The sequence below is a fragment of the Vibrio sp. HENC-03 genome (assembly GCF_000305755.2).
Classification (GTDB): domain Bacteria; phylum Pseudomonadota; class Gammaproteobacteria; order Enterobacterales; family Vibrionaceae; genus Vibrio; species Vibrio owensii.
In genome coordinates this window covers 115344-173014 of the sequence record NZ_JH976133.1, presented here as the reverse complement: position 1 = coordinate 173014, position 57671 = coordinate 115344, and the positions used below count along the sequence as shown (strand labels likewise).

Genomic DNA, 57671 nt, shown 5'->3' with positions numbered 1-57671 from the left:
TCACGATTAGCTTCTGTCTACGTAACGTCACCGATAAAGACAAAGCGCTGCGCTCTATGTTCCGCGTATTGAAGCCAGGTGGTCGTTTGTTGGTGCTTGAGTTCTCAAAACCAATCCTAGACCCACTATCAAAAGTGTACGACGCGTACTCATTCCACCTATTGCCAAAAATGGGTGAACTAGTGGCGAATGACGCAGACAGCTACCGTTACCTAGCAGAATCTATCCGCATGCACCCAGATCAAGACACGCTGGAAGGCATGATGAAAGAAGCGGGCTTCGAAAACACCAAATACTACAACCTAACGGGCGGTATTGTGGCGCTGCACCGCGGCTACAAATTCTAAGGATAAGCGGTATGCCATTTGAACCTCTTATCACTGCCGTTATTGAAACGACACTAAATACGCTGATTAAAGACGATCCTGAATTGGGTCGTCGTTTGTCACGTCTTAAAGGTCAGGTGATTCAAATTCATCTGAAAGAAATCAATAAGACACTGACGTTCATCTTCAGCCAGCAAATCGATGTTTTGGGCAACTACGAAGGTCAGCCAGATTGTTATCTGTCACTGAATCTAAGCGTCCTGCCTGAGTTGCGCGATCAAGCCAACATCACTCGCCTTATCAAGCAAGATAAACTTGAACTTGAAGGTGACATCCAATTGGCACAGAAATTCTCTCAATTGATGGTGGATTGCAAACCTGATATCGAAGAGTGGCTGTCTCGCGTAACAGGTGATGTCGTGGCTCATACTTTTGTGCAAGGTACCAAGAACGTCGGCGGTTTCTTTGCTTCTCAAGCAGAAAAACACCAGCGTCATCTTGCTCAAGTAGTAACTGAAGAGTGGAAACTGGCACCAGCACCGCTAGAAATTGCCCACTTCTGTGACCAAGTGGATGACGTTCGTAGCCAAGCTTCTCGCGTTGAAGCGCGTCTAAACGCATTACTAAACAAGTTCGATTCGGATAAGCCTGCGCTGGAGAACTCATGACGCCAGCAGAAATAAAGCGCTTATACCACATCATTAAAGTTCAGCTGGAATACGGCTTGGATGAGTTGTTGCCCGATCATCAACTGACCAAAGCGCCGCTTTTGATGCGCAAAAGCCTATTCTGGATGAAGAACAAGCACCCAGAAAAACCGCTGGGTGAACGCCTTCGTCTCGCTCTACAAGAACTTGGTCCAGTTTGGATTAAGTTCGGTCAGATGATGTCGACTCGCCGTGACCTTTTCCCTCCGCATATCGCTGATCCTCTTGCACTTTTGCAAGACCAAGTTGCGCCATTTGATGGGCAGTTAGCGAAAGAACAAATGGAACTCGCTCTGGGCGATCCATTAGAAAACTGGTTTACTGAATTCGATATCAAACCGTTAGCGTCTGCGTCGATTGCTCAGGTACATACGGCCCGATTAAAAGACACTAACCAAGAAGTGGTATTAAAGGTCATCCGTCCAGATATTCGTCCGGTCATTGATTCAGATCTAAAACTGATGCACCGAATGGCGCGTATAGTCGCCGGAGCGATGCCTGAAGCACGTCGTTTGAAACCAGTTGAAGTGGTTCGTGAGTACGAAAAAACCTTACTTGATGAACTCGATTTGCGTCGTGAAGCGGCGAACGCGATCCAACTGCGTCGCAACTTCGAAGGCAGTGAAGAGCTTTACGTACCAGAAGTTTTTCCTGACTTTAGTAATGAAACTGTCATGGTTTCTGAGCGAATATATGGTATCCAAGTCTCTGATATTGAAGGCTTGGAAGCGAATGGCACCAATATGAAATTGCTCGCAGAACGCGGGGTGAGTGTGTTCTTCACTCAGGTGTTCCGAGACAGCTTTTTCCATGCCGACATGCACCCGGGCAACGTGTTCGTTAAGCCGGAGCATCCAGAGAATCCGATGTGGATTGGGCTGGATTGCGGGATCGTTGGTACACTTAATAGTGAAGACAAACGTTATCTGGCGGAAAACTTCCTCGCTTTCTTCAATCGTGACTACCGCCGCGTAGCGGAGTTGCACGTTGATTCGGGGTGGGTACCTGCCGATACCAATGTCGATGAATTTGAATTTGCGATTCGCATTGTGTGTGAGCCAATCTTTGCTAAACCACTGTGTGAAATCTCTTTCGGTCACGTACTGTTGAACCTATTTAACACTGCGCGTCGATTCAATATGGAAGTGCAGCCGCAGCTTGTATTGCTACAAAAAACGCTGTTGTACGTCGAAGGACTGGGTCGCCAGTTGTACCCGCAACTAGATTTGTGGGAGACCGCGAAACCGTTCCTTGAAGAATGGATGATGAACCAAGTCGGTCCGCAAGCTTTAGTGAATGCCATTAAAGACCGCGCGCCGTTTTGGGCAGAGAAGTTACCGGAACTGCCGGAGCTGCTTTACGATAGCCTTAAACAAGGTAAAGCCATGAATCAACGCATGGATCAGCTTTACCAAGGTTACCGTCACAGCAAGCGTCAGCAGGCGACAGGAAAGTTTTTATTTGGCGTTGGAGCCACTTTAGTCGTATGCTCGGCAATATTGGTGGATAACGCTTATGAGCAGCTATCGATCGCTAGCGGTATCGCAGGGGTCACATTTTGGTTGCTTAGTTGGCGAGCTTATCGTCGATAGACGTTAAACTCTTGAAATAATTTTGTTTAAAGACCCGAGGTAAAAAGAATGGGTGGTATCAGTGTTTGGCAACTTCTAATCATTGCTGTAATTGTTGTATTGCTATTCGGAACTAAGAAACTACGCGGTATCGGTGGCGATCTGGGTGGTGCCGTTAAGGGCTTCAAAAAAGCAATGAGCGAAGATGAGCCTGCGAAGAAAGACGACAAAGACGCAGACTTCGAGCCAAAAAGTCTAGAAGAGCAGCAAAAGAAAGAAGCAGCTCCTGAATCGAAAAAAGACAAAGAGCAGGCGTAAAACGTGTTTGATATCGGTTTTTGGGAACTGGTATTAATATCTGTTGTTGGTCTGGTTGTTCTTGGTCCAGAGCGTTTGCCACATGCCATCCGCAGTGTCTCTCGTTTTGTCGGAGCAGCTAAGAGTATGGCAAATAGCGTCAAAGACGAGTTGTCACACGAGCTGAAAGTTCAAGAACTGCAAGAAAACTTGCGCAAAGCTGAGCAAATGGGGATGGATGATCTATCTCCTGAGCTGAAATCTTCGGTCGAAGAATTGAAGAAAGCGGCGCAATCTGTAAACCGCCCTTACGCGGAGCCAACCAAATCAGAAGCGGAGCCTAAACAAGAGGCACCAGCGACTGAAACCGTTGAGAAAGCGGAAGAGATTAAGGTTACAGCGGCAGATAAGAAAGCCGAATAGTCTCATTAGGAGGAGCTACTAGTGATTGGTAGCTCCTTTTTGATCAGGTTTTAAAAAAGAGGTTTGCCATGTCTACCGTCGAGCAGACACAACCTTTAATTAGTCATTTATTAGAACTTCGCAACCGACTGCTTAAAGCCATTGCTGCAGTACTGGTGGTGTTTGTTGGACTAATTTACTTCTCTAACCACATCTACGAGTTTGTTTCAGCGCCTTTGGTAGAACGCCTACCTGAAGGTGCAACGATGATCGCAACTGATGTGGCTTCACCGTTTTTCACACCTTTGAAGCTAACCTTGATTGCTTCGGTGTTTATTGCGGTGCCGTTTATCTTGTACCAAGTATGGGCTTTTGTCGCGCCAGGTTTGTACAAGCATGAACGTCGATTGATCATGCCATTGCTGTTCTCTAGCTCACTGTTGTTCTACTGCGGTGTGGCGTTTGCCTACTTCGTGGTATTCCCGCTGGTGTTTGGCTTCTTTACCGCTATCTCTCTTGGTGGGGTAGAGTTCGCAACCGACATCTCAAGTTACCTCGACTTTGTGCTGGCGCTGTTTATGGCGTTTGGTATCGCGTTTGAAGTACCTGTAGCGATCATCTTGCTATGTTGGACTGGCGCGACCACACCACAAGATCTGAAAGAGAAACGTCCATACATTATCGTGTGTGCGTTTATTGTCGGTATGTTACTTACACCACCAGACATGATCTCTCAGACCCTACTGGCAATCCCTATGTGTTTGCTGTTTGAGGTGGGTTTGTTCTTCGCTCGTTTCTACACACGTAAAGATGAAGCAGAAGAGACGGAAGCTGAAGAGTAACCTTTGCTTCGTACTATAGAAAAGCGGCTTTGTTATAGCCGCTTTTTTTGTATTTTCAAAACCTAGCCAAGTTATCTCACGCGCTTTATGTATCCACATCGTGAGCAAACATACACCTCTTTAATCCCCACTAATTTCTCCCAAAGCCTGCGTTGACGACGTTGTAAGTAACCTCCATGTTTGCACATATATATCCCTACTTTTATTGTTGTTTATTTGGAAGACTTTATGTGATGTTAATTCCAATGTTAAATGAGGCTTCTATATGTGATTCAGTAGGTTATCTACCAAATCAATACGGTCACATTTAACAGAATAAAGTTCCAATTAGTTGGGGTGGAAGTATGGTGCACGTTTTAAACGAGTTTAAAGGTTGTTAGGTGGAGTGAGTTTGACTGTGTAACGACTTGTAATTATTGAAGGTGTGAGAGAGCGGGAAAGGCGACCCATGAAGAGCCGCCTTATTGCGGTTGGATTGGACTGAGCCAATTATCTCAGCTTAAGGACATGCCCACATTTAGAGCAGACATATACTTCCTTAATGCCTAAGATTTTTTCTAGAAAAGTTCGTTGCCGACGTTTTAGGTAGATTCCATGTTCACACATTATATGACTTCCATATTCATTTTTATGAGTATGCGTGAGCAAGTATAGGTAAAGATTTTGTCTTGTTTACGAGACTGAGGAATTTGTTAAGACTCTCTCTTAACGTATGCGATGTTCATTATGTTTTTGTGTAAGTGTCTTGTTTGTCACTAATTTACATAACAATTCTGAACCATTGTCTCGTTGTTACTTCACTTTAATGATATATCCGCATTTAGTGCACACGTAGAGCTCTTTGATGCCCATAAGCTTTTGCAGTAGGGTGCGTTTTTGACGTTTTAAGTAAATACCATGTTGGCAAGTATTCATCGATTGCCCACCTTGTCGAATGTGTGGGCAATATTTTAAGAAGGGCAGGAGTTACATCTCAATAGCACGTTATTTATACTTTCAAATATAATGCTATGAAATATAAGAGAATGTTTGATTGTAACTTATATAAGTGCAGATCTTAGTCTAAGTTAAACAGCGCTTCTGCGTTTTTGGTCGTCAGAGCGTCAATCGCTTCAAGGCTTTCCTCGCGCAGTTCGGCCACTCGCGCCGCCACTAGAGACGTATAAGCTGGCTCGTTGCGCTTACCACGATGTGGTACCGGCGCAAGGTAAGGGCAGTCTGTTTCTAGAATCACCCAATTCATGTCCAGATGCGGGATAACCTTATCCATACCACCGTTTTTGAAGGTTGATACACCGCCCAGACCTAAGTGGAACCCAAGCGCATTGATTGCTTGCGCTTCTTCTACGCTGCCACCAAAACAGTGGAATACACCACGCAAGCTGCCGTCTTGTTCTTGACGAAGTAAAGTCAGCGTTTCTTCGATTGAGTCACGAGTGTGGATAACGACAGGTAAATTCATCTCTTTTGCCCAGTTTAACTGAGTCACAAACGCCATCTCTTGTTCTGCGCGGAAAGTTTTATCCCAGTACAGGTCGATACCGATTTCACCCACTGCAATGAAGTTATGCTTTTCAAACCAGCCGCGGATGATTTCCAGTGTTTGCTCGACATTGCCATCGACGTAACACGGATGTAGACCCATCATCGAACGACAGACCTCAGGATAAGCTGCTTCAGTTTTTAGCATCGGCTCAATAGACTCAAGATCGATGTTCGGCAGCAAAATTCTATCAATGCCTTGTTCTAAAGCGCGCTTCACTACCTCGTCGCGGTCGTTATCAAATTCGCTAGCGTAAATATGAGCGTGAGTATCGATCATGATTGGTCTCTATGGTTCATCGGTGTATGGAATTAGTGAGAAGTATACTTGAGTGTGAGTGCGGGGTCATTTTCGGTTTTTTTCATGCCGTTTTTCCATATTGCTGCTCGCAAGGTGCATCAAGAGTGATATGATTTTGCCACCAGATGATTTGATCATCGTAACCTTCCAGACAAGGAGAAAGTGGTGTCTGTATCAATTCAAGGTCCATTCCCTGCACGCCGTATGCGTCGTATGCGTAAGCACGATTTTAGTCGTCGTCTAATGGCTGAAAACCAAGTTTCAGTAAACGATTTGATTTACCCAATGTTCATTCTGATGGGTAAAGATCGTCGTGAAAGTGTTGAATCGATGCCGGGTGTAGAACGTTTGTCGATTGATTTAATGCTAGAAGAAGCACAATACCTAGCAAACCTAGGCGTACCAGCAATCGCGCTTTTCCCTGTCGTAAACCAAGACGCTAAAAGCTTATGTGCTGCTGAAGCTTACAACCCAGAAGGTTTGGTTCAGCGCGCAGTACGTGCATTAAAAGAACATGTGCCTCAAATCGGTGTGATCACAGACGTGGCACTCGACCCGTTCACGACTCACGGCCAAGATGGCATCATCGATGAAGATGGCTACGTGATGAATGATGAGACAACCGAAGTACTTGTAAAACAAGCGCTGTCTCACGCAGAAGCGGGCGCAGACGTGGTTGCACCATCAGACATGATGGATGGTCGTATCGGCAAAATCCGTGAAGCGCTAGAAGAAGCGGGTCACATCCATACTCAAATTATGGCTTACTCTGCGAAGTACGCATCAAACTACTACGGTCCATTCCGTGATGCAGTTGGTTCATCAGCGAACCTAAAAGGCGGCAACAAGAAAAACTACCAAATGGACCCTGCGAACACGGATGAAGCGCTACACGAAGTGGCTCTTGATATCAATGAAGGCGCAGACATGGTGATGGTTAAGCCAGGTATGCCTTACCTTGATGTGGTTCGTCGTGTTAAGACTGAGCTTCAAGTTCCAACGTTCGCTTACCAAGTTTCTGGTGAGTACGCGATGCATAAAGCAGCCATCATGAATGGCTGGCTGAAAGAGCGTGAGACCGTGATGGAATCTCTGCTTTGCTTCAAACGTGCCGGTGCGGATGGCATCCTGACTTACTTCGCGAAAGATGTAGCAGAGTGGTTAGCGGAAGAAAACGCACAAACTGCAGAGCACCTAGTAAAGACTCAAGAAGCGACAGACGAGTAATTATCGCTCAATGAGAAAAACCAGACCGACAATTGTTGTCGGTCTGAATATACCCAAGTAACCTCAAGACGGAATACACACGGCTTGAAGTTACTTGGGTATATTTATTTCTGGAGAGTAAGACAATGACAATGCTGATTCGTGAAGGCACGCTGGAAGAAGCGATCCAAGTGGTGGCTCGTGTTACTGAGTTTGCACGTGGTGAGACGGTTGAATCCATGGCGGAGCGCCTTGGAGAGAAAAAGAGCCTAATCTTAGTGGCTGAGAAAGCTGGGGCGATCCTTGGTTTTAAAATTGGCTACGAATTAGATGATTACACCTTCTACAGCTGGTTTGGTGGCGTGGCCCCAGAAGCGCGCAATGAAGGTGTGGCGCAGATGTTATTGGAAGCACAAGAAGATTGGGTCGCTGAGCAAGGCTACAAAACGTTAAAAGTGAAATCACGCAATCAATTTCCTGCCATGCTTCGTTTGTTGCTAAGAAATGACTATATCATTGAAAAATTTGAAGAAAAAACCAACTTGCGTGAGTCTCGAGTCCACTTCATTAAGGCGCTATAAAAAAATAAATGAGATTTTTTCTCATTTAGGTATTGACTGTTAAATGAGAATCATTATTATTAAATCTGTCTTAGGGAATGAGGAAAGTTCACAAGGACGTTGAATTGCTAATTAACTGCGGTTTATTAACTGAGTGTTGAGAAGGTAATGAAACATTTTCCCCAGAACTTGCACGAATTCTTTTTGACACGACATTGCTCACATTGCTTCCAGTGTAATTTATAGCTTCTTGGTTAAGCTGCCATATAAATGGAAATAGCTTCACCACTTCTGCTAGGCGACCCAATTGGGTCGCTTTTTTCTTTTCTGAGATTTCTAATTGACGCCTCTATTGGCAACTTTTCCACATGTCATGATCATTTTAGGATCGTTGATCTTCTCGCCTGTTGGTATTTATTTTTATTAAAAACAATGCCTTACGTTGGTGTTTTGTTGGTTTTATTTCCGTTGGATAACCAGTGGATAATTTCTATAAACAGAGTTATCCACAAGAAGGTGCAAATTTCGTGAATAACATCGGAAAATTTCCGCGACCTTGATCGAGCGAACAAGATAGATTCGGATCAGCAGTCATGGCATTCTAAGCAGATCTATTAAGTACTGATTTGGATACAGACAATTATGGCAAGTATTCCTGAAAATCCGTTGATTCTGATCGACGGCTCTTCTTATCTATATCGCGCTTTTCACGCTTACCCAGGCACGATGAGTAACGGTGAAATTCCAACTAACGCAGTTTACGGTGTAGTGAACATGTTACGCAGCATGATGCGTCAGTTTGCTTCTGATCGTATCGCAGTGGTTTTCGATGCGAAGGGTAAAACCTTCCGTGACGATATGTACCCGGAATACAAAGCGAATCGTCCACCAATGCCGGACGATCTTCGTTGCCAGATTGAACCTCTGCACAACGTTATTCGCGCTATGGGTCTGCCATTGATCTGTATTCCAGGCGTAGAAGCCGATGACGTGATTGGTACTCTGGCTTATCAAGCATCGCAACAAGGCATGCCTGTTTTGATCAGTACTGGCGATAAAGATATGGCGCAGTTGGTGGATGACAACGTTACGTTGATCAACACCATGACAAACGTTGTGATGGATCGTGAAGGTGTGGTTGAGAAGTTTGGTATCCCACCTGAATTGATCATCGACTACCTAGCGTTGATGGGCGATAAAGTCGATAACATTCCTGGCGTTCCGGGTGTGGGTGATAAAACGGCAACGGCTTTGCTGCAAGGCATTGGCGGTCTGACAAAGCTGTATGAAAACCTCGACGATATCGCTGCGCTTGGCTTCCGTGGTTCAAAAACCATGGCCAAGAAGCTAGTCGACAACAAAGACAACGCAATGCTGTCTTACGAGCTTGCCACCATCAAGCTGGATGTAGAGCTGGAAGAGACGCCAGAATCATTGCTAAAAACAGAACCAAGTACAGATGAGCTGATCAAACTGTACGGTCAGTTGACGTTCAAGTCTTGGTTGAACGAGCTATTAGAAGGCGGCACAGGTGTAGTTGAAGCGGATGAATCAACTGGCGCAGCGCGTGGAGGTTCTGCTTCATCTAAAGCAGATATGGACACCTCAGCAGTAAAAATCGACCGTAGCCAATACGAAACCATCCTAGATGAAACTTCATTTAATGCTTGGTTAGACAAACTAAAAGCGTCTGAATTATTTGCGTTTGATACCGAAACTGACAGCCTAGATTACATGGTGGCAAACTTGGTTGGTTTATCATTTGCAACTGACGAAGGCATTGCTGCTTATGTACCAGTGGCTCACGACTACCTAGATGCGCCTCAGCAGCTGGATCGTGATTGGGTACTGGAACAGTTGAAGCCGATTCTTGAAGATGAGGCTCAGGCGAAAGTCGGTCAAAACCTAAAATACGATGCGTCTGTGCTGGCTCGCTACGGCATTGATATTAAAGGCATCAAGCACGACACCATGTTGGCGTCTTACGTCTACAACAGTGTAGGCGGCAAGCACGATATGGACAGCTTGGCACTACGCTTCCTACAGCACAGCTGCATTTCATTCGAGCAAATTGCAGGTAAAGGTAAAAACCAACTGACCTTCAACCAAATCGATCTGGATGAAGCTTCACCATATGCTGCAGAAGATGCAGACGTGACACTTCGTCTACATAACCGTTTGTTTGCCAACATCGAACAAGATGAAAAGCTAAAAACCGTATACGAAGAAATCGAAATGCCACTCGTGCCAGTGCTGTCTCGCATTGAGCGCACGGGTGTGTTGATTGATGATATGAAGCTTAGCGCGCAGTCGGTAGAGATCGCGGCACGTCTGGATGAGCTTGAGCAAAAGGCGTACGAGATTGCAGAACAAGAGTTCAATATGAACTCGCCGAAGCAACTGCAAGCGCTTCTGTTTGAGAAAATGGGTCTACCAGTTATCAAGAAGACGCCATCAGGCACACCTTCTACTAATGAAGAAGTGCTGCAAGAGCTGGCTCTGGATTACCCACTACCAAAACTGATTTTGGAATACCGTGGTCTGGCGAAGCTAAAATCAACGTACACTGATAAGTTGCCGAAGATGATCAACCCATCAACGGGTCGTGTGCATACTTCTTACCACCAAGCAGTGACCGCAACGGGTCGTCTATCTTCAACCGATCCTAACTTGCAGAACATCCCAATCCGTAATGAAGAAGGTCGTCGTATTCGTCAGGCATTCGTTGCACCTACAGGTTATAAGATTCTGGCAGTCGACTACTCTCAAATTGAATTACGTATTATGGCGCACCTATCTGGTGACCAAGCGCTGCTTGATGCGTTCCGTGACGGCAAAGATATCCACGCGGCAACCGCAGCAGAAATCATGGGCGTTTCTATTGAAGACGTTTCAAGTGAGCAACGTCGCCGTGCGAAAGCGGTTAACTTCGGTCTAATCTACGGCATGAGTGCATTTGGTTTGGCGAAGCAACTGGGTATTCCTCGTGGTGAAGCACAAGCCTACATGGACAAGTACTTCGAGCGCTACCCTGGCGTGATGCAGTACATGGAAGACACGCGCAGTGCGGCTTCAGAGCAAGGCTTCGTCGAGACTATCTTTGGTCGTCGCTTGCACCTTCCTGAAATTCAATCTCGTAACGGTATGCGTCGTAAAGCGGCAGAACGTGCAGCGATCAACGCACCGATGCAAGGCACCGCAGCGGACATCATCAAGAAAGCGATGTTACTGGTTGATCAATGGATTCAAGAAGAAGGCAACGGTCGAGTGAAACTTCTGATGCAAGTACACGATGAACTGGTGTTTGAAGTTGAAGAGTCGTCTTTGTCCGAAATTGAAAGTAAAGTACAGAATTTGATGGAATCTGCAGCAGAACTGAAAGTGCCTCTAGTGGCGGAAGCGGGTCACGGTGACAACTGGGATCAAGCACACTAGTCATTTTTAAGCCAATTTATCCTATTTAGTATGAGCCAGCGCACAAACGCTGGCTTTTTTGTGTCATTAAAAAAGCAAATCACATCTGAGATTTAATGTTGCTTAATAAAACTTTCATGAAAAAAAACTACAAAAGTTCTTTGCAAATCTGACCAATTGTTGTACATTATCTCTCGTAGGGTACAGAGGTAAGATGTTCTATCTTTCAGACCTTTTGTTTCACGTTATTGGATTAGGCTGATTCAGCCGCCCCAGTCAGTTTTTGACTGGGGCGTTTTTTATTGGGCGAAAGAAAATTTTTCTTTTGGATCAGCAAGTTAAACTAAACCCTCAAAAATCTTCTCTTTTGGCCTCTCTAAGTCACTGCAAAATCTCGATTTTTCCTTCAAATTTATTGCGTTATTCATCCTGTAAATTTACGCCAGTCACACTATTATTTTTTCTTGAAAGAAACTAAGTTACGTCTTTTTGATGCTTTATTTAACTTAACTATCTGAATATTAAAGCTATTGAGATGTGTGAGAGGAACTATTTGTCGGTGGGCAGGAAATAAGATTGCTTTTTAACCTATTGAAATCGAATCTCAGTTCAGTAATGCTTCGCCACATAACAATAATTACCAATTTTTCTCTCCCGTTATCCCTGCCAGGAAGGTGGGGATTTTTATTGCCTGAAATTCACGGTTTTGGATGACGAATAAACAAAAGCCCCACCAAAAGGCAGGGCTGTGTCGAAAAAATTTAACAAATTTTGTTAATTATTCTTCGCCGCTCTCGTGAGCGTCTTGCTCGTCTTCTTCAAGCAAGTGCGCAAATGCTGGTGCAAACCACGTGTCGAGTTTGGCACGTAGCTGATCTACGCCTAGGCCTTTTAGTGAAGAGAACACATCAACCGATACGTCACCACCAAAAGTTTCTACTTGTTTGCGGATTTTCAGTAGCGTTTGTTTGCGAGCACCGCTTTTCAGTTTGTCTGCTTTAGTCAGAAGAACTTGAACAGGGATGCGGCTGTCGATCGCCCAGAAAATCATTTGCTGGTCGAGATCTTTCATTGGGTGACGGATATCCATCAGAACCACCAAGCCTTTTAGGCACTCGCGTTTCTGTAGGTATTCACCTAATGATTTTTGCCATTTGTTCTTCATCTCAATCGGTACTTGAGCGAAGCCGTATCCTGGCAAATCGACAATGTGACAACCTTCTTCCACTTTGAAAAGGTTGATCAATTGAGTGCGACCTGGGGTCTTTGATGTCTTCGCTAAGCTTTTTTGGTTAGTAAGACGGTTAAGTGCACTCGATTTACCAGCGTTTGAGCGTCCTGCAAACGCAATTTCGACACCTTCGTCCTCAGGTAAGTGACGAATATCGGGTGCGCTGGTGATGAAATGCGTGTTTTGGTAATGAATTTTTACGCTCACTGTTAACTCCATCTCGACTTTGTGTAGTCGATTGATTACTTTTTTGTGAAATTGTGTAAAATAACCGTGCTCGGCATAAGGTCGCCTATTGTACCATGAGTGTACGCGGTATGTTCACATTCCGTGGTACTGGAAGCTTGATAATTATAATGGAATGTCATGAAGAAATTAGCGCTAATTTTGAGTCTTTTAGCCAGTTGCTCAGTATGGGCCCAAGGTAATATTGAAGCTGGTAAAGCAAAATCACAAACTTGTGTCGCCTGTCACGGAGCGGACGGTAACAGTGCAATCGCAATGTACCCGAAACTTGCAGGCCAACACGCTAAGTATCTTGAGAAGCAGTTAAAAGATCTAAAACTAGGTATGACTAGTGGTGGTAAACAAGGTCGTTACGACCCTGTAATGAGTGGTATGGCAATGCCACTGAGCGATGAAGATATCGCTGATCTGTCTGCATACTACGCCTCTCTACCAATCTCAGAGAGCTCAACACCAGAAGACGTTGTTGAGAAAGGTAAAGTACTGTACACCGCTGGTGATGCAGAGCGAGGTCTAACCGCATGTATCGCATGTCACGGCCCTCGTGGTAACGGCACAGAGCTTTCAGGTTTCCCTAAAATTTCTGGTCAGCACTCTGACTACATCAAAGCTCAGCTAGAAAAGTTCCGTGATGGTAACCGTGGTAACGACATGAATGCCATGATGCGTGACATCGCGAAGAAAATGACAGACGAAGACATCGAAGTTCTGTCGAAATACGTTGGCGGTCTGCACTAAACCCCTACAAAGTTCGAGCACAGTTACACAACTATGCCCTAGCGTTTTTGCTGGGGCATTTTTGTTAGTGACCTTAATTAATCACGGTCTTATTTTCTTAATACCTATTTATTAGTGATATCAATCACACATGGTTTTTGGGTATGAAGAGATAGTTAGCTCGGTGCTTTGTGAGACATTTGCCATACTTGGTCGATACTATTTCTCTCTTTTATTTTTAAGTTATTGATAAAAATAGTTAATTATTTTTGACGAAAAAATCCTATCAATAATTTCTTTCAATGACTTGTTGGTTTTTATCCAATCCGTAAAGTAGAAGCTGTTCACAAGGAGTGAATCTCAGGAATTTAGACCATGGATATAAGGTCTCCAAGGACGCAAACGAAGGACGTTTGGTAGTCGGAAAAGGGACTTAGATAGGCAAGGAGCCTATCAGATATGGATGGTCATCTAGTCTAACGGTTAAGACAGCGAAACGGATCAGGCTTCAGGAAGTAGCTCAGTCAACAGGAAGTGAAAGGATAGCCAAAACTCATCAGGACGATGAAGAACAACACTTTTTGGCAGGGAAAGCTCGAAAAACAAAAGGATTCTTGGTGCACCCGATGTGTGCAACACAGTTTCGCCACTTATTGGTGGCATTCAGAAAGCGACAGTCTCACTGTCGCTTTTTTTATATTCATTTTTGCCAATCAAAGTTTTTTAACAAAAACTGCTGAAAAAGTATCCAACAACACTCCAATCTGTGTCCACTTTCTGGTATGTTTCGCATCCCTGTTTGAGGAAGTCAGCATGCACACCTGTCCTTTATGCCAGAATCAGCGCACTCCCCACTTTTTTGAAGACAAGCGACGCGAGTATCTTCAGTGTGAGCAGTGCAGTTTGGTATTCGTCAATCCAGACCAACGTTTGGATGCGGAAACTGAAAAAGCTCACTATGATCTGCATGAGAACAATCCCGAAGATATGGGATACCGACATTTTTTGTCGCGAATTGCTGACCCAATCGCAGAGCGAATTTCACCACAATCGAACGGAATCGACTTTGGTTGTGGTCCAGGCCCAACGCTTTCATTAATGTTAGAAGAGGCGGGGCACAACATGGCGTTGTATGATCTTTACTATCACCCTGATACATCGGTGCTAGAAAGGCAGTATGACTTCATGACAGCAACAGAGGTGATCGAACACCTCTACCACCCTGATATGGTGTGGAAGCAATGGTTGAATTTAGTTAAGCCAGGTGGCTGGATAGGCCTGATGACGAAAATGGTCATCGATGTTGAAGCCTTTCAATCATGGCACTACAAGAACGATCCAACTCATGTGGTGTTCTTTAGCCGTGAAACGTTCCAGTTCCTAGCTGAGCGGGATAAGCTCGAACTCGAATTTATTGGTAATGATGTAATTTTACTGAGGAAAGCCCAGTAATGAGCCGTAGTAAAAAATCTAGAAAGCCAGGTGCCGCTGGTGCACCTGAGTTTGTTGTAACTCGTAACCGTACAGAATCTGACGTTCAAGGCCGTCTGCGCAAGCGCGCTAAAAAGCGTAAAGGCTTGAAGACCGGTAACCGTAACTCAGAAGTAAACGAACAGAAGAAGCAATCTGCTGCACAAAATCGCGATCCACGTTTGGGTAGTAAGAAGAAGATTCCTCTGATCGTTGAGCCTGTGAAGAAGCAAACGAAGCAAGAGCGTCGTTTATCTGCTGCACAAGAGCTAGAGATGCTAGAAAACGATGCGCAATTGAACGTATTGTTGGATCGCATTGAAGCGGGTGAGAACCTAGGCACAGGTCTACAGAAATACGTAGATGAGAAGCTAGATCGTATCGAAAAACTGATGGACCAACTGGGTCTGCTTGAGCCGGAAGAAGAGGAAGACTTTACCGCTCCTGCTGCTAAAGGTAATCGTAACGAGGATGACCTGCTAGCAGACTTCGATGACATCAACTTCGACGATTACAAAGGATAAGTAACTCATGAACGTAACCTTATTAGCGATTGCAGGTGCAGTGATCATTATCGCGCTGGCTTCTTATGCAGGTTACCTTCTGCTTCAATTGAAAAAGCAAAAGGAATTGCAGCTGAAGCACAAAAAATTGGCGATCGATAAACGTAACGCCAACATTTTTGAGAACGTGCATACCTTATGTCAGGCAGGTATCCAAGGTCAGTGTGATTTGTCTGAAATCAGTATCCGTGTTTACAACATCATGGACTATGTTCAGGGTGAAGACCGTGTTGATTTTGATAAAACATACCCTGCGATTTCTGAGCTGTATCATGTTGTGAAAGATATGGCGCGCGGTGAAGACCGTCAGAACCTTGCTAAGAAAGAGCGTATGCAACAAAACTTAGATCGCCATAAAGCGGAGCAGCGCTTAACGGATGCGATCATAGAAGAACTCAAAGTGTTGCAAAAAAACGTCCAGCCACTGAATAACCAAATCAATATTCAGATGATCTAATTCGTACCCCTGATGGTTTCCTTATCACCATTGGGGGTATCGTGATCACGCTAGCACTTCTTTGGTTTTATACTTAAAAAGCCGCCAACGGCTACCGTAGTTGCCATCGTCGTATGGCAAAATAGCGGTTTCTGAATATCGGGTGGCGATATACGTCTCCCTAGCATTTAACGGAAAGTACCACCATGTCGAATCAACATACTGAATCGAAACAGCAAATCGTCTGGGATCAAGCGGTGTTGGATAAGTACAACTACTCTGGTCCGCGCTACACGTCGTACCCGACTGCGCTGGAATTTCATGAAGCGTTTACCATCTCGGACTACGATATGGCATGCACTCATTACCCAGAACGCCCGCTATCTCTGTACGTTCACATTCCGTTCTGTCATAAGCTTTGCTACTACTGTGGCTGTAATAAAGTCATTACTCGCCATTCGCACAAAGCAGACGAATACCTAGATGTGCTTGAGCACGAGATTCGCCAACGCGCTTCGTTGTTGGGTGAGCGCACCGTGACTCAATTGCATTTTGGTGGTGGTACACCAACTTTCCTATCTGAGAAGCAAATCACACGTGTGATGGACTTGCTACGCCAAGAGTTCACCTTTAGTGCGGATGCGGAAATCAGTATTGAAGTTGACCCTCGTGAAATTGAGCTAACTATGCTGGATCACCTTCGTGGTGAAGGCTTCAACCGTCTGAGCATTGGTGTGCAGGACTTCAACAAAGAAGTTCAGCAGCTTGTGAACCGTGAGCAAGATGAAGAATTTATCTTTGCCATGGTAGCTCGTGCGAAAGAGCTTGGCTTCCGCTCGACTAACCTTGATTTGATTTACGGCTTACCGAAACAAACTAAGGCGTCTTTTGCGAAAACATTAGAACAAGTGCTAGAAATGCAACCGGGTCGTTTGTCTGTGTTTAACTACGCACACATGCCGCAATTGTTCGCTGCGCAGCGTAAGATTAAAGACGACGATTTGCCAAAAGCGGAAGAGAAGATGGCGATTCTGCAAGACACCATCGCAACGCTAACAGGCGCTGGTTACCAGTTCATCGGCATGGACCACTTTGCAATGCCAGATGATGAGCTTGCTGTGGCTCAGCGCGAAGGCATCTTGCACCGCAACTTCCAAGGCTACACGACGCAAGGTGAATGTGACTTAGTAGGCTTTGGTGTTTCTGCGATTTCAATGATTGGTGATGCGTACGCGCAAAACCAAAAAGAGTTGAAGAAATACTACGCACAAGTGAATGAATCTCGCCATGCATTGTGGAAAGGCGTATCACTGGATGCGGATGATTTGTTGCGTCGTGAAGTGATCAAACAGCTGATCTGTAACTTCAAGCTGGATAAGACAGTGATTGAGTCAGAGTTTGACGTGAAGTTCGATCAATACTTCAAAGAAGATTTAGGTCTACTGCAAACCTTCATCAATGATCAATTGGTAGAAGTGGATGACAGCGAAATTCGCGTTACCCTGCGTGGCCGCCTTCTGATTCGCAACATCTGCATGTGCTTCGATAAGTACCTACGAGCGAAAGCGCGTCAGCAGCAATTTTCTCGCGTTATCTAATCTCTCATTAGATTTCGAATACAAAAAATGCCAGCAGATGCTGGCATTTTTTATGTCTTTCGCGGCAATTAAACGCGATCTTTCACTTTTTCTTTCAGCTCAGTTTTCTCTACGTCTGATAGGAAAGCGATGTCTAGACCGTTGATTTGCGCTTGGCGAATCTGTTCTTGAGTTAGACCTGCTGCCGGTGCCGCCACTTCGTATTCGTAAGGCAGTTCAATACCTTCCACTGCTGGATCGTCTGTGTTCAGACACGCAAGTACACCGTGATCTAGGAACTGTTTCAATGGGTGGTTTGCTAATGACTCAACCGTGCTGGTTTGGAAGTTAGACGTTAGGCACGATTCAATACCAATGCGATTTTCTGCAAGGTAGTCCATCAGTTTAGGGTCGTGAATTGCTTTCACGCCGTGACCGATACGTGTTGCACCAAGTTCTTGGATCGCTTGCCACATGCTTTCTGCACCCGCCGCTTCACCAGCGTGTACCGTCACATTCAGACCTGCGTCGCGCACTTGCTTGAAGTGAGAAACAAAACGATCACCCGGTTGGCCAAGTTCATCACCAGCTAGGTCAACAGCGACCATGTGGTCTTTTTGGCTAAGGATTGCATCCAGCTCTTGCTGACAAGCATCAGTACCGAAAGTACGGCTCATGATACCGATTAGGTTTGCCTTGATGCCAAAATCGCGCATACCCGCTTGCACGCCATCAACCACGGCTTCCACAACGCCTGCCACTGGCAGTTTATGTTTCATTGCCATGTAGTAAGGAGAGAAGCGAAGTTCGGCGTAGTCGATTTGCGCGTTCAGTGCGTCTTCTACGTTTTCGTAAGCAACGCGTCGACATGCGTCTAGATCGCCCAGTACCGCCACACCCCAATCAAGCTTAGAAAGGAAGGCTACAAGAGATGGCTCAGCTTCAACAATTTGAACGTGTGGTGTTAGCGATTCGATATCGTAAGCAGGTAGAGCAATACCAAATTGCTGACCAAGCTCAAGAATAGTCTTAGTACGAATGTTACCGTCAAGGTGACGGTGCAAATCAGTTAGGGGAAGATTCTTAGTTATCATTATGTCGATCCGGGTTGTTTGTTGTGAACAGGAACTCAGCCCAAACATTATCAATGACAATACATGGGGAAGATTTGCAGTTAAGTATAAATAACAGTTAGGTAGATTGTCAGTAGAGGATGACTAGGAATTCAACGATTTCCGTTGTTTTCTACTTCATGTTAACCAAATGTGTTGGCCATTCTTCCATCGGCATAGGGCGGCTGTAATAGAAGCCTTGCACTTGATTACATCCAAGCGAGCTGAGCAATTGTGCTTGCGCAGCGGTTTCCACTCCTTCTGCCACAACGTTGGTTTTCATGCCCTTGGTGATGTTGATGATCGCCGCAACCACAGAGCTGTCGAGGTTCTCTTTGGTGAGGCGATTAATGAATGTGCGATCTATCTTCAAGCAGGTAAACGGCAACGCATGTAAGTAAGCTAATGACGAATATCCTGTACCGAAGTCATCAATCGCAATACCCAGTCCCATCTCTCTTAGTTTGAGAAGGTTATCCAACGTTGTTGGTGCAGTGTCGATAATTCGCGACTCGGTGATCTCTAACGTCACGTTGTTTGCTGCAAGGCCAGTTGTGTGCAGAACTTTCGCAACGGACTCAACGAAGTTAGGGCTCGACAATTGATGAACCGACACATTCACGTGCAGTTGGAAGTCTTGCGGCCATTGTTTGTTGTCGATGGCTTTACGAGTGTCACTACAAGCTTGGAAAAGGATTTGCTGACCAATGGCTTTGATCATGCCGCTTTCTTCTGCGATAGGGATGAAGTCGAGTGGTGAAATCATGCCAGACTCACTGTGCCAGCGTGCCAAAGCTTCTGCTCCGCATATATTGCCTGTCGCAAGGTCAATTATCGGCTGATAAAAAGGCACAAACTCTCGGTTATCAATCCCCGTCTGGATCTTTGCCAGCATCTGAGTTCTGAATTTAGAAGCACTCGCCATCTCAGGGCTGTAATGGCAAACACTGGTACGGGAATCCTGTTTGGCATAGCTGAGCGCAATACTGGCGTTACGCAGCCATAGCGACATAGTTTGCTCTGGTTGTGTGCGAACGACACCAACAGAAATCTTGACGACAACGGTTTCACCATCAAGCATGAATGGGGCTGCCAGCAGTTGTTGTAGGCGTCGCTCCATTAAACTGATGTCTTCATCTGAGTGTGTTGTTGGCATGAATACCGCAAATTCATCACCACCAATTCGAGCGAGTGTCGCTTCGTCATGAAGTTGCTGTTTGAGTCGCTCTGCAATATGAATCAGTAACTGATCGCCGTTGTGATGGCCGATACTGTCGTTGATATCCCTAAATTTGTTGATCCCAATAAGATACAAGCTACCTTGGCCCGAATGAGTCAATGTTTCGCTCACTTCTATCAAACCTTGGCGACTGTATAAGCGGGTAAGAGAATCAAATTCAAGCTGTTCACGTAGCGCTTTAAATGAGGCTTTTAGATTTCCCTTCATTTCATTAAAGGCTTGCACCAGGACGGTAGTTTCGTACACATAGCCCGGCTTAGGCATGGTGCTATCCCAATCCCCTTTGGCTAAATGCTGTGCGGCCGTTGCGGTGGCATTGATCGGGCGGGTAACCCGATTGAATATCAGCATGCTAATAACGATGCCAAATAAACTGACTAAAAAGCCGACTATCCAACTCTTTTGTTGGCTTTTCGGAAGCGTACCGAGTAGCTCTGTTTCTGAGATTGAAGTGCCAATAAACCAAGTCAAGCCATTGGCATCGTAATAAGGGGTGATGCGGCTAAAGGTACGTTGGCCATTAAAATCGAATTCGAATGTGTAGGGTTGGTCGCTGTAAGTGAGTGATTCTCCACTTACACGTGCAGCGCTCATTTGAATAATCGGATCGATGCTTTCTTCTGCTAGTAGGCGCTGCCCTTTGTCTGAAAACTTTGTTCCCCATGAGATCACGCTGCCTTGCCCTGAATGAGCGACTAGGCGATGTGCTTGGTCCATGATGTAAACAGAGGCGTTGGTTTCTTGTTTGAGCTCTTGTAGGAACTGATTGAAGGTATTAATGCGCACATCAGTTACTAACACACCTGCAAATTTACCCTGTTCAAAAACCGGAGTCATGGCAGATAGCGTAATGTCTTGGCGCTCATCAGCATTGGCGTAAATCGGTGACCAATGTGGCTTTTTATCTTGAGCTACGGGCTGATACCAAGGGCGAGTGCGAGGGTCATACGACGCAATAACCGTGCGAATATCGTCACTGATTTCTTCACTGCCGTAAATCACTAAACTGCCATCGGTTCGGTGGTCTTGTACCATTAGGGTATAGGCGTCAGCAGACTCACGTCGAAAGCCAGTAAAGTCACCCGTTTCTGAGCCAAAGGCAATCACATCCAGCTGCGGCATCGAGTGGTACAAGTCTTTGAAGGCACTAAGTAGATAAGCTTGGACGTCTTTGGTGTCGTTTGGATGGTAAAGGTTGTGATAACTGACATTGTGCCCTAGAGCGTTAACGGCAGTAAAAGGCTTACGCAGGTAGTCATTGAGGTGGTCGTGAACACTCTCCGTGAGGACAGAAAGTTGTTTGTCACTTATGTCGGTGACGACTTCTTCGTAGCTCTGTTTTTGGACGTAGACAATCACACCGATAGCCAGCAAAAAAATCATCACAAATGGGATGAGAACAGCGGTGCGTAGTGTAATTTGAGTCGTCGCGTTTGACATTGCCTAGTCACATAAGGGGTGTCGTACCATAATTGTACTGACACTTAGGTTATCAAGCGAGCGAAAAAGTGTGCGCTTGATAACCATTTGTCAAACTCGTAACCGTTCGAGATCAGTACAATTCTTTTAATTTCCGGGTTAGGGTATTGCGTCCCCACCCAAGTACTTTAGCGGCATCTTGCTTGTGACCTTTAGTGTGTTCTAACGCCGCTTCCAATAAAATGCGTTCAAATTCTGGCAAAGCGTAGGAAAGCAGTTCTTTATCCCCAGCTTCTAGCGCATGGCGTGCCCAATCCGCTAATTGTTCTTGCCAACTGCCGCTGGTGGCTTCGGTGACGATTTTCTTCTCTTCCAGCAATTCAGCTGGCAAGTCACTTGGCAAGACTTCGCTACCGCTTGCCATCACAGTCAGCCAACGACAGATGTTTTCTAACTGACGTACGTTACCCGGCCAATCGAGACGGTTAAGAATTTCGACCGAAGAAGGATGCAGTGTTTTGGTTTCGACACCAAGCTCATCAGCTGCGCGAACCAAGAAGTGCTGCGTCAGCTTTTCGATGTCTTGCTTACGTTCTCTAAGCGCAGGGATCTGTACACGAATGACGTTTAAACGGTGGAATAAATCCTCACGGAAATCGCCTTCGTGAACCAGCTTTTCTAGGTTTTGGTGGGTTGCCGCTACGATGCGAACATCCACGCGAATTGGCGAGTGGCCGCCGACTCGATAGAACTGACCGTCCGCCAAAACACGTAATAAACGCGTTTGGATATCCAGCGGCATGTCACCGATTTCATCTAAAAACAGGGTACCGCCATTAGCTTGCTCAAAACGACCTTGGCGGACGCTATTGGCACCAGTAAACGCGCCTTTCTCGTGACCAAACAGTTCCGATTCAATTAAGTCTTTTGGGATCGCGGCCATATTGAGGGCAATAAAAGGTTTGTTGGCGCGTGGGCTGTGGCGGTGTAGGGCATGAGCAACCAGTTCTTTACCGGTACCGGATTCACCGTTGATCAGAACGGAAATCGAAGAACGCGATAAACGACCGATGGCGCGAAACACTTCCTGCATCGCAGGAGCTTCACCAATAATTTCAGGCGTGTCTGTTGGGATGTCGTCAGGCAGAAGTTGCTCGCGTTTGTTCTCTTGGCTATGGGCTATCGCACGTTCCACTAGCGTTAGAGTTTCATCAATATCAAATGGCTTTGGTAGGTATTCGAAAGCGCCTTTTTGATAAGCGTTCACCGCCGCATCCAAATCTGAGTGCGCGGTCATGATGATCACGGGTAGGTCGGGGTAATCACGCTGAACTTGCTTTAGCAGCTCCAAGCCATCGATACCCGGCATGCGAATGTCCGAGACCAAAACGTCTGGTACTTCACGCTCTAGCGCCATTAACACGCTTTCTCCGTCCGCATAGGTTTCGCATTTTATGTTGGCAGAGGAGAGGGTTTTCTCCATTACCCAGCGAATCGAACTGTCGTCATCGACGACCCAAACATATCCTTTACTCATGTAATAAATCCTTGCAGCAAAAGCCTAAAAACTGACGAATCGAAAAGCCATTTAATCAAGTCAGATTGGCAAATAAATTGTAAAAGTCGTGTGACCTGGCCAGCTTTCGACATCAATCTTGCCGTTGTGCTGGTCGATCAAATTTTGTGAAATAGACAAGCCAAGTCCTGTTCCGCCCTCACGGCCACTGACCATCGGATAGAAAAGCGTGTCTTGTAGTTCTGGCGGGATACCCGGACCGTTGTCGGTGATCTCAACGCGCGCCGCGAGTTTGCAACGCTGACCATGAATATTGGCTTGATGCACCGTTCTGGTGCGTATGGTTATCTTGCCATGCTCTTGGTGAGAGAGGATTTGCGCCGCATTGCTAACAATGTTGAGCATCGCCTGTTCGATTTGGTCAGCATCCATCAAAATCTCTGGCAAGCTCGGGTCGTAATCGCGTTCAATCACAACCGAATGCTGAGATTCTAACTCAACCAATTGACGCACTTTTTCAAGCACTTGGTGTAGGTTCTCTTGGGTCTTTTTGCCCGGTTTTTGAGGTCCTAGCAAGCGATCGACTAATGCTCTCAAGCGGTCGGCCTGTTCAATAATGATGTGGGTGTATTCCGTCAAAGAAGGATCGGGCAGCATTTTCTCCAGTAACTGTGCTGCGCCGCGTAAACCGCCAAGTGGGTTTTTGATTTCATGCGCCAAACCACGCACCAAAAGCTTCGCCGCCTGCTGTTGGGCATGTTGGTTAAGCTCTTGAGTAAGCCGGCGTTGTTGGTCAATCTTACGCATCTCAACCAACAGCATTAACTGCTTCTGCCATGTGATCGGGCTGACAGTCACTTCTAACATCAAAGGGCGGCCATCAACCACAAAGGTCACGTCACTGTCTGTGATACTTTGTCCGCTCTGCAATGGCTGAGTGAGCAAGGCGAGATCCAGTGACGCATGCTGAATCAACTGAGACAACGACTGCTCAACAATGCGCTTAGCACTTTGCGAGAACAAGAGTTCAGCCGCTGGGTTGGCGTAGCGCACGGCTAATCCATCATCAAGAATTAGCGTCGCTGTCACCATGTTATTGAGAATGGCACTGGAGAGACTGGTATCCACATTACGTCCTTGTTTGCGTTGTATTTGTGCGCTGCACTATATTGGTGCAATAGAACGTAAGTATGGCGAATAAACCTAAGAAGAAAAAGTGAAAAGCGCCATCAGAGTGCGGTTTTTTTCACTTAATATTCTACTTTGCCCCTTTAATGGTCGGCTTGATACTCGCTCTATGTAAATGCACCGTTATAGGGCTAGTAGATGCAATAAGCTTGCCGCTTCTTTTGGCTTGTACCGCGAGGGTGTGTGTACCACGATCGATGTTCTTCAATTGCCAAGTTAAACGGCTTTGTGGCGCCCCATATGGCTTACCATCAAGGAAGAGTTGCAACTGCTCGCCAATCCCCAATTTACGGTTGGCTTCGAGTTGGATGTTGATAGCGCCAGGGTTGCTGCGAATGGTTTCATCATGCTGTGGCGTGAGCATAGAAAGGGAAAGAGGCAGTGGCTTTTCTGCCTTTGTTTGCTCATCTGTTGTGGGCTCTGATGTCGTTTTTGCTTGTGGTGCCAGAGACTCCGTACTTTCTACTTTTGGTGCTGGCGCACTGGATTCTAGATTAGGTAGCGAAATGGCTTTTGCGCCTTGGTTTGGAGTATCGCTAAAATGCACAACGCCGTCTTTATCGACCCAAGTGTAAGCGACTTGAGCAGAGGCTGTTGCGGCGATCAGTAAGCCACTTAAGGCGCATAGCGATGGTAAAAGCTGAACTTTCATTGCTCACCTTCTTTTGATAGATGATTTCACGTTTGGATTGCTTAGCTCTTTGACTTATCAAGTAAAAGAGTTTGAGCGTATTTTAGTTATCCCTCCATGTTAAACGCCCATATAGGGCGAGCGAATACAAAAAAGGCCCGCCTGCGAGGCGAGCCTAATATTTTGTTTCTGTGTTTACATTTTACACAGTTGAGACCTTATACAGAGTAGTAAAGTTCGAACTCAAGTGGGTGAGTTGTCATGTTTACTTTCTCTACATCTTGAGACTTAAGACCGATGTAAGAATCGATGAAGTCATCAGAGAATACGCCGCCTGCTGTTAGGAACTCACGGTCAGCATCTAGTTCTTCTAGAGCATCTTTCAGTGAGTATGCAACAGTTGGGATTTCTGCTGCTTCTTCAGCTGGTAGGTCGTAAAGGTCTTTATCCATCGCTTCGCCTGGGTGGATCTTGTTCTTAATACCGTCAAGACCAGCCATTAGCATTGCTGCGAACGCTAGGTATGGGTTAGCCGCTGGGTCACCAAAACGAACTTCGATACGACGCGCTTTAGGGCTTGGTACCACTGGGATACGGATAGAAGCAGAACGGTTACGTGCTGAGTAAGCTAGCATAACTGGCGCTTCGAAGCCTGGTACAAGACGCTTGTACGAGTTAGTTGATGGGTTAGCAAATGCGTTGATTGCGCGAGCGTGCTTGATGATACCGCCGATGTAGTAAAGTGCAGTTTCAGATAGGCCGCCGTACTTGTCACCAGCAAATAGGTTTACACCGTCTTTTGCTAGAGATTGGTGAACGTGCATACCGCTACCGTTGTCACCAACAAGTGGCTTAGGCATGAATGTCGCTGTCTTACCAAACGCGTGAGCAACGTTGTGTACAACGTACTTGTAGATTTGGATTTCGTCAGCTTTCGTTGTTAGCGTGTTGAAGCGAGTTGCGATTTCGTTTTGACCCGCAGTTGCTACTTCGTGGTGGTGCGCTTCAACAACTAGGCCCATCTCTTCCATTACTAGACACATAGCAGAACGGATGTCTTGAGATGAATCTACTGGAGCTACTGGGAAGTAACCACCTTTAACGCCTGGACGGTGACCTTTGTTACCTTCTTCGTAATCAGAACCTGTGTTCCACGCTGCTTCTACGTCGTCAATCTTGAAGAAAGAACCAGACATGTCAGTCGCGAACTTAACGTCGTCAAATAGGAAGAACTCTGGCTCAGGACCGATAAGTACAGTGTCTGCAATACCAGTAGAGCGCATGAAGTCTTCAGCGCGCTTAGCGATAGAGCGAGGGTCACGGTCGTAGCCTTGCATTGTAGCAGGCTCAAGGATGTCACAACGGATGTTTAGCGTTGCATCTTCAGTGAATGGGTCAAGCACTGCAGAAGATGCATCTGGCATCATAACCATGTCTGATTCGTTAATGCCTTTCCAGCCAGCAACTGATGAACCATCGAACATTTTACCTTCTTCGAAGAAGTCTGCGTCGATTTGGTGAGCAGGGATAGAGATGTGCTGCTCTTTACCTTTTGTATCAGTGAAGCGTAGGTCAACAAACTTAACTTCGTTTTCTTGGATCAGTGATAAAACGTTTTCTACTGACATCTTGGATAACCTCCAGTGTTAATAAAGCGGTAAGCTCGATTTATGAAAATTTGATTAAATCCAGCATTGATTAATCTGTTTGACATTTTATTAATCGATGCTGGTTTTTCTAAAGCCAAAACCGTGCCAAAAAAATTATTCCATTAATTTCAAGGAATTAAGTTTTTAGATACTAGTTTGGTGCAAACGTTTGCACCAAAATGATCTCTGAATGCACTATATTGGTGCTAATTTAAATTATTGCACCACAATGTGACAATCACGTTGCTTATCTAGCCCAGATTTTGAGCAAGAGTCAATTTGTAATAAGCAACGATTGGAATAAAATTGCGTTGAATCAATTCGAGTAACGGAAGAAAGTGGGCGCTAAGCGTAAAATTGATAGAAAAGCTAAGGAGTAGATCACATATTTCTAGGCTTTTTGCTAAAATCTGGTACATTATGGCCGTTTTTTTAATCAGCAAATGTCGCCAGAGAGCACCCGTTCTCGGCATGGGGGCATTTCATCTATCTAAGTGAATCAATATCCATGGCTACTCCACAGATTGATAAATTAAGAAATATCGCGATTATCGCGCACGTTGACCACGGTAAAACAACGTTGGTTGACAAGCTGCTACAACAATCAGGCACGCTAGAGTCTCGCGGTGAAGCTGAAGAGCGAGTCATGGACTCGAACGACATTGAGAAAGAGCGTGGCATTACCATTCTTGCTAAAAACACAGCAATTAACTGGAATGACTACCGCATCAACATCGTAGATACTCCGGGACACGCGGACTTCGGTGGTGAAGTAGAACGTATCATGTCGATGGTAGATTCAGTACTACTTATCGTTGACGCAGTTGACGGCCCAATGCCGCAAACGCGTTTCGTAACTCAAAAAGCATTCGCTCACGGTCTTAAGCCAATCGTTGTAATCAACAAGATTGACCGTCCTGGTGCTCGTCCTGATTGGGTTATGGACCAAGTATTCGACCTATTCGACAACCTAGGTGCAACTGACGAACAGCTAGACTTTAAAGTAGTTTACGCTTCAGCACTTAACGGTTGGGCTGCACTAGAAGAAGGCGAAACTGGCGAGAACATGGAACCACTGTTCCAAACTATCGTTGAAGAAGTAACTGCACCTCAAGTTGACCTAGACGGTCCTCTACAAATGCAAGTTTCTCAGCTAGATTACAGCTCTTACGTTGGTGTTATCGGTGTTGCTCGTGTAACTCGTGGTAGCGTTAAGCCAAACCAACAAGTAACAGTTATCGGTGCTGACGGTAAAACTCGTAACGGTAAAGTGGGCACAGTAATGGGCTACCTAGGCCTAGACCGTCACGAAGTTGAGCAAGCGAACGCGGGTGATATCGTTGCAATCACTGGCCTTGGTGAGCTAAAAATCTCTGACACTATCTGTGCACAAAACGCAGTAGAAGCACTACCTGCGCTTTCTGTTGATGAACCAACAGTAACGATGACGTTCCAAGTAAACACGTCTCCATTCGCTGGTAAAGAAGGTAAGTTCGTGACTTCACGTAACATCCTTGAGCGTCTAGAGAAAGAATTGGTACACAACGTTGCACTACGTGTTGAGCAAACAGACGATCCAGACAAATTCCGCGTATCAGGTCGTGGTGAACTTCACCTATCTATCCTGATCGAAAACATGCGTCGTGAAGGCTTCGAGCTTGCTGTATCTCGTCCAGAAGTAATCATCAAAGAAGAAGATGGTCAGCTAATGGAACCGTTCGAGACTGTAACGATCGACGTTATGGAAGAGCACCAAGGCGGCATCATGGAGAACATCGGCCTACGTAAAGGTGAGCTGAAAGACATGTCTCCAGATGGTAAAGGCCGTGTACGTATGGACTTCGAAATGCCATCACGTGGTCTTATCGGTTTCCAAACTGAGTTCATGACACTGACTTCAGGTTCTGGTCTTCTGTACCATACATTTGACCACTACGGCCCACACAAAGGCGGTAACATCGGTCAACGTGTTAACGGTGTACTAATCGCGAACGCGATGGGTAAAGCGCTAACAAACGCACTGTTTAACCTACAAGAACGTGGTCGTCTATTCATCGGTCACGGTGTTGAAGTTTACGAAGGCATGGTTATCGGTATTCACAGCCGTGACAACGACCTAACAGTAAACGCACTGAAAGGTAAGCAGCTAACTAACGTTCGTGCATCTGGTACAGATGACGCACAGGTTCTTACTCCGCCAATCAAGATGACTCTTGAGCAAGCACTAGAGTTCATCGATGATGACGAACTAGTAGAAGTAACACCTGAAAGCATCCGTATCCGTAAGAAATTCCTAACGGAAAGCGATCGTAAGCGTGCTTCACGTTCAGCAAAATAATTTGCTGTAACGGATTCTATTAAGAAAAACCCGAGTTTCGCTCGGGTTTTTTTGTATCTAAAGGAATGAGGCTATGAAGCCAATCGTGATTACCGGTGGCCCTGGTGCGGGCAAAACTACCTTATTGAATGCGTTGGGAGAGTTGGGTTACGCCACCTTCTCAGAAGGTTCTCGTACCTTGATCGAGCAGCAAAGTCAGTTGGACAATGGTGTCTTGCCTTGGACCAACCTACCTGAGTTTGCCAACTTATGCCTTGAGTTGATGGGGGAGCAGAAGCAAGAAGCACTGAGTCATGAGGTTGCTTTCGTTGACCGTGCTATCCCAGACATCGTGGCATACTTACAAGTAGGCGGTTGTCCTGTTGAGCAAGCCTTCTTGACCGAGAGTGCTGGGTACCAGAGTAAGGTGCTCACTTGTCGACCTGAGGCCTCAATCTACGTTCAAGATGATGTGCGTCCACATAGCTTTGAAGAAGCGCTACAAATCCATCAAACCTTAGTCGATACCTATGCGGAGCTGGGGTATGAAGTCGTCGAAGTGCCATGGGGAAGCGTAGCTGAACGAGTGGCGTTTGTTCGACAAGTAATGGGCTTAGTGGCCGAGGTAGAAGGTGAGGAAGGTGATTAGAGCTCGGTAGGTATTCAGCTCACCGAGCGAAGAACTGAGTTTTGGTCGCTAGATAGTAAAACCTCCTCACGAGGAGGAGGCTTTATCGAATTACTTTTGATTCAGCTGTTGTAAGAACTTATCTGACTCAGCAATCGCAGCATTCATTTGTTTGATTGCGTATTGGATGTCTTTCTCTAGGCTAGAGAATTCACCTTTCAATGAACCAATCGCACTCGCGTTCAAGTTATGCTTTAGATAAAGCGTGTTGTCACGCAGTGTATTCAATACTGGCGTCATCTTGTCTTCTGCACGCTTCATCGCGCTAAGCATGGTTTTGTAAGATGCTTTGGTCTCACGCAGTTTTTGTTCGCTAGAGCGACGTAGTTTCGCACTGGTGTACAGATCTAACTCGCCTTGCCACTCATCAAACAGAGCATCCGATACATCTTCAATTGCAGCAATGCGGTCGCGTACTTCTTGCGCCGCTTTTTCGCTGTCTTCGTATTTATCGTTAATGTTGTTGTAGACGCTTTCTAGCTCACCGCCGTCAAAGTTGGTTAGAGCAGAAAGGGCTTCTAAAGCACTGGTGAACTCTTCTTGTGCATCTTGTTGCGATTCTTTGGCGTCTTCTACGCGATCAACCATAATGTCACGTTTGTGGTAACCCACTTGTTCCATTGCTGAATAATATGCGGACTGACATCCTGTCAAAGTGAAAATTGATAGTACAATTGCTAATAAATAAGGCATTCTTATGTCCTCGACGCTAATTTATGGGATGAACTATGAACCAGTTATCAGAGAGTTACAAGGTGAGATTGAGCAAGCTCGTGCCGGGGAGCGTCGCGTTTTTCAAATATTTGCTCAAGCGTATGACGCACGATCGCGTTAACGTTAATGCAGGCTACCTAGCTTACATCACTTTGTTGTCTATTGTGCCAATGTTGACGGTATTGCTGTCGATATTGTCGAAGTTTCCGGTATTTGAGAATGTGGGCGAAACCTTGCAAGGTTACATCATTGATAACTTTGTCCCAGCTTCTGGAGATGCAGTAAGAACAGCGCTACAAGAGTTCGTCTCAAACACAGGCAAAATGACCGCTGTGGGTGGTGCTTTCTTGTTTGTTGCGGCTTTGATGCTGATTTCGAATATCGACAAGAACCTAAACTACATTTGGCGAGTGAAAGACAAACGTCGTCCTGTGTTCTCTTTCTCTATGTATTGGATGGTGTTGACGCTTGGCCCTATCTTAGTGGGCGCGAGTATTGCTGCAACATCCTATGTGACATCGCTAAAGCTGATTGAAAACGAAACCTTATCGGGCGCATATAACCTGTTTTTACGTTGGTTACCTTTACTGCTGTCCTTCTTTGCTTTCATGGGCTTGTACTTCTTAGTACCAAATAAAAAGGTTTATCTATCCCATGGCGCGGTTGGTGCTGCCATTGCCGCGGTGTTGTTTGAATTGAGTAAGAAAGGCTTTGCCTTCTACATTACTCAATTTCCGTCTTACCAGTTGATTTACGGTGCGCTCGCTGCGATTCCGATCCTGTTTGTGTGGGTGTATTTGTGTTGGCTGATCGTATTGATTGGCGCGGAAGTGACGGCTGCTCTGGGTGAAAGAGAGCACTGGAGTGACGACCTAGAAATGATACACTCGACCGCTGAATTGCAATTAACAGATGAAGGAAGCGAGAGTCGTGATAGCGCTAATTCAACGAGTCAGTGAAGCCGCCGTTCGTGTAGACGGTGAAGTTGTCGGTGAAATCGACCAAGGTCTACTTGTCCTACTTGGTGTAGAGAAGGACGATGATGAAGCAAAAGCAAAACGTTTGATGGAGCGCGTAACTACCTATCGTGTGTTTGAAGACGATGAAGGAAAAATGAACCTTAATGTTAAACAAGTGAACGGTAAGGTTTTGGTGGTGTCTCAATTTACGTTACCAGCGGATACCAAAAAAGGCACTCGCGCAGGCTTTTCTCGAGGCGCGCACCCTGCGGATGCAGAACGTCTGTATGACTACTTCTCTGACTTGTGTGAGCAAGAACTGCCAACACAACGCGGCCGCTTCGCAGCGGATATGAAAGTGTCATTAATTAATGACGGTCCAGTGACTTTTTGGCTACAGGTCTAATCTGGCAACCACAACATCATGGTCTAAGCTTTAAGCCCAAGTAAATTGAATTTGCTTGGGTATTTTCCTCTAAGGCTTTCATTTGATTTGTACTTTCAAAGGATTGATATGTTCAAACTCATAACTCCAAAAACAGAAAATCAGCTCAACAAGTACTATCAATTTCGTTGGCAGTTGCTGCGCGAACCTTGGCGTATGCCAGTAGGCTCCGAGCGTGATGAGTACGATGGCATGAGCCATCACCGCATGATTACCGACAGTCGTGGTCGTCCGATGGCGATTGGTCGTTTATACATTACCCCAGATAATGATGGTCAGATCCGCTACATGGCGGTGAAGAACAATCGTCGTAGCAAAGGCATGGGTTCATTAGTGCTGGTGGCGCTTGAATCGTTAGCTCGTCAGGAAGGGGCGAAGCGTCTGGTATGTAATGCCCGTGAAGACGCGATTGCTTTCTATGAAAAGAATGGCTTTGAGCGTCGCGGCGAACTGACCGACGAGCGCGGCCCCGTGCGTCACCAACAAATGGTCAAACAGCTTGATCCAATGGCCGATGTATTGCGTCGCCCAGATTGGTGTACCGAGTTGCAACAGCGTTGGGAGGCACAGATCCCGATTGCAGATAAAATGGGCATCAAAATCAACCAGTACACTGGTTATCAGTTTGAATGCAGCGCGCAGCTCAACCCTAACCTGAACCCGCATAACACCATGTTTGCAGGCTCTGCGTTTACCTTAGCAACGCTAACTGGTTGGGGCATGACGTGGTTGCTGATGAAAGAACGCGGTTTGCACGGTGATATTGTGTTGGCGGATAGTTCGATTCGTTATCGCCACCCTGTTGAAGAGAACCCAGTCGCGAGCACGTCATTAGATGGTATCAGTGGTGACTTGGATAGGCTCGCTTCAGGTCGTAAAGCGCGTATCGTTATCCACGTAGTGATTTACAGTGGAGATGTGCCAGCGGTGGATTTTGTCGGTACGTACATGCTACTGCCGAATTACTCTAAGTTACTCAGCTGTTAGATTCTCAGGCTTTGGTATTTCTAGTGGCGCATCTTGGTTTTCAGGTGCGCCTTTTTCTGCCTTGGTTTTATCGATAGTTGAGTTCTCGCTTTCTTTCGATGATTTTTCTACAAGGTCTGAGTCTTTTTGTTCTGTGATAAGTTGCTCTTCAGAGTGCGCAGCAGTGGTCGACTCTTTTTCTTCTGCCACTTCCTCACTTAACTCTTCTTCAGGTTGTTCGATGTTGATTGCGTCGATGTTTGTAACGCTGGTTGCTTCGGGAGTGCTCTGTTCTGGCTCCATTGGCTCTGTCTGATTTGGTTTGTGTAGGCACTCATTTGTTTCAACTTCGCCACTCAGCACATCACCTTTGATCATTCCACACGATTCTTTAAGTTGATAGCTCACGCCACTAAGCGGGTTGTTCGCCATATCAAACTCTCCAGATAGTTTACCTGAGATAGCTTTGCCGGAAATGGTCACGGGTTCTAGCTTCACTTCGCCGCGCTGAACCTCTAAGCGCAATGGGCTGAAGGTAATTGTCTTGAGCGAATCATCTGCTTGTGACTTCAAGGTGGTATCGCGCAGGTTAGCTTCCACTTCTCCCGATAAGCTGTAAGCAAGCATGTTTTGATCGCCTGCCAAGCCTTTTAAATCAAGACTTAAGTCAGAGAAGCCATTGACCGCAAGTGCTGTTGGTAAGTATGGATGAAGTAATTGCAGTGGAATACCATCCGCATTGAGGTTAAGCGCCCAATGTTGGCTGGTGGTGCTGAGATCGATTTGCCCTAAGCCTTCGATATAGCCTTGCTCCAGAGGGGCAAATAAACGCGTCAATTGCCAGAAGCCATTTTCACTCTGGGTTGAAATCGCTGCATGTGAGGTGATGACTTGGTCGTAACTCGCGTTGACGACGCTGGCCTCAAGCTTGCCGTTCCAAATGCCCCAGTGACCATTGCTGTGTTTAACTTCGAGCAGAGCACCTTCCAAATTCAAGCCAGAAAGCTGCCAGTAAGGTTGTTTGGATAACTGGATAACTTGGCTGCGTTCTATCTCTAACTGCTTCACATCGACTTGCTGGAGCTTCTCTGTGGCTTTTTGCCACCAGTCGGTCTTGTCATCTGGTTGGATAGCCCATTTCAAGCCGCTGATGGTCGCATTGTTGATTTTCCAATGATCGGGTTCGAAGTCACCAGATACCTGAACGCTACCTTGCTGCCAATCCAAGCTCAGTTCTTGCAATTTGACAGTCCCTGGCTTGAGTTGGGCGTTTAAACGAGGCTCAACCGCGGTTTGGTCTTGGAAACTGACACTGTCAGCTTGCAGAGAAATCTGTGCCGTTGTGCTCCACAATGACAACGGGAGCGAGGCATTTTCTACCGATAGCTCGAGGTTTTGCCAATGCCAGTCTCCGTATTCGATATCTGCATTGAGCAGATCGAGGCTGTTGATATGGTTGATATTAACGGGCAACGCTTGCCATGGTTTGGCGAGTAAGGATTGCAGTTGTAGATTGTCGATTTTCAGCTTATCAACGGTCACGTTAATCAACGACCAACCTTGTGGGTATTGTTCGCCTTGACCAGAGACTTCACTGCCACGCCATTTAAACGATGCGCCATAAAGTGTGCTGTCTTGCGCTTTGTAGTCCACATCGACAAGCAGTTTATTGAAAGCTTCACCATTCCAATACAATTGTTCGGCAGAGAGCTGCACCTCACCATAAGGCATTTGCTGCGTGTCACTCGACCAAGTAGGGTCTTGGATTTGGACGTTCAAACCATTAATGCTGAGTGCATCATCGGCATAATCGATGTTCTTTAAGGCGATTTGATGGAAGTAGACATTGTTGAGCTTTGGCATTGTTGGCATACCTTGCTGCAGGCTCAGTCCATCAATCAACAGGCTATCGACAATCCATTTTCCATCGCGACGAACATCAGGGTTTAGCCATAGATCGACTTGCTCGATGAAGGGTAATTTGTCTTGTTTGGTCGCTATCCCACTAAGGGTTAGGTGGTAGGGAAACTCGTATTGAACGTTGTCTGCTTGCAATGGCAAGTCGACTAGATCAGAAAACAGGTTCCACGTTTGACGAGAATAAGAGGTGGTCAGCATGCCCACAAAGACGGCTGGAATCGCGAGCGCCAGTATGACGATAAGAAGTAGAATTCGACCTGCTGTTTTCATCCCTGCCAAAACCTGTCTATAAATTGGAGTAAGTGAGTATCGACTTACTTAGATAGGCTTAAGCTTGTATCAATCTCTGGTTGGATTCAATAAAAAGCCCCTCAAAAGAGGGGCTTGAAGATTATTTTTGTAGCTAAGTCACGAAGGCTTAGCGAGTGGCTTAGTCTAGCTGAGGGCCAGCTGCCACTAGTGATTTACCTTCTGCGTTGTCAGTGTACTTATCAAAGTTGTTGATGAAGCGCTCTGCCAAGTCTTTTGCTTTGCTTTCCCATTGTAGTGGGTCAACGTAGGTATCACGTGGGTCAAGGATGCTTGGATCCACACCTGGTAGCGAAGTTGGCACTTCTAGGTTGAAGATTGGAATGTGCTTAGTTTTCGCTTCTTCAATCGAGCCATCAAGGATCGCATCAATGATGCCGCGTGTATCTTGGATAGAGATACGTTTGCCGCTGCCGTTCCAGCCTGTGTTAACTAGGTAAGCTTCTGCACCTGCTGCTTCCATGCGTTTCACTAGCACTTCTGCGTACTTAGTTGGGTGTAGAGTTAGGAATGCTGCACCAAAACACGCTGAGAACGTTGGTGTTGGTTCAGTGATGCCACGCTCAGTACCTGCTAGCTTAGCGGTGAAGCCAGACAAGAAGTGGTACTTAGTTTGCTCAGGAGTCAGTTTTGAAACCGGAGGAAGTACGCCGAACGCATCAGCCGATAGGAAGATCACTTTGTTTGCATGACCGCCTTTCGATACTGGCTTAACGATGTTGTCGATGTGATGCAGTGGGTAAGACACACGAGTGTTCTCAGTCTTTGAACCGTCATCAAAGTCGATAGAACCATCGCTACGAACCGTTACGTTCTCTAGTAGTGCATCACGGCGGATGGCGTTGTAGATATCAGGCTCTGCTTCTTTCGATAGCTTGATGGTTTTCGCGTAACAGCCACCTTCGAAGTTGAACACGCCGTCGTCATCCCAACCGTGCTCGTCATCACCAATCAGTGCACGTTTAGGATCGGTAGATAGGGTAGTTTTACCTGTGCCAGATAGACCGAAGAAGATCGCAACATCGCCTTCTTCACCCATGTTTGCGCTACAGTGCATTGATGCGATGTCTTTTAGCGGAAGGAAGTAGTTCATCATTGCGAACATGCCTTTCTTCATTTCGCCGCCGTACCAAGTACCACCGATCAACTGAGTGCGCTCTGTTAGGTTGAACACAGTGAAGTTTTCAGAGTTCAGACCATGCTCTTCCCACTTCTCGTTGGTGCACTTCGCACCGTTCATTACTACAAAATCAGGTTCAAACGTTGCCAACTCTTCTTCTGTTGGACGGATGAACATGTTTTTCACGAAGTGCGCTTGCCACGCTACTTCAGTGATCACTCGAATGCTCAAACGAGTGTCTGGGTTTGCACCACAATAACCGTCAATCACAAATAGACGCTTGCCTGAAAGCTGGTTGGTCACTAGCTCTTTTAGGTCGTCCCATACTTCTTTGTTGATTGGTTTGTTGTCGTTTTTCACCGCGTCAGAAGTCCACCACATGTGCTCTTCTGTCGTTGCATCTTTAACAATGTACTTATCTTTTGGTGAGCGACCAGTAAAGATACCAGTGTCTACGGCAACCGCGCCGAGTTCTGTAACCACACCACGTTCATAACCTGTTAGGTCAGCACGGGTCTCTTCCTCAAACAGCATTTCGTAGCTTGGGTTGCGAACAACCTCTTTAACGTTGTGCAGTCCGTGTTTGGTTAGATCAAGTGTTGCAGCCTTTGTATGTTCCATAACGGTCATAGGTGCTCCTTATAAGGATTTTTGTAGGGATTTTGTAAGAATGTTTTAATTTTTATCTGCTCACCATGCTAGCAACGGGGCGGGGAGAAAACAGGGATATAGTTCAAAAATTATCCATGATTTCAGTGTGGTTTTAGGTAACCCGTCACATATTGGTGCGAATAGTTTATCGTGGCCGCAAACCTTTGCGCTAGGGCAAAAGAATTATTAATTATTTAAAATTAAGCGGTTGCTTTATTACGTGGGAGGCTAAGGTATACGAGGGTTTGATCACAAAAAGGCCAGCGTGATGCTGGCCTTTTGATGGGTAAATTACATGCTTGTTAAGCTATGAAAATTAATGCACGGTTTTATTGCCGGAAGTTGCTTGCGTATACAGTTCGGTAATTTCAGGTTCGTCGAACGTGTATGACGTGCCGCAGTAATCACAATGTAAAGAAATTGTGCCTTCTTCCGCCAAAATGTCATAAATTTCAGTTTTATCAACTGTGATGATCGCCGCGCCACTGCGCTCGCGAGAACAACCACAGTGGAATTCCACAGGTTGTGGCTCGTATAGACGAACTGAGTCTTGGTTGTATAGACGGTAAAGCAGTTCATTTGCTGGTAGCGTGAACAGCTCTTCGTTCTTAACCGTTGCTGTTAGTTGCTCTAGGTGTTCAAAGTCTTCAGGTGTACCTGTACCGTCTGGCATTACCTGGATCATCATACCTGCCGCATGCTTTTTGCCTTCGTGCTCACCAGTGCGGATCCACAAACGCGTTTTTAGCTGCTCTGAGTTTGCGAAGTAGCCTTCGATAACGTCAGCCAGTGTTTCACCTTCTAGGCCAACCACGCCTTGGTAGCGTTCGCCTTTTTTCGGCTCGATGGTGATCACTAGGTAACCTTTACCCATCATTTCATGCAGCGTTGCGTCATCAGCAATATCGCCTTCCCAACGCGCTACGCCACGGATCTTCTGATCGTGGTCGCCGTTGATGACTGCCAAAGATACAGGGCCATCACCTTGTAGTTGGATAGTGATTGAGCCTTCGAACTTCAAAGTTGCAGTTAAAAGTGTGGTTGAAACGAGTAGCTCACCCAACAGTTTTTGCAGTGCTGCCGGATATTCCTTGCTGGAGATAATACGTTGGTATGCTTCATCCAATTGAACCAACTCGCCACGTACAGAAAGATCTTCAAATAGGTAGCGGTTTAAAACATTATTTGCCATGGAGTGCTTTCCTCGTCGGTAATTCCGGCTTTTATTGGTGTTTGAACTTAATGATGTCGCGGCGCTGCTTTTTGTCTGGGCGGCGTTCCGGACTAGGGTTGTGGGCGTTGAGTTTACGCTGTTTCGCGAACTCTTCGCGTTGGCTGACACTTTCGTCAGTTTCGCGATAGAGCGTTTGAGCGATTGGTGCGCCCATTCGACGATCAGAGATTTTCTCGATGATCACCGTCTTCTCTTCATTACCTTGACGAAGACGAATCTCAGCGCCCAACTCAACGATTTTGCTTGGTTTGCTTCGTTGCCCATTATAGTGGACTTTACCGCCATCGACCATATTGCGTGCGATGGAGCGGGTTTTATAAAATCTGGCAGCCCATAGCCATTTATCTAGCCTTACGGCTTCATTTGTGGAACTCATACGACTCTACACTATCTAATCACTGCAAGAATGATGCAGTGACTGGTGGATTATTCACCTACAGATGGAGCCAAGGCTGTTTTTTTTCAAGGGAGTTGGCAAAAACTGCATAAGAAAAAGGTATGAAAAGGAACTTGTGATATAGTTCACTGCTCTTTGTTGAGTAGTAATTTTATTGCAATTTTAGCAAGATAGAGTCGACAATCTTTACTTATACTTAAGGTCGACGGACGTAAGAATAAAGGAATCAGTTCAGTGAAGCGTTTAGAGCTAAGTGCAGGATTATCAAGCAGCCCGCTACTGGCTCAGATTAAGTCCAACAATCACGTCATTCAAACGAAACTAAGTTTGCTCTTAACTTGTCTATTTATAGCAATGACAGGTTGGATATTGGGTAAAGTGGTGTGGTTAGCAATGCCTCAAACCTCTGATGTGACTCAATGGAAGCCATCAGTAAACGCTGTTGCGTCAACCAATAAAAAAGACGCGATTGATTTCAATGCCCTCCAAAATGCCAACTTGTTCGGAAAGTACACCGAGCAAAAGCCGGTCGTAGTAGAACAACCTGTCGTGCAAGATGCGCCTAAAACCCGCCTAAACCTAACACTTGTTGGTGCTGTTGCGAGCAGCAACGCAAAAACGAGTTTAGCGGTGATTGCAAACCGAGGTAAGCAGGCAACTTACGGCATTGGTGAAGAAATTGACGGCACGCGTGCAGAATTAAAAGCGGTTTTGGTTGATCGAGTGATCATTGATAACCAAGGTCGTGATGAAACCCTTATGTTGGAAGGCATCGAGTACAGCAAGCTGTCTGAGAGTCGTCCGGCAACTCGACCAAAAGCGGCGAAAGCGGATAACTCATCCGCAGTGAGTGAAAAGGTCGACCAAATTCGTGCGGAAATTGCCAAAGATCCGCAAAGCGTATTCAAGTACATCAACATTTCTCCGGTTAAGAAAGACGGAGGAATCATCGGCTATCGCGTCTCACCAGGTCGTGATGCGGCGTTGTTTAATGATGTCGGTCTAAAACCTGGTGATATTGCGGTGCAATTAAACGGGATCGATTTAAGTGATCCTTCATCTTCAGTAGAACTGATGCAAGTGATGAACGATCCGCAAGAACTGAATTTGACTGTTGAGCGCGACGGCCAACAGTACGACATCTATATCCAATTGTAATACTTAGGCAAGCTGCGTAAGTTCAGGGAGACATACGTGAAACATTGGTTTAGCAAAAGTGCTTGGTTACTTGCAGGGACACTACTCTGCGCTCCGGGTGCGATGGCGAACGAGTTTAGTGCAAGCTTCAAAGGCACTGACATTCAAGAATTCATCAACATTGTTGGTCGTAACTTAGAGAAGACCATCATTGTTGACCCGTCTGTACGCGGCAAGATCGACGTGCGCAGCTATGACGTTTTAAACGAAGAGCAATACTACAGCTTCTTTTTAAACGTACTAGAAGTGTACGGTTACGCTGTTGTTGAAATGGATAACGGTGTACTAAAAGTCATCAAATCGAAAGATTCAAAAACCTCTGCAATTCCTGTTTTGGGTGATGACAGCGCAAAAGGCGACAGCGTGATTACACGTGTGGTTGCGGTGCGTAACGTATCGGTTCGTGAACTTTCTCCGCTACTGCGTCAGCTGATTGATAACGCAGGTGCGGGTAACGTGGTGCACTACGATCCAGCCAACATCATCTTGATCACTGGCCGTGCAGCGGTAGTAAACCGCCTAGCAGAGATCATCAAACGTGTTGACCAAGCGGGTGATAAAGAAATTGAAGTCGTAGAGCTGAGAAATGCTTCTGCGTCTGAAATGGTGCGTATTGTTGACGCTCTGAACAAAACGACCAATCAAAAGAGCACGCCTGAATTCCTAGAGCCAAAAATCGTTGCGGATGAGCGTACTAACTCAATCCTGATTTCTGGCGACCCTAAAGTTCGCGCGCGCTTGAAACGTTTGATTCGCCAACTTGACGTAGAAATGGCAACCAAAGGTAATAACCGCGTGGTTTACCTGAAGTATGCGAAAGCAGAAGACCTAGTTGATGTACTAAAAGGCGTGTCTGACAACCTGCAAGCTGAGAAGCAAGCGGGTCAAAAAGGCGCATCAAGTGCGCAACGTGGAGAAGTGGTTATTGCTGCTCACGAAGCGACTAACTCACTAGTTTTGACTGCTCCACCAGATATCATGATGGCGCTGCAAGATGTGATTTCTCAACTGGATATCCGTCGTGCGCAGGTTCTGATTGAAGCGCTTATCGTTGAAATGTCTGAAGGCGACGGCATCAACCTTGGTGTTCAATGGGGTAACCTAGAGACAGGTGCGGTAATCCAATACGGCAACACTGGTGCGCAAATTGGTAACGTAATGGTTGGTCTTGAAGAAGCAAAAGACCAGACTCGTACGGAGTACTATACCAACAGTGATGGTGAGCGAACGCCTTATGATGTTACTGAGTCAGGTGATTACTCTACTCTGGCGGCAGCACTTGGTGGTGTTAACGGTGCTGCTATGAGCATCATGATGGGTGACTGGACAGCATTGATTACTGCTGTGTCATCGGATTCAAATTCAAACATTCTGTCTTCTCCAAGCATTACAGTGATGGATAACGGTGAAGCGTCGTTCATCGTTGGTGAAGAAGTGCCGGTAATTACAGGCTCGACTGCAGGCTCGAACAACGATAACCCATTCCAAACGGTTGACCGTAAAGAAGTTGGTATCAAGCTGAAAGTGGTACCTCAAATCAACGAAGGTGATTCTGTTCAGCTAAACATTGAGCAAGAAGTGTCTAACGTTCTGGGTGCAAATGGCGCGGTTGACGTGCGTTTTGCTAAGCGCCAGCTAAACACCTCTGTGATGATCCAAGATGGTCAAATGCTAGTGCTTGGTGGTTTGGTTGATGAGCGTGCACTGGAAAGTGAATCTAAAGTACCGCTATTGGGTGATATCCCAGTGATCGGCCAACTGTTCAAATCAACCAGCACGCAAACTGAAAAGCGTAACCTGATGGTATTCATTAAGCCAACCATCATCCGCGATGGTATGACGGCAGATGGTATTACTCAGCGTAAATACAACTTCATTCGTGCAGAACAGTTATACAAAGCACAAGAAGGCTTGAAGTTGATGGATGATTCAAACATTCCAGTGATGCCTGAATTTGGTCAGGAACGTAAGCACCCTACTGAAATCCAAGCGTTCATTGATCAAATGGTAAAGAATAATGGTTGATATGTTAGACACAGCGCCAAGTATGCGCCGTCTGCCATTCAGTTTTGCCAATCGCTTTAAACTGGTTTTGGAGACGGAGCACCCTGAGCGCCCTCCAATTCTGTATTACGTAGAGCCGCTTAACCCTGCGGCTCTTGTTGAAGTACGCCGAGTACTGAAACAAAACTTTATTCCTCAAGTGATGGACAAAGAAGCGTTCGATAAAAAGCTCACTGAAGCGTATCAACGTGACTCTTCTGAGGCTCGTCAGTTGATGGAAGACATTGGCGCAGACAGCGATGACTTCTTCTCGTTAGCCGAAGAACTACCTCATGATGAGGACTTGCTGGAATCTGAAGATGATGCGCCAATCATCAAATTGATCAACGCCATGTTGGGTGAAGCGATCAAAGAAGGGGCGTCGGATATCCATATCGAGACGTTCGAGAAAACCCTTTCGATTCGTTTCCGTGTCGATGGGGTACTGCGTGAAGTTCTAACCCCAAGCCGCAAGCTAGCGCCTTTGCTGGTTTCTCGTGTGAAGGTCATGGCGAAACTCGACATTGCTGAAAAACGCGTACCTCAAGATGGTCGTATTTCTCTGCGTATCGGTGGTCGTGCGGTGGACGTTCGTGTATCTACCATGCCTTCGTCGCATGGTGAGCGCGTGGTAATGCGTCTATTGGATAAGAACGCCACTCGTCTTGATTTGCATAGTTTGGGTATGACGCCTTCAGTGCATGACAACTTCCGTCACCTGATCGGTCGTCCTCACGGCATCATCTTGGTGACCGGTCCGACCGGTTCGGGTAAGTCAACGACGTTGTACGCGGGCTTGCAAGAGATCAACAGCAACGAACGCAACATTCTAACTGTTGAAGATCCTATCGAATTCGATATCGATGGCATCGGCCAAACGCAGGTAAACCCTAAGGTTGATATGACCTTTGCGCGTGGTCTGCGTGCGATTCTTCGTCAAGACCCAGATGTAGTGATGGTCGGTGAGATCCGTGACTTAGAGACCGCACAGATTGCGGTGCAAGCCTCTTTGACTGGTCACTTGGTTATGTCGACACTGCACACCAACACGGCTGTGGGTGCGATTACTCGTCTGCGCGACATGGGTATTGAACCCTTCCTGATTTCTTCTTCACTACTGGGTGTGCTTGCACAGCGTCTGGTTCGTACGCTTTGTTCTGACTGTAAAGAACCATATGAAGCGGACAAAGAGCAGAAGAAACTGTTTGGGTTGGAAGAGCATGAATCGCTTATTTTGCATCGAGCGAAAGGTTGTGAAGTGTGTAACCACAAAGGGTATCGTGGCCGTACTGGTATTCATGAACTCTTGATGGTGGATGAAAAAGTCCAAGAGCTGATTCACAGCGAAGCGGGTGAGCAAGAAATTGAGAAAACCGTTCGCCAGCATACGCCAAGTATTCGTAGCGACGGATTGAGTAAAGTCAGTCGTGGTATCACTTCTCTTGAAGAAGTCATGCGAGTGACCAAGGAAGCGTAATGGCAGCATTTGAATACAAAGCGCTGGACGCGAAAGGCAAGCAGAAGAAAGGCACCATCGAGGGTGATAACGCTCGTCAGGTGCGCCAACGCCTAAAAGAGCAGGGGATGATTCCTGTCGAGGTGATGGAAGCCAAAGCGAAAGCCGCTAAGTCTTCAAGCGGGTCCGTTGGGTTCAAACGAGGCATCAAAACCGCTGAGCTTGCGTTGATTACGCGTCAGCTTTCGACCTTGGTTCAATCGGGGATGCCACTGGAAGAATGTTTGAAGGCCGTTTCAGAGCAAGCTGAAAAGCCACGTATTCGTTCGATGATTGCCGCGGTGCGCTCTAAAGTCACCGAGGGTTACCCTCTGGCCGATAGTTTGGGTGATTACCCGCATGTTTTCGATGAGCTTTACCTTTCGATGGTGGCTGCGGGTGAAAAATCTGGTCACTTGGATACAGTGCTAGAACGCTTGGCTGATTATGTAGAAAACCGCCAAAAGATGCGTTCTAAGTTGCTGCAAGCCATGATTTACCCTGTGGTATTGGTGGTGTTTGCTGTTGGTATCGTCTCTCTGTTGCTGTCTTCTGTCGTACCTAAAATCATTGAACCCATTATTCAAATGGGACAAGAGTTGCCTCAATCAACGCAATTCCTGTTGTCTGCCAGTGAGTTTGTCCAAGAATGGGGGCTTATCATATTTGTCGTGGTGGTGGTGCTCTTCTATGGCCTTAAACTCGCATTACAGAAACCAAATTTTCGCTTGGCTTGGGATCAAAAAATCCTCAGCCTGCCCTTGATTGGTAAGATTTCTCGTGGTCTGAATACCTCACGATTTGCTCGTACCTTGTCGATTTGTACCTCGAGTGCGATTCCTATTCTTGAAGGCATGCGTGTGGCAGTTGACGTTATGTCGAACCGTTATGTTAAACAACAGGTCTTAGTTGCGGCAGATAATGTACGAGAAGGTGCAAGTCTGCGCAAAGCCCTTGATCAAACTCGCTTGTTCCCACCAATGATGCTGCACATGATTTCCAGTGGTGAGCAAAGTGGTGAGCTTGAAAGCATGTTGACGCGAGCGGCGGACAATCAAGACCAAAACTTTGAATCGACGGTCAACATTGCACTTGGCATTTTCACTCCAGTATTGATTGCCCTGATGGCAGGCTTGGTACTTTTCATCGTAATGGCGACATTGATGCCAATGTTGGAAATGAATAACTTAATGAGCGGATAGAATTCGAGTTAAGACGTGTCTATTGAAGGCATGGCTTGAATCTAACTTTCGGAGAAAATAATGAAATTTAAACGCAGTAAGCAACAAGGCTTTACACTTCTAGAAGTGATGGTTGTTGTGGTTATCCTAGGTATTTTGGCGAGTGTTGTTGTTCCTAACTTGCTAGGTAACAAAGAAAAAGCAGACCAACAGAAAGCGATCACAGATATCGTGGCATTGGAAAACGCGTTGGACATGTACAAGTTGGATAACAGCGTTTACCCAACGACTGACCAAGGTCTAGATGCATTGGTGAACAAACCTTCTAACCCAGAGCCGCGCAACTACCGTGACGGTGGTTACATCAAGCGTCTTCCATCTGATCCATGGGGTAACGAGTACCAATACCTAAGCCCTGGCGACAATGGCACAATTGATATCTTTACTCTAGGCGCTGACGGCCAAGAGGGCGGTGAAGGTCCAGCTGCAGATATCGGCAACTGGAACATGCAAGATTTCCAATAAGCGCTAGCTGAAACCAGCACTAATGAAGCAAATGCAAAAACATCTCGGTTTTACATTGATAGAAATTCTATTGGTGCTGGTTTTGTTATCTCTTACCGCCGTGGCGGTGATCGCTACTTTGCCTACGAGTCAGAAAGACCTTTCCAAACAATACGCACACAGTTTTTTTCAACGCTTACAACTGCTTAATGAAGAAGCCGTGTTAAGTGGCAAAGACTTTGGTCTGCGCGTTGATGATGTTAAATCCACCTACACCTTGTTGAGCTTGACCCAAGATGGTTGGCAGCCACTTGAGTTAAAGCAAATTCCAAGTGAGACAAAACTCGAAGGGGATATTTCATTGCAATTGGATTTAGGCGGTGGTGCTTGGGATAAAGACGATCGATTGTTTGAGCCTGGCTCTCTGTTTGATGAAGACATGTTTGCCGAGGAAGAGGACAAAGAGAAGAAGAAAGTGAAACCACCTCAAGTGTTCATTTTCTCAAGTGCTGAGATTACGCCATTCTCCCTATCTTTCTTTCCTGAAGAAGGGGATGCATTCAACGATGGTTGGCGAATCATTGGTAAAGAAACAGGCGAAATCAAATTGTTAGCGCCTGGGGAAGAAGCGGAAGACGATGACAATTCGATATTCTAAGCCAAGCCGTATTGGCTCGTCGCACCGCAACACGCGAGGTATGACATTACTTGAAGTGTTGGTCGCTCTAGCGATCTTTGCAACGGCAGCGATCAGTGTGATTCGCTCAGTGAGTCAGCACATCAATACTGTCAGTTATTTAGAAGAAAAAATGTTTGCAGCCATGGTTGTGGATAACCAAATGGCCAATGTGATGCTCTCGACCGAAAAGCTAAAAGCGAAAAACGGTACAGAAGAATTAGCAGGGCGCACTTGGTATTGGAAAGTCACACCGGTAGCCACTGCGCAGCCATTGCTGAAAGCATTTGATGTTAGTGTCGCGACAGAAAAAAAAGCGAGCCCAGTAGTCACGGTGAGAAGTTATGTTGCTGAATAACAAGCGATGTAAAGCTCGCAGCTCAAAGTCCAATCGAGGTTTTACCTTGATTGAAGTGCTGGTGTCGATTGCGATTTTTGCCAGCATGAGTGTCGCTGCTTACCAAGTGGTATCGCAAGTGCAGCGCAGTAACGTGTTGTCTCAAGAGCGAACTCAACGTCTCAATGAGCTACAGCGCGCGATGGTCATGATGGATAACGATTTCCGTCAAATGGCAATGCGTCAAATGCGTACTAACGGTGAAGAGCCTTCAAGCCAACTGCTGTTTTGGTCGGATTACTTGCTCGATTCTGATGCGAAAGGCGTGATGTTTGCGCGTTTGGGTTGGCATAACCCACAGCAGCAATTTCCACGTGGTGAAGTGACTAAGGTTGGCTATCGCATTAAAGATGAAGTCTTACAGCGTGTGTGGTGGCGATACCCTGATACACCAACAGGGCAAGAAGGTGTAATTACCCCGCTGCTAACACAGGTCGAAGAATTTGATATGCGTTTCTTTGACGGAAAATCGTGGAAGAAAACGTGGGAAAACGGCCGTGAACTGCCAAAAGCCGTTTCTGTGATATTGAAGCTGAAAGATTATGGTGAGATTACTCGCACTTACCTGACGCCGGATGGCAAGCTCAATCCGGGTGGAGAAGATGACTCATCAGGGGGCAGCAATGATGGCTAATCGTCAGCGTGGTGTTGCACTCCTTATTGTCCTTATGCTGCTTGCGATTATGACAACAGTGGCTGCGAGTATGTCAGAGCGATTGTTTTTGCAGTTCCAGCGTGGTTCGAATCAAATTAATTACCAACAAGCTTATTGGTATAGCTTGGGGGTGGAAGCATTGGCTGAGATTGGTATCGAACAAAGTTATGAAGACGACGATACCATTAACTTAAGTCAGCCTTGGGCGATAAAAGAGCAGGTCTACCCGTTGGATTATGGTCAAGCCGCTGGTCGCATCATCGATAAACAAGCCTGCTTCAATTTGAACGTTTTGGCGAGTGTACAGCCCTCCGGGGATTCGACAAATCGTCCATACTTAGTGCAAGTGTTCCAACGTTTGATGGAAGAAATTGACGTGGAACCTTACCAAGCTGAAGTGATCGCCGATTCGACGTGGGAATACGTGGATAGTGACAGTACAGTGCGCTCAACCGCGGGTGTGGAAGACAGTACTTACGAAGCGATGAAGCCGCAGTATTTGCCACCCAACGGCTGGATGGCGGATGCCAGTGAACTGCGCGCGGTGTACCAAGTTAGTGGGGACATCTACCAAAAAATTGCTCCGATGATTTGTGCGCTTCCGAGCGACGATTGGCGCTTAAACGTCAACACCATCGAAGTCGAGCAAGCGCCTATTTTGGTTGCCATGTTCACCCCAGGCTTGAGCAGTAGCGATGCTGTTCAGCTGATAGAAAAGCGTCCTTTCGATGGCTGGGAAAGCGTCGATGAATTTTTGTCAGAGTCAGAATTAGCTGGCCTGAGCGATGATGTAAAGAAAAATGCCCGAGGCTACTTAGGAGTCGATAGCTCCTTTTTTGAATTGGATGCACAAGTGCTAGTGGATGAATCCCGTGTACGTATCCGAAGCCTTTTGCATAGTACAGATAGAGAAACGGTGACTGTCGTTCGCCGTCGTTTTGGAGGAATCAGTGAGCGAGTTTCTGACCGTTCGGCTGAGTAGCGAACAACAAAGTACCATTCCATGGTTGGTGTGGTCGACACAACAGCAAGAAGTGATTGCCAGTGGTGAGATTGCCGGATGGGAACATCTGGATGAACTGGTCGCGTATGCCGATCAGCGACAAATTATCGCGCTATTAGCAAGCCATGATGTTGTGTTAACAGAAGTGGATATCCCACCGGGTGCTGCACGTCAGTTTGACAGTATGCTGCCTTACTTGGTGGAAGATGAAGTCGCGCAAGACGTGGACAACCTGCATTTCACCGTTTTAGATAAGCAAGCAGAAAGCGCACAAGTGTGTGCCGTGGAGCGAGCTTGGATTCAAACCATTTTGCAGCGTTTTGCCAGCCAAGGTCTTGTAATAAAGCGAATGCTACCTGACGTATTAGCTATGCCAGTGGACGCAGAAGCGAGCTCTGCAGCACTGTTAGGTGAGCAATGGCTGATTCGCCACTCTCAAACTCAAGGTGCAGCGGTTGATGCTTCATGGCTAGACCTTTACTTATCTGCCTACTCACAAAGTCACGAAGGTTGGAAGCTGGACTGTTACAGTTCGCTGCCTGAATCAAGCGTGACAGACATTTGGGTATCAAAGCCTGAAGAAATGACCATGGCGTTGTTGGCAAAGGGCACAACAGAAAGCAAGGTTAACCTACTTTCTGGCGCGTTTAAGCCGAAATCGTCTTGGGGCAAGTACGTTAAGGTTTGGCAGAAAGCCGCAATAGCCGCTGGTGTGTTGCTGGTTGTTTTGGTTGGCCAGCAGCTGTTAATGGTGCATAAATACGAAGCGCAAGCCCAAGCTTATCGTGAAGAGAGTGAGCGCATCTTCCGTCAAATCTTCCCAGACAAACGACGCATTCCAACAGTTAGCTACTTGAAGCGACAAATGACGGATGAAGAACGTCGTCTGTCTGGTGGATCAAGTGATGTGGCGATGTTGTCTTGGATCGCGGCTTTGCCAGCGACATTGGGACAGGTTAACGACCTACAAATCACCAGTTTCAAATACGACGGTCAACGTGGTGAGGTTCGCATTCAAGCGAGCAGTTCTGACTTCCAGCCATTCGAGCAAGCTCGTGTCAAACTGGCGGAGAAGTTTAACGTTGAACAAGGCCAGCTGAACCGCAACGGCAATGTTGTGATGGGCAGTTTTGTGTTGAAGCGTCAGTGAGGTGATGATGAAGAATTTAATCGCACAAGCTCAAACTTGGTGGAGCAGCATCTCACAACGTGAGCAGCGTTTGGTGATGGGTGGTGGCATTATTGCCATTATTGGGATGATTTATTGGGGGGTATTACAACCAATGAATCAACGTGCAGAGCTAGCGCAATCCCGAATCCAAAGTGAAAAACAACTGCTGACGTGGGTACAAGATAAAGCCGATGATATCAGCGCATTGCGTAAAAGTGGTGGTGTAAGCTTTTCTAATCAGCCATTGAATCAAGTGGTGTCTTCATCCGCTCGTCGTTACAAGGTTGAGTTGATCCGTGTACAACCACGCAATGACAGTGTTCAAGTATGGATTAAGCCTTTGGCATTCAACCAAATGGTCGATTGGCTGCGTTATCTAAAAGAACAACAAGGGATTGAGGTGGAATTCCTAGACATCGACCGTACCGATCAAGCCGGTATGATTGACGTAAACCGCCTGCAATTTAAGCGAGGTTAAGGTGAAGAAAGCCGTTCTTTATGTGGTGATTTTTATTGCCTTTTTCTCAACCAGTTTGATTGCTGGTTTGCCAATTTCTTGGGTGCTACAACAAGTGCCAAGCGTGAGAGGTCTCGACATTCAAGGTGCACAAGGCACAGTTTGGCAAGGTCGTGCATCAAGCGTACGTTGGCAGCGTCAGAACTTAGGTGAAGTGAACTGGGATTTCCAACTTTCCAGTCTGTTTACCGGTAAAGCGGAATTCGCCGTCCGTTTCGGTCGCGGGAGCGATATCGACGTACGTGGTCGTGGTTTGGTTGGCTACAGCTTAACTGGCGGCCCATACGCGGAAAACTTAGTCGCGTCGATTCCTGCGGCAAAAGTGGTGGAGCAAGCACGTCTTCCTGTACCGGTTGGTGTTGAAGGTCAACTTGAGTTGAACATCCGTCATGCGACTTACGCAGCGCCTTGGTGTAAGACAGCAGAAGGTACGTTAGTTTGGAGTGCGAGTGGCATTCAAAGCCCACTTGGTAGTCTTGAACTTGGTCCTGTCATTGCTGATTTAAACTGTAAAGACAGCGTGCTATCGGCATCGGGTGAGCAAAAGAGCAAGCAAGTTTCAGCGGCGTTTTCTGCTGAGCTAATGCCAAATCAACGTTACTCCACCAAAGCGTGGTTTAAGCCGGGGGCAGAGTTCCCATCAGGCATGAGCGATCAACTTAAATGGTTGGGTAATCCAAACGCTCAAGGTCAATACGAGTTTGATTACAAAGGGCGTTTTTAGCCACACTCAGAAACCACAACATCTTTAAAGAGCTGCCAGCGTGCAGCTCTTTTTGTTTTTGGATCATAGTAGGCCAAACCCTCTATTCGCTGTACAAGAAATCCAAGGATTATTTTCTTTGAATATAAGTATCTGATTTTTCTTCGAATAATGAAAATTCGTACAGCTATGATAGTATTTAGATCATAGTAGGCCAAATACTCCTAACGCTGTACAAGAAGAAAAAAGAAAGGCCACGAAGTCGATTCGTGGCCTTTTTAAAAGTCTAGCAATGCAGGTTGGATTAGGGTCAGTCTTTGCGCTGTAGAATCTCATCCCAAGGCAAATCCGCATCGCCCAGCACGATGAAGTTTGGGTTCTCCAACGTCTCGCGCTCATTGTAAGAAAGCGGCTCAAGCTGCGTGCTGAGAATGCGCCCGCCCGCCTCTTCAACAATGCATTGTGTAGCTGCGGTATCCCACTCGCCAGTTGGACCTAGACGTAAGTAACAATCCACAGCACCTTCAGCGACAAGACAGGCTTTGAGTGCGGCAGAGCCAAGAGGAATCAAGTCATAGTTCCAAGCGCTACTCATGCGGCTCGTGATGCGGTTGATGTCTTGGCGACGGCTGATTGCGATAGCGATGTTTTGTCCAGGCTGCTCATGTTTGTGAGTGTGGATTTTCACGCTCTCTGACATGTCTGGAATCTTCCAAGCGCCTTTACCGCTGTATGCGTAGTAAGTCACGCCAGAAACCGGGCCATAAACTACACCCATGGTTGGTTTGTTGTTGTCGATTAGCGCAATAATCGTCGCGAAGTCACCGCTGCGTGCGATGAACTCTTGGGTGCCATCTAGCGGGTCGACAAGCCAGTAACGTTCCCATTGCCCACGCTGCTCTAGGCTGATATCCGCCGCTTCTTCAGAGAGTACAGGGATATCTGGAGTGAGTTCGCTCAAGCGTTCAGTAATCAGTTTATGCGCCGCGATATCAGCGCTGGTGACTGGGGTCTCGTCACTTTTGGTGTAGGCTTCGTACTGCTTTTTCTCGTAGATATCGAGAATCAATTGACCTGCACTGCGCGCAATTTCGATGACTTGCGGGAGCAGGTGAGATAAATCTTTTGTCATTGGCATAGGTAATGGTCCTTCCTCACGATTATGAATCAGCTCTTCGGCTGTTATTGGTTGTGAGTGGTGTTTTGTAAGTGTCTTAGTGCCAACATCAACGCTGTGATGCTTCTTGCTTCACAAAAATCCAAGTGTGTTAAAAGCTCTTCTGCTTGAGCGAGTGGCCAACGAACAATGTCTAGTGGCTCAGGCTCATCGCCTTCTTGTTTTTCTGGATAAAGGCTCTGCCCCAAAAACAGTGTCATTTTGCTCGAGAAATAAGAAGGAGCAAGAATGACTTGTTTGAGTGGCGTCAGGTCATTAGAGCCAAAACCGATCTCTTCTTTTAACTCTCGGTCAGCCGCTTGTTGTGGTGTTTCACCAGGGTCGATCAAGCCTTTTGGAAAGCCGAGTTCGTAGCGTTCTGTGCCTGCCGCGTACTCGCGTACTAGCAGTAAGTCGCCTTGTTCAGTCACAGGAACAACCATCACGGCATCACGCCCACTCGGTTTCATGCGTTCATAAGTACGTAGTTCGCCATTAGAGAAGCGAAGGTCGAGGGCTTCCACAGTAAACAGTTTAGATTGTGCGACCGTCTGACAAGAGAGGATCTCTGGTGGGGTCCTTTTCGACATAACGCTGGCTCCTTAGTATCGTTAACTCATCGAAGAAATGAGATTTCTTAATATATGAGAAGAAAGCTCGAGTTTCTAGCGTGATGATTCAGCATAACGCAATTGAAAACAAAAATGGGAGGCAAGTGCCTCCCATTTCTCGTCGATATGCATTGCTAGTAAGTCATCAGCGACTTAGTAGTAAGAGTGATCGCCACGGTCGTGCTCGGTAGCATCACGAACAGCTGTTAGCTCACCAACGAATTGGTTCAAAAGCTCTTTCTCGATGCCTTCTTTTAGAGTCACATCAACCATTGAACAACCGTTACAACCACCACCGAATGCAACGATAGCGATGCCGTCGTCTGTGATTTCAACTAGGTTTACGTGACCACCGTGACCTGCAAGTTGCGGGTTCACTTGAGTTTGGATTACGTACTCAACACGTTCTACAAGTGGAGCGTCATCCGCGACTTTACGCATTTTTGCGTTTGGCGCTTTTAGCGTTAGTTGAGAACCCATTTTGTCAGTAACAAAATCGATTTCAGCGTCTTCAAGGAAAGGAAGGCTTAGCTCATCAATGAATGCAGAGAAACCGCTGTAAGGGATTTCAGTGTCAGTGCCTTCAACCGCTTCTGGTGGGCAGTAAGACACGCCACACTCTGCGTTTTGTGTTCCTGGGTTAACAACGAAAACTCGAATGTTAGTGCCTTCAGGCTGTTGGCCTAAAAGGTTGGCGAAATGCGTTTGCGCAGTTTCTGTAATAGTAATATTTGACACGACGAATACCTGAGTAAATTTGTAGGCTATTGCTGCTATTCTACTCCTGTTGACGGCTCGGTCTAGTCTTTTTGATGCTAAGACATGGCGAAGCGATCTAGAGTGAGCCCGGGGCAGGAGTTCTGCAGATGCAGTAAATATCGATGCTTTCTACGCCAACTTCAAGTAGTAAATGACATAATTGTCGGACCGTACTACCTGTTGTAACCACATCATCCACAATCGCGATGTGGGAAAAGTTCACCTCACCTTGTAGGGTAAATGCCCCTTGCAGATTTTGCTCGCGACTGGCTTTTTTGTTTCCTCGCTGCGACTGAGCGCTTTTGACACGTTTAAATACCTTGCTTTCATATCGCACATCTAAATGGCGGGCGAGGTGTTTGGTTAAGATATGGCTCTGATTGAAGCCTCGTTTTATGTAGCGCTGCCAGTGAATGGGCACGCTGGTGATGACGGGTGCAGGCTGCTCAATTCGTTCTGCTAATAGTTGAGTAAGCGCACTCACCTGCCATGCCTCGCCGTGATCTTTAAAGCGCTGTACTTGTTGAGAGAGCGGAAAGTCATAGTCACCTAAGGTATACAAACGCCGCCATGGTGGTGGCTCTTTCAGGCATTCTCCGCACTCTGCGGAGGATTGTGATTCCTCTTCTGTCATTTTTAAACCACAACGTGAGCAGCGTTTGATTGGTGTGAGGTGGTCAAAACAGCTGTCACACCAACGCATTAGGTTGGGCGTTTGGCGGTGAGGTATGGGAAATCGGCATAATCCGCATTGGCTACTGAGTACGCGATGCATGATGTTTTGCCATTGATGAGATAACATACAATCCATCCAAGGTGAGCGAGCCATCAGACTAAAGCTTGGATTGCGTTGTAAGGAATAAGATAAGTGGGAGAGAACGAGAGCATGAGCACGAATTTACACTGGCAGTCATTTGGTCAAGGACCAGATTTGGTGTTGCTTCATGGTTGGGGTATGAATGGTGCGGTATGGCAGCAGACCGTCGAGTCTCTTCAACCTTATTTCCGAGTGCATGTGGTCGATCTTCCGGGATACGGACACAGCGCAGAATCTCACGCTGAAGATTTAGCAAAAATCGCTAACCTTGTTTTGCAAGACGCACCAGAGAAAGCCGTTTGGCTTGGCTGGTCATTAGGTGGCTTGGTGGCAACCCACATTGCACTTAATGCTCCGCAGCGTGTGAGCAAATTAATCACGGTAGCAAGTTCACCAAAATTTGCTGCTGAGCGTCCTTGGCGTGGTATTCAACCTAACGTGTTAACCGCATTCACCGATCAATTGCTGGAAGACTTCTCTGTCACTATTGAGCGTTTTATGGCGCTGCAAGCGATGGGCAGCCCGTCTGCGCGCAAAGACGTTAAACAACTCAAACAAGCGGTGCTATCGCGTCCGCAGCCGAACCCTGATTCGTTGTTGGTGGGTTTGAACATTCTTGCCGATGTGGATCTGCGCGATGCGCTGACGTCCCTTTCTATGCCGATGCTGCGCCTTTATGGTCGACTTGATGGCTTAGTGCCAATCAAAGTGGCAAGTGACTTAAGCGAGCAGTTGCCAAGCACTCAGCAGTTTGTTTTCAATCAATCCTCTCATGCGCCGTTCATGACCGAACATGAAGCGTTTTGTCTCCAAGTGAGAGAATTTGCCGCTTAACGGTTAGGCCTGCACATCTAAACGAATAAAACTCCTAAAGCTGATTAAAAATTGGTCGATATAAGTTTTAGCGAACTCTTCTTGTGGGAGGAGTTTGCTGTATTGACGAGTTGGGCGACTCTGAGGAGGGTTCGCAATGATTGTGTCACCGGCTAACGTTAGCGTGCCACTGATCGCCCCATCCGTTAATGTGCAGACGGAACAAGCTGCTCGTGACAATAAAGTCCGAGAACCTGTGACGCCAACAGTCGCACTGGCGAAAACCAATGCGGAGCGCAAAGTAAAAAGTGATGAGAAACGGCGACGCCAATCCTCGTGGGACCCATCGGAGCATCCTGACTACGAAGTGGAACCCGAGGTGGACACCCGTTATCACGAAGAACCGGAAGACACGCTAGAACGTCTCTTTGGTTTGCTTGCACTCAAGAGTTACAGCGAAGATCAGGGTAAGGGCTACGCGATACGCTTTCGACTACCTAAGCGCATTTTGGATGCTGCGGTCAAAGAGGGATTGATGGAAAAGCGCAGGAAGGTGATTAAGTTTCATTATGGTCACTCGGTCGCGCCCCATACACCGTCAGAAGTGATAGCAGTATTATGACGACTCAATATCCTACTCAAATAAAAACGCTCCAAGCAGATTGACTGATTGGAGCGTTTTCTTTTTAGCGGTGAATACGAGTTAGCGGTGAAGCATCGTTATTAGTGGTGAAGCTTAGACGAGATTACTTTTTCGCTTTAGCAAACGCTGCTGCAAAAGCACCGCCCATTGCGCTGTTAGATGACGAGTCATCACGGCGAGGCTGACGACGCTGCTGTTGGTCATTACGACGCGGCGCAGCTGATGAGCGTTGGCTGCGGTTGTCTTGACCCGGTTCGTCGTTCATACGCATCGATAGACCAATGCGCTTGCGCTGAACGTCCACTTCCATCACTTTGACTTTAACGATGTCGCCTGCTTTCACCACTTCACGTGGATCCGACACAAAGCGATCTGTCAGTGCAGAAATATGCACAAGACCATCTTGGTGAACGCCGATATCAACAAAGGCACCGAAGTTGGCTACGTTAGACACCACGCCTTCTAGAATCATGCCCGGTTCCAAGTCAGAAACTGAGTTTACGCCTTCTGCGAACGTTGCCGTTTTGAATTCTGGACGCGGGTCACGACCCGGTTTATCTAACTCTTTGATGATGTCAGTAATGGTTGGAACACCGAAGTTATCGTCGGTGTAATCCACGGCATGCAGACCTTTGAGGAAGCTTGAATCACCAATCAGTGCTTTGATGTCTTTGTTGTTCTTCTCAGAAATCGCTTTTACCACTGGGTACGCTTCTGGGTGAACGGCAGACGCATCAAGTGGGTTCTTACCATCCATGATTCGTAGGAAGCCTGCACACTGCTCGAATGCCTTAGGACCTAAACGAGGTACTTTCTTCAAGGTTGTACGTGCTTCGAAGCGACCGTTTTCATCACGGAAGTCGACAATGTTCTGCGCAATGGTGCTCGACAAGCCCGCTACGCGCGTTAGTAGTGCTGCAGAAGCGGTGTTCACATCAACACCGACCGCGTTTACACAGTCTTCCACAATCGCATCCAGGCGTTTTGCCAGCATTGATTGGCTAACATCGTGTTGGTATTGACCCACACCAATTGATTTAGGATCGATTTTCACTAGTTCAGCCAGCGGGTCTTGTAGACGACGAGCAATCGACACCGCACCACGCAAAGATACGTCCATATTCGGGAATTCTTTCGCTGCAAGCTCAGACGCTGAGTAAACCGAAGCACCCGCTTCACTCACAATGATCTTCTGAACTTTCAGGTTGCCACGTTTGATGACGTCTGCGACAAAGCTGTCGGTTTCACGTGAAGCCGTACCGTTACCGATCGCAATCAAATCCACGTTGTACTTGCGCACCAACTGATCAACGATTTGCGCTGATTTGTCGTATTGCTTTTGTGGTGGGTGAGGGTAGATGGTTTCGGTTGCAAGCACTTTACCAGTCGGATCGACAATAGCGATCTTCGAGCCTGTACGCAGACCTGGATCGAGACCAAGTGTTGCACGAGGGCCCGCAGGCGCAGCCATCAACAAGTCTTTTAGGTTGGTGGCGAATACTTCAATCGCTTCGATTTCTGCGCGCTCTTTCATTGCGCCCATTAGCTCGGTTTCCATGTGCATCGATACTTTGATGCGCCATGCCCAGCTGATCACTTGCTTACGCCAGGTATCTGCAGGTGCGCTGCTAAGTGTCACGCCGTAGTGGTCTGCAATGATAGTTTCGCAGTAAGACTGACGAACGCCTTCTTCCTGTTCTGGATCAGCATTCATTGCCAATGTCAGGAAGCCTTCGTTACGACCACGCAGCATCGCCAACGCACGGTGTGATGGTACCTTGCTTAGTGGCTCGTTGTGGTTGAAGTAGTCTTTAAACTTCTCACCTTCTTGCTCTTTGCCTTCAACGACGCGAGCGCCCATTTCCGCATTGCGGTTTAGGTGACCACGGATTTTCTCTAGCAGGTTTGCGTCTTCCGCGATGCGTTCCATGATGATCGCACGCGCGCCATCCAGTGCGGCTTTGGTGTCTGCCACGCCTTTGTCTGCATCAAGGTATTTGCTTGCTTCGCTTTCTGGCTCAGTTTGCGGATGATTCCAAAGCTGGTCTGCAAGTGGCTCAAGACCGGCTTCAATCGCGATCTGACCTTTGGTGCGACGCTTTGGTTTGTAAGGTAGGTACAAGTCTTCAAGACGAGTCTTGCTGTCTGCCTGAGTGATTTCTTGTTCTAGCTCTGGCGTAAGTTTGCCTTGCTCTTGGATCGATTTCAGGATGGTCTGACGGCGATCGTCCAGTTCACGAAGGTAAGACAGACGGCTGTCTAGAGTACGCAGTTGGGTGTCATCAAGGCCGCCCGTCACCTCTTTACGGTAACGTGCAATAAATGGGACCGTGTTACCGTCATCAATAAGGGTTACAGCAGCGTTGACTTGCTCAGGGCGAACATTCAGCTCTTGAGCAATCATGCGACAGATAGCTTGGCTCATCCGTGTATTCTCTTTAATTCTGTTTGGGTATTGGTTGTGTATAGAACATTGGGGTCATTCATGGAATTTGCAATGTTTTAAACTAGTAACTCAAAAATTTACCGAGCGCTGGTGGACATCAGTCAGATTTGTGTCAAAACTGTAATTAAATTGAGAACTTATACATTTGGTTATCGACTAACCCCTGTACCTTAGCTCATACGGAAAACAATGATGAAGAAAATGTCTTTGGCTTTGGCGCTCTCTAGTGCCTTATTAGCGACGCCGTTCGCTTGGTCGCAACCCCTTTCTGCGACCACTCAAGATCCTATCTATCAACTTGATGACAAACTGGTTTTAGGTCGTGTAGAAAGTGTTTACTACAGCGACATTCCTGAGCTAAGCGATGTGCCATTTATCGGTAAGATTGATACCGGTGCCGATACCACGTCAATGCACGCTGAAAACATCCACGTGAGCAGTAGCAACCCTGAATACAAAAGTCTGAAAGACGACAAATTGATGTGGGCGATCATCGATGACCTTGGTGGGACGAAAGCCAAGTGGGATTCAGACAGCTTCAAACCTTACCAAGTGACCGTGAGCTTTACGATTCATCATCCGTACACAGGTAAAGAAATTAAGATCACCGATGATCTTGAACGCATCAGTGCGATCCGTAGCCGTACCAGTGAAAAACCAATTTTGCGCCCGACGGTAAAAATGCCGATGACCATTGCAGGGCACACGGTCGATACTGTGGTGAACCTGACCAAGCGTACTCAATTTTCAGCGCCGATTTTGATTGGTAAAACTTACCTCGATAACAACGCGTGGGTGTTTGCTGGTTACGACTACCTGCAAGAGCAGCCAAATGCACAAATGATAGGTAAGAAAGAAATTGTGAATGTTGAAGGCGTGCCATATCGCATCAGTATTTCTACTACCAGTCGCTACACCAACGTGCATGCGCTGAACATCAAGGTAGATAAGAAGAAAAAACAAGTCTCTTTCACCCTTGAAGGCGAAAACGGTAAGCGTCA

53 protein-coding genes (2 of these 53 cut by a window edge) are annotated in these 57671 nt (G+C 46.5%); 35 read left to right on the top strand and 18 right to left on the bottom strand.

Features of this window, described 5'->3' with window-relative positions; all coding sequences use genetic code 11:
- From ubiE to tatC, 6 genes are all read left to right on the top strand, one after another.
- Positions 1 to 347, top strand: partial view of a bifunctional demethylmenaquinone methyltransferase/2-methoxy-6-polyprenyl-1,4-benzoquinol methylase UbiE gene (gene ubiE / locus VCHENC03_RS00495; protein WP_005434558.1) — the 3' portion only. 433 nt of this gene lie to the left of the window's left edge; 347 of the gene's 780 nt are visible here — the last part of the coding sequence; the start codon falls outside the window, past its left edge; the stop codon is at positions 345 to 347.
- Positions 348 to 358: 11 nt separating this feature from the next.
- Positions 359 to 994 carry a ubiquinone biosynthesis accessory factor UbiJ gene (locus VCHENC03_RS00500; RefSeq protein ID WP_005448553.1) on the top strand — a complete coding sequence of 212 codons (636 nt, stop codon included), beginning with the start codon at positions 359 to 361 and terminating at the stop codon, positions 992 to 994.
- The gene (ubiB, locus tag VCHENC03_RS00505) at positions 991 to 2625 is read left to right on the top strand and encodes a ubiquinone biosynthesis regulatory protein kinase UbiB (RefSeq protein ID WP_009707993.1); all 1635 of its coding nucleotides are present in this window, start codon (positions 991 to 993) and stop codon (positions 2623 to 2625) included. The genes VCHENC03_RS00500 and ubiB overlap by 4 nt, the downstream gene beginning before the upstream one ends.
- A 48-nt stretch (positions 2626 to 2673) precedes the next feature.
- On the top strand, positions 2674 to 2922 hold the full coding sequence (gene tatA / locus VCHENC03_RS00510) for a Sec-independent protein translocase subunit TatA (protein WP_005429959.1): 249 nt from the start codon (positions 2674 to 2676) through the stop codon (positions 2920 to 2922).
- A gap of 3 nt (positions 2923 to 2925) precedes the next feature.
- Positions 2926 to 3324, top strand: a complete 399-nt coding sequence (tatB, locus tag VCHENC03_RS00515) for a Sec-independent protein translocase protein TatB (protein ID WP_005430029.1) — start codon at positions 2926 to 2928, stop codon at positions 3322 to 3324.
- Between the two features lie 68 nt (positions 3325 to 3392).
- Positions 3393 to 4145, top strand: coding sequence for a twin-arginine translocase subunit TatC (gene tatC / locus VCHENC03_RS00520; RefSeq protein ID WP_005434551.1), 753 nt, complete (start codon positions 3393 to 3395; stop codon positions 4143 to 4145).
- Between the two features lie 1057 nt (positions 4146 to 5202).
- Here the strand turns inward: tatC and VCHENC03_RS00525 are convergent.
- The gene (locus tag VCHENC03_RS00525) at positions 5203 to 5967 is read right to left on the bottom strand and encodes a TatD family hydrolase (RefSeq protein WP_009707991.1); all 765 of its coding nucleotides are present in this window, start codon (positions 5965 to 5967) and stop codon (positions 5203 to 5205) included.
- Between the two features lie 186 nt (positions 5968 to 6153).
- On the opposite strand from VCHENC03_RS00525, the gene hemB reads away from it, so the two are divergent.
- The 4 genes from hemB to VCHENC03_RS28245 all read left to right on the top strand — a co-directional run bounded on the left by hemB (position 6154) and on the right by VCHENC03_RS28245 (position 11430).
- Positions 6154 to 7215: a porphobilinogen synthase gene (gene hemB / locus VCHENC03_RS00530; protein WP_009707990.1), complete on the top strand. Its 1062-nt coding sequence runs from the start codon at positions 6154 to 6156 to the stop codon at positions 7213 to 7215.
- A gap of 125 nt (positions 7216 to 7340) precedes the next feature.
- The gene (locus VCHENC03_RS00535; RefSeq protein ID WP_009707989.1) at positions 7341 to 7775 is read left to right on the top strand and encodes a GNAT family N-acetyltransferase; all 435 of its coding nucleotides are present in this window, start codon (positions 7341 to 7343) and stop codon (positions 7773 to 7775) included.
- A gap of 621 nt (positions 7776 to 8396) precedes the next feature.
- A complete protein-coding gene (polA, locus tag VCHENC03_RS00540) occupies positions 8397 to 11189 on the top strand; it encodes a DNA polymerase I (RefSeq protein WP_009707988.1) in 2793 nt (930 codons plus the stop codon).
- A 193-nt stretch (positions 11190 to 11382) separates the two neighbouring features.
- Positions 11383 to 11430, top strand: a complete 48-nt coding sequence (locus tag VCHENC03_RS28245) for a hypothetical protein (RefSeq protein WP_438356636.1) — start codon at positions 11383 to 11385, stop codon at positions 11428 to 11430.
- A 516-nt stretch (positions 11431 to 11946) separates the two neighbouring features.
- Here VCHENC03_RS28245 and yihA read toward each other — a convergent pair.
- Positions 11947 to 12606, bottom strand: a complete 660-nt coding sequence (gene yihA, locus VCHENC03_RS00545; RefSeq protein WP_009707987.1) for a ribosome biogenesis GTP-binding protein YihA/YsxC — start codon at positions 12604 to 12606, stop codon at positions 11947 to 11949.
- Positions 12607 to 12765: 159 nt separating this feature from the next.
- Here yihA and VCHENC03_RS00550 point away from each other — a divergent pair, with 159 nt between their 5' ends.
- The 5 genes from VCHENC03_RS00550 to hemN all read left to right on the top strand — a co-directional run bounded on the left by VCHENC03_RS00550 (position 12766) and on the right by hemN (position 17429).
- Complete coding sequence (locus VCHENC03_RS00550) at positions 12766 to 13383, top strand: c-type cytochrome (RefSeq protein ID WP_005430024.1); 618 nt, start codon at positions 12766 to 12768, stop codon at positions 13381 to 13383.
- A gap of 792 nt (positions 13384 to 14175) precedes the next feature.
- Complete coding sequence (locus VCHENC03_RS00555; RefSeq protein WP_009707985.1) at positions 14176 to 14814, top strand: class I SAM-dependent methyltransferase; 639 nt, start codon at positions 14176 to 14178, stop codon at positions 14812 to 14814.
- Positions 14814 to 15356 (top strand): Der GTPase-activating protein YihI, encoded by a 543-nt coding sequence (gene yihI, locus VCHENC03_RS00560; protein ID WP_009707984.1) that lies wholly within the window; start codon positions 14814 to 14816, stop codon positions 15354 to 15356. The genes VCHENC03_RS00555 and yihI overlap by 1 nt, the downstream gene beginning before the upstream one ends.
- A 7-nt stretch (positions 15357 to 15363) precedes the next feature.
- On the top strand, positions 15364 to 15852 hold the full coding sequence (locus VCHENC03_RS00565) for a DUF2489 domain-containing protein (RefSeq protein ID WP_005434536.1): 489 nt from the start codon (positions 15364 to 15366) through the stop codon (positions 15850 to 15852).
- A 185-nt stretch (positions 15853 to 16037) separates the two neighbouring features.
- Entirely contained in the window at positions 16038 to 17429 is a 1392-nt protein-coding gene (hemN, locus tag VCHENC03_RS00570) for an oxygen-independent coproporphyrinogen III oxidase (protein WP_009707983.1), read from the top strand.
- 68 nt (positions 17430 to 17497) lie between these two features.
- On the opposite strand, the gene add is transcribed toward hemN, so the two are convergent.
- The 6 genes from add to glnA all read right to left on the bottom strand — a co-directional run bounded on the left by add (position 17498) and on the right by glnA (position 26142).
- The gene (gene add / locus VCHENC03_RS00575) at positions 17498 to 18502 is read right to left on the bottom strand and encodes an adenosine deaminase (protein ID WP_009707982.1); all 1005 of its coding nucleotides are present in this window, start codon (positions 18500 to 18502) and stop codon (positions 17498 to 17500) included.
- Between the two features lie 151 nt (positions 18503 to 18653).
- Entirely contained in the window at positions 18654 to 21200 is a 2547-nt protein-coding gene (locus VCHENC03_RS00580) for a bifunctional diguanylate cyclase/phosphodiesterase (protein ID WP_009707981.1), read from the bottom strand.
- Between the two features lie 112 nt (positions 21201 to 21312).
- Positions 21313 to 22716, bottom strand: coding sequence for a nitrogen regulation protein NR(I) (gene glnG / locus VCHENC03_RS00585; protein WP_009707980.1), 1404 nt, complete (start codon positions 22714 to 22716; stop codon positions 21313 to 21315).
- A 60-nt stretch (positions 22717 to 22776) separates the two neighbouring features.
- Positions 22777 to 23847, bottom strand: coding sequence for a nitrogen regulation protein NR(II) (gene glnL, locus VCHENC03_RS00590; protein WP_032803151.1), 1071 nt, complete (start codon positions 23845 to 23847; stop codon positions 22777 to 22779).
- Positions 23848 to 23953: 106 nt separating this feature from the next.
- Entirely contained in the window at positions 23954 to 24535 is a 582-nt protein-coding gene (locus VCHENC03_RS00595; RefSeq protein WP_009707978.1) for a DUF4124 domain-containing protein, read from the bottom strand.
- A 197-nt stretch (positions 24536 to 24732) separates the two neighbouring features.
- A complete protein-coding gene (gene glnA / locus VCHENC03_RS00600) occupies positions 24733 to 26142 on the bottom strand; it encodes a glutamate--ammonia ligase (RefSeq protein WP_005529054.1) in 1410 nt (469 codons plus the stop codon).
- 529 nt (positions 26143 to 26671) lie between these two features.
- Here glnA and typA point away from each other — a divergent pair.
- The gene (gene typA / locus VCHENC03_RS00605; protein ID WP_005434522.1) at positions 26672 to 28501 is read left to right on the top strand and encodes a translational GTPase TypA; all 1830 of its coding nucleotides are present in this window, start codon (positions 26672 to 26674) and stop codon (positions 28499 to 28501) included.
- A 73-nt stretch (positions 28502 to 28574) separates the two neighbouring features.
- On the top strand, positions 28575 to 29129 hold the full coding sequence (locus VCHENC03_RS00610) for an AAA family ATPase (protein ID WP_009707977.1): 555 nt from the start codon (positions 28575 to 28577) through the stop codon (positions 29127 to 29129).
- A gap of 90 nt (positions 29130 to 29219) precedes the next feature.
- Here the strand turns inward: VCHENC03_RS00610 and VCHENC03_RS00615 are convergent, their stop codons facing one another.
- On the bottom strand, positions 29220 to 29861 hold the full coding sequence (locus tag VCHENC03_RS00615; RefSeq protein WP_032803149.1) for a DUF2959 domain-containing protein: 642 nt from the start codon (positions 29859 to 29861) through the stop codon (positions 29220 to 29222).
- A gap of 35 nt (positions 29862 to 29896) precedes the next feature.
- On the opposite strand from VCHENC03_RS00615, the gene VCHENC03_RS00620 reads away from it, so the two are divergent.
- The 3 genes from VCHENC03_RS00620 (at position 29897) to VCHENC03_RS00630 (ending at position 32273) form a co-directional block, all read left to right on the top strand.
- The gene (locus VCHENC03_RS00620; protein ID WP_005434515.1) at positions 29897 to 30841 is read left to right on the top strand and encodes a virulence factor BrkB family protein; all 945 of its coding nucleotides are present in this window, start codon (positions 29897 to 29899) and stop codon (positions 30839 to 30841) included.
- The gene (gene dtd, locus VCHENC03_RS00625) at positions 30813 to 31247 is read left to right on the top strand and encodes a D-aminoacyl-tRNA deacylase (protein WP_005434513.1); all 435 of its coding nucleotides are present in this window, start codon (positions 30813 to 30815) and stop codon (positions 31245 to 31247) included. The genes VCHENC03_RS00620 and dtd overlap by 29 nt, the downstream gene beginning before the upstream one ends.
- Positions 31248 to 31355: 108 nt before the next feature.
- Positions 31356 to 32273 carry a bifunctional GNAT family N-acetyltransferase/hotdog fold thioesterase gene (locus VCHENC03_RS00630; protein ID WP_005448516.1) on the top strand — a complete coding sequence of 306 codons (918 nt, stop codon included), beginning with the start codon at positions 31356 to 31358 and terminating at the stop codon, positions 32271 to 32273.
- On the opposite strand, the gene VCHENC03_RS00635 is transcribed toward VCHENC03_RS00630, so the two are convergent.
- From VCHENC03_RS00635 to hslR, 4 genes are all read right to left on the bottom strand, one after another.
- Entirely contained in the window at positions 32259 to 34442 is a 2184-nt protein-coding gene (locus tag VCHENC03_RS00635; protein ID WP_009707973.1) for an AsmA family protein, read from the bottom strand. The genes VCHENC03_RS00630 and VCHENC03_RS00635 overlap by 15 nt on opposite strands.
- 160 nt (positions 34443 to 34602) lie before the next feature.
- Positions 34603 to 36231 (bottom strand): phosphoenolpyruvate carboxykinase (ATP), encoded by a 1629-nt coding sequence (gene pckA / locus VCHENC03_RS00640; protein ID WP_005434507.1) that lies wholly within the window; start codon positions 36229 to 36231, stop codon positions 34603 to 34605.
- Positions 36232 to 36568: 337 nt separating this feature from the next.
- A complete protein-coding gene (gene hslO, locus VCHENC03_RS00645) occupies positions 36569 to 37444 on the bottom strand; it encodes an Hsp33 family molecular chaperone HslO (protein ID WP_005434505.1) in 876 nt (291 codons plus the stop codon).
- Positions 37445 to 37475: 31 nt separating this feature from the next.
- Positions 37476 to 37862: a ribosome-associated heat shock protein Hsp15 gene (gene hslR / locus VCHENC03_RS0126345; protein WP_027726637.1), complete on the bottom strand. Its 387-nt coding sequence runs from the start codon at positions 37860 to 37862 to the stop codon at positions 37476 to 37478.
- A 255-nt stretch (positions 37863 to 38117) separates the two neighbouring features.
- On the opposite strand from hslR, the gene gspC reads away from it, so the two are divergent.
- From gspC to VCHENC03_RS00705, 12 genes are read left to right on the top strand one after another with little or no spacing between them, the layout of a single operon-like run.
- On the top strand, positions 38118 to 39041 hold the full coding sequence (gene gspC / locus VCHENC03_RS00650) for a type II secretion system protein GspC (protein WP_009707972.1): 924 nt from the start codon (positions 38118 to 38120) through the stop codon (positions 39039 to 39041).
- 36 nt (positions 39042 to 39077) lie between these two features.
- Positions 39078 to 41105 (top strand): type II secretion system secretin GspD, encoded by a 2028-nt coding sequence (gene gspD, locus VCHENC03_RS00655; RefSeq protein WP_005434499.1) that lies wholly within the window; start codon positions 39078 to 39080, stop codon positions 41103 to 41105.
- Entirely contained in the window at positions 41098 to 42600 is a 1503-nt protein-coding gene (gene gspE / locus VCHENC03_RS00660; RefSeq protein ID WP_005434497.1) for a type II secretion system ATPase GspE, read from the top strand. The genes gspD and gspE overlap by 8 nt, the downstream gene beginning before the upstream one ends.
- The gene (gene gspF, locus VCHENC03_RS00665) at positions 42600 to 43820 is read left to right on the top strand and encodes a type II secretion system inner membrane protein GspF (protein WP_009707970.1); all 1221 of its coding nucleotides are present in this window, start codon (positions 42600 to 42602) and stop codon (positions 43818 to 43820) included. The genes gspE and gspF overlap by 1 nt, the downstream gene beginning before the upstream one ends.
- A gap of 60 nt (positions 43821 to 43880) precedes the next feature.
- Positions 43881 to 44324, top strand: coding sequence for a type II secretion system major pseudopilin GspG (gene gspG / locus VCHENC03_RS00670; protein WP_005434493.1), 444 nt, complete (start codon positions 43881 to 43883; stop codon positions 44322 to 44324).
- Positions 44325 to 44346: 22 nt separating this feature from the next.
- A complete protein-coding gene (locus tag VCHENC03_RS00675) occupies positions 44347 to 44961 on the top strand; it encodes a prepilin-type N-terminal cleavage/methylation domain-containing protein (RefSeq protein ID WP_005434491.1) in 615 nt (204 codons plus the stop codon).
- The gene (gene gspI / locus VCHENC03_RS00680) at positions 44942 to 45337 is read left to right on the top strand and encodes a type II secretion system minor pseudopilin GspI (protein ID WP_032803147.1); all 396 of its coding nucleotides are present in this window, start codon (positions 44942 to 44944) and stop codon (positions 45335 to 45337) included. The genes VCHENC03_RS00675 and gspI overlap by 20 nt, the downstream gene beginning before the upstream one ends.
- Positions 45324 to 46010, top strand: coding sequence for a type II secretion system minor pseudopilin GspJ (gene gspJ, locus VCHENC03_RS00685; RefSeq protein WP_032803146.1), 687 nt, complete (start codon positions 45324 to 45326; stop codon positions 46008 to 46010). Before gspI ends, gspJ begins: the two co-directional genes overlap by 14 nt.
- Positions 46003 to 47013, top strand: coding sequence for a type II secretion system minor pseudopilin GspK (gspK, locus tag VCHENC03_RS00690; protein WP_009707967.1), 1011 nt, complete (start codon positions 46003 to 46005; stop codon positions 47011 to 47013). Before gspJ ends, gspK begins: the two co-directional genes overlap by 8 nt.
- The gene (gspL, locus tag VCHENC03_RS00695; protein WP_009707966.1) at positions 46982 to 48184 is read left to right on the top strand and encodes a type II secretion system protein GspL; all 1203 of its coding nucleotides are present in this window, start codon (positions 46982 to 46984) and stop codon (positions 48182 to 48184) included. Before gspK ends, gspL begins: the two co-directional genes overlap by 32 nt.
- Before the next feature lie 7 nt (positions 48185 to 48191).
- Positions 48192 to 48683 carry a type II secretion system protein M gene (locus VCHENC03_RS00700; RefSeq protein ID WP_009707965.1) on the top strand — a complete coding sequence of 164 codons (492 nt, stop codon included), beginning with the start codon at positions 48192 to 48194 and terminating at the stop codon, positions 48681 to 48683.
- Position 48684: 1 nt separating this feature from the next.
- A complete protein-coding gene (locus tag VCHENC03_RS00705; protein ID WP_009707964.1) occupies positions 48685 to 49446 on the top strand; it encodes a type II secretion system protein N in 762 nt (253 codons plus the stop codon).
- Positions 49447 to 49735: 289 nt separating this feature from the next.
- On the opposite strand, the gene cysQ is transcribed toward VCHENC03_RS00705, so the two are convergent.
- The 4 genes from cysQ to VCHENC03_RS00725 all read right to left on the bottom strand — a co-directional run bounded on the left by cysQ (position 49736) and on the right by VCHENC03_RS00725 (position 52753).
- Positions 49736 to 50563: a 3'(2'),5'-bisphosphate nucleotidase CysQ gene (gene cysQ, locus VCHENC03_RS00710; RefSeq protein ID WP_005434478.1), complete on the bottom strand. Its 828-nt coding sequence runs from the start codon at positions 50561 to 50563 to the stop codon at positions 49736 to 49738.
- Between the two features lie 44 nt (positions 50564 to 50607).
- Complete coding sequence (gene nudE, locus VCHENC03_RS00715) at positions 50608 to 51171, bottom strand: ADP compounds hydrolase NudE (protein ID WP_009707963.1); 564 nt, start codon at positions 51169 to 51171, stop codon at positions 50608 to 50610.
- 174 nt (positions 51172 to 51345) lie between these two features.
- Positions 51346 to 51930: a Fe-S biogenesis protein NfuA gene (nfuA, locus tag VCHENC03_RS00720; RefSeq protein ID WP_005434470.1), complete on the bottom strand. Its 585-nt coding sequence runs from the start codon at positions 51928 to 51930 to the stop codon at positions 51346 to 51348.
- A 97-nt stretch (positions 51931 to 52027) separates the two neighbouring features.
- The gene (locus VCHENC03_RS00725) at positions 52028 to 52753 is read right to left on the bottom strand and encodes a ComF family protein (protein ID WP_009707962.1); all 726 of its coding nucleotides are present in this window, start codon (positions 52751 to 52753) and stop codon (positions 52028 to 52030) included.
- 84 nt (positions 52754 to 52837) lie between these two features.
- On the opposite strand from VCHENC03_RS00725, the gene bioH reads away from it, so the two are divergent.
- Positions 52838 to 53602 (top strand): pimeloyl-ACP methyl ester esterase BioH, encoded by a 765-nt coding sequence (bioH, locus tag VCHENC03_RS00730; protein ID WP_009707961.1) that lies wholly within the window; start codon positions 52838 to 52840, stop codon positions 53600 to 53602.
- A gap of 136 nt (positions 53603 to 53738) precedes the next feature.
- Positions 53739 to 54203, top strand: coding sequence for a hypothetical protein (locus VCHENC03_RS00735; protein WP_005430182.1), 465 nt, complete (start codon positions 53739 to 53741; stop codon positions 54201 to 54203).
- 124 nt (positions 54204 to 54327) lie between these two features.
- Here the strand turns inward: VCHENC03_RS00735 and VCHENC03_RS00740 are convergent, their stop codons facing one another.
- The gene (locus tag VCHENC03_RS00740) at positions 54328 to 56649 is read right to left on the bottom strand and encodes a Tex family protein (protein ID WP_009707960.1); all 2322 of its coding nucleotides are present in this window, start codon (positions 56647 to 56649) and stop codon (positions 54328 to 54330) included.
- Positions 56650 to 56859: 210 nt separating this feature from the next.
- Here VCHENC03_RS00740 and VCHENC03_RS00745 point away from each other — a divergent pair, with 210 nt between their 5' ends.
- Positions 56860 to 57671: the beginning of an ATP-dependent zinc protease family protein gene (locus VCHENC03_RS00745; RefSeq protein ID WP_009707959.1), read on the top strand. Its footprint extends 1072 nt past the window's final position; the window shows 812 of its 1884 coding nt (coding positions 1-812); the start codon lies at positions 56860 to 56862; its stop codon lies off the right edge, out of view.

What these genes read in the sequence shown, in the direction of transcription:
- hemN (WP_009707983.1), top strand. Translation starts at nt 16,038, where the DNA reads ATGTCGAATCAACATACTGAATCGAAACAGCAAATCGTCTGGGATCAA.
- gspG (WP_005434493.1), top strand. Translation starts at nt 43,881, where the DNA reads ATGAAATTTAAACGCAGTAAGCAACAAGGCTTTACACTTCTAGAAGTG.
- VCHENC03_RS00675 (WP_005434491.1), top strand. Translation starts at nt 44,347, where the DNA reads ATGAAGCAAATGCAAAAACATCTCGGTTTTACATTGATAGAAATTCTA.
- gspE (WP_005434497.1), top strand. Translation starts at nt 41,098, where the DNA reads ATGGTTGATATGTTAGACACAGCGCCAAGTATGCGCCGTCTGCCATTC.
- gspI (WP_032803147.1), top strand. Translation starts at nt 44,942, where the DNA reads ATGACAATTCGATATTCTAAGCCAAGCCGTATTGGCTCGTCGCACCGC.
- hslR (WP_027726637.1), bottom strand. Translation starts at nt 37,862, where the DNA reads ATGAGTTCCACAAATGAAGCCGTAAGGCTAGATAAATGGCTATGGGCT.
- VCHENC03_RS00525 (WP_009707991.1), bottom strand. Translation starts at nt 5,967, where the DNA reads ATGATCGATACTCACGCTCATATTTACGCTAGCGAATTTGATAACGAC.
- gspK (WP_009707967.1), top strand. Translation starts at nt 46,003, where the DNA reads ATGGCTAATCGTCAGCGTGGTGTTGCACTCCTTATTGTCCTTATGCTG.
- glnG (WP_009707980.1), bottom strand. Translation starts at nt 22,716, where the DNA reads ATGAGTAAAGGATATGTTTGGGTCGTCGATGACGACAGTTCGATTCGC.
- VCHENC03_RS00740 (WP_009707960.1), bottom strand. Translation starts at nt 56,649, where the DNA reads ATGAGCCAAGCTATCTGTCGCATGATTGCTCAAGAGCTGAATGTTCGC.
- VCHENC03_RS00550 (WP_005430024.1), top strand. Translation starts at nt 12,766, where the DNA reads ATGAAGAAATTAGCGCTAATTTTGAGTCTTTTAGCCAGTTGCTCAGTA.
- gspJ (WP_032803146.1), top strand. Translation starts at nt 45,324, where the DNA reads ATGTTGCTGAATAACAAGCGATGTAAAGCTCGCAGCTCAAAGTCCAAT.
- pckA (WP_005434507.1), bottom strand. Translation starts at nt 36,231, where the DNA reads ATGACCGTTATGGAACATACAAAGGCTGCAACACTTGATCTAACCAAA.
- VCHENC03_RS00620 (WP_005434515.1), top strand. Translation starts at nt 29,897, where the DNA reads ATGAACCAGTTATCAGAGAGTTACAAGGTGAGATTGAGCAAGCTCGTG.
- yihI (WP_009707984.1), top strand. Translation starts at nt 14,814, where the DNA reads ATGAGCCGTAGTAAAAAATCTAGAAAGCCAGGTGCCGCTGGTGCACCT.
- add (WP_009707982.1), bottom strand. Translation starts at nt 18,502, where the DNA reads ATGATAACTAAGAATCTTCCCCTAACTGATTTGCACCGTCACCTTGAC.
- typA (WP_005434522.1), top strand. Translation starts at nt 26,672, where the DNA reads ATGGCTACTCCACAGATTGATAAATTAAGAAATATCGCGATTATCGCG.
- nudE (WP_009707963.1), bottom strand. Translation starts at nt 51,171, where the DNA reads ATGTCGAAAAGGACCCCACCAGAGATCCTCTCTTGTCAGACGGTCGCA.
- polA (WP_009707988.1), top strand. Translation starts at nt 8,397, where the DNA reads ATGGCAAGTATTCCTGAAAATCCGTTGATTCTGATCGACGGCTCTTCT.
- gspF (WP_009707970.1), top strand. Translation starts at nt 42,600, where the DNA reads ATGGCAGCATTTGAATACAAAGCGCTGGACGCGAAAGGCAAGCAGAAG.
- VCHENC03_RS00595 (WP_009707978.1), bottom strand. Translation starts at nt 24,535, where the DNA reads ATGAAAGTTCAGCTTTTACCATCGCTATGCGCCTTAAGTGGCTTACTG.
- VCHENC03_RS00580 (WP_009707981.1), bottom strand. Translation starts at nt 21,200, where the DNA reads ATGTCAAACGCGACGACTCAAATTACACTACGCACCGCTGTTCTCATC.
- VCHENC03_RS00555 (WP_009707985.1), top strand. Translation starts at nt 14,176, where the DNA reads ATGCACACCTGTCCTTTATGCCAGAATCAGCGCACTCCCCACTTTTTT.
- hslO (WP_005434505.1), bottom strand. Translation starts at nt 37,444, where the DNA reads ATGGCAAATAATGTTTTAAACCGCTACCTATTTGAAGATCTTTCTGTA.
- bioH (WP_009707961.1), top strand. Translation starts at nt 52,838, where the DNA reads ATGAGCACGAATTTACACTGGCAGTCATTTGGTCAAGGACCAGATTTG.
- VCHENC03_RS00535 (WP_009707989.1), top strand. Translation starts at nt 7,341, where the DNA reads ATGACAATGCTGATTCGTGAAGGCACGCTGGAAGAAGCGATCCAAGTG.
- cysQ (WP_005434478.1), bottom strand. Translation starts at nt 50,563, where the DNA reads ATGCCAATGACAAAAGATTTATCTCACCTGCTCCCGCAAGTCATCGAA.
- VCHENC03_RS00630 (WP_005448516.1), top strand. Translation starts at nt 31,356, where the DNA reads ATGTTCAAACTCATAACTCCAAAAACAGAAAATCAGCTCAACAAGTAC.
- tatA (WP_005429959.1), top strand. Translation starts at nt 2,674, where the DNA reads ATGGGTGGTATCAGTGTTTGGCAACTTCTAATCATTGCTGTAATTGTT.
- VCHENC03_RS00500 (WP_005448553.1), top strand. Translation starts at nt 359, where the DNA reads ATGCCATTTGAACCTCTTATCACTGCCGTTATTGAAACGACACTAAAT.
- tatC (WP_005434551.1), top strand. Translation starts at nt 3,393, where the DNA reads ATGTCTACCGTCGAGCAGACACAACCTTTAATTAGTCATTTATTAGAA.
- VCHENC03_RS00615 (WP_032803149.1), bottom strand. Translation starts at nt 29,861, where the DNA reads ATGCCTTATTTATTAGCAATTGTACTATCAATTTTCACTTTGACAGGA.
- glnA (WP_005529054.1), bottom strand. Translation starts at nt 26,142, where the DNA reads ATGTCAGTAGAAAACGTTTTATCACTGATCCAAGAAAACGAAGTTAAG.
- VCHENC03_RS00725 (WP_009707962.1), bottom strand. Translation starts at nt 52,753, where the DNA reads ATGTTATCTCATCAATGGCAAAACATCATGCATCGCGTACTCAGTAGC.
- VCHENC03_RS00565 (WP_005434536.1), top strand. Translation starts at nt 15,364, where the DNA reads ATGAACGTAACCTTATTAGCGATTGCAGGTGCAGTGATCATTATCGCG.
- VCHENC03_RS00700 (WP_009707965.1), top strand. Translation starts at nt 48,192, where the DNA reads ATGAAGAATTTAATCGCACAAGCTCAAACTTGGTGGAGCAGCATCTCA.
- VCHENC03_RS00735 (WP_005430182.1), top strand. Translation starts at nt 53,739, where the DNA reads ATGATTGTGTCACCGGCTAACGTTAGCGTGCCACTGATCGCCCCATCC.
- VCHENC03_RS00610 (WP_009707977.1), top strand. Translation starts at nt 28,575, where the DNA reads ATGAAGCCAATCGTGATTACCGGTGGCCCTGGTGCGGGCAAAACTACC.
- VCHENC03_RS00635 (WP_009707973.1), bottom strand. Translation starts at nt 34,442, where the DNA reads ATGAAAACAGCAGGTCGAATTCTACTTCTTATCGTCATACTGGCGCTC.
- ubiB (WP_009707993.1), top strand. Translation starts at nt 991, where the DNA reads ATGACGCCAGCAGAAATAAAGCGCTTATACCACATCATTAAAGTTCAG.